Source organism: uncultured Pseudokineococcus sp. (assembly GCF_947495735.1).
Classification (GTDB): domain Bacteria; phylum Actinomycetota; class Actinomycetes; order Actinomycetales; family Quadrisphaeraceae; genus Pseudokineococcus.
On record NZ_CANMAA010000015.1, the window covers coordinates 1 to 55,350 of the forward strand.

Annotated in this window: 55 protein-coding genes (1 of these 55 only partly in view); 23 read left to right on the top strand and 32 right to left on the bottom strand. The window is 74.8% G+C overall.

Annotated features, from left to right (window positions below; all coding sequences use genetic code 11):
• Positions 1-297: 297 nt before the first annotated feature.
• The gene (locus tag Q0848_RS15960; RefSeq protein ID WP_299039298.1) at positions 298-2,367 is read left to right on the top strand and encodes an alpha-glucuronidase; all 2,070 of its coding nucleotides are present in this window, start codon (positions 298-300) and stop codon (positions 2,365-2,367) included.
• 76 nt (positions 2,368-2,443) lie between these two features.
• On the opposite strand, the gene Q0848_RS15965 is transcribed toward Q0848_RS15960, so the two are convergent.
• The 4 genes from Q0848_RS15965 to Q0848_RS15980 form a co-directional block, all read right to left on the bottom strand.
• Entirely contained in the window at positions 2,444-3,124 is a 681-nt protein-coding gene (locus Q0848_RS15965) for a hypothetical protein (protein ID WP_299039301.1), read from the bottom strand.
• A 266-nt stretch (positions 3,125-3,390) separates the two neighbouring features.
• A complete protein-coding gene (locus tag Q0848_RS15970; protein WP_299039303.1) occupies positions 3,391-5,028 on the bottom strand; it encodes an extracellular solute-binding protein in 1,638 nt (545 codons plus the stop codon).
• Between the two features lie 88 nt (positions 5,029-5,116).
• On the bottom strand, positions 5,117-6,013 hold the full coding sequence (locus Q0848_RS15975) for a carbohydrate ABC transporter permease (protein WP_366146647.1): 897 nt from the start codon (positions 6,011-6,013) through the stop codon (positions 5,117-5,119).
• A 32-nt stretch (positions 6,014-6,045) separates the two neighbouring features.
• Entirely contained in the window at positions 6,046-7,065 is a 1,020-nt protein-coding gene (locus Q0848_RS15980; protein WP_299039306.1) for a sugar ABC transporter permease, read from the bottom strand.
• Between the two features lie 322 nt (positions 7,066-7,387).
• Between Q0848_RS15980 and Q0848_RS15985 the strand changes: the two genes are divergently transcribed.
• Together Q0848_RS15985 and Q0848_RS15990 are read left to right on the top strand one after the other, a co-directional pair.
• Complete coding sequence (locus tag Q0848_RS15985) at positions 7,388-8,410, top strand: LacI family DNA-binding transcriptional regulator (RefSeq protein ID WP_299039307.1); 1,023 nt, start codon at positions 7,388-7,390, stop codon at positions 8,408-8,410.
• Positions 8,407-9,594 (top strand): SGNH/GDSL hydrolase family protein, encoded by a 1,188-nt coding sequence (locus Q0848_RS15990; RefSeq protein ID WP_299039308.1) that lies wholly within the window; start codon positions 8,407-8,409, stop codon positions 9,592-9,594. Before Q0848_RS15985 ends, Q0848_RS15990 begins: the two co-directional genes overlap by 4 nt.
• A 324-nt stretch (positions 9,595-9,918) precedes the next feature.
• Here the strand turns inward: Q0848_RS15990 and Q0848_RS15995 are convergent, their stop codons facing one another.
• The 3 genes from Q0848_RS15995 to Q0848_RS16005 form a co-directional block, all read right to left on the bottom strand.
• Entirely contained in the window at positions 9,919-11,565 is a 1,647-nt protein-coding gene (locus Q0848_RS15995) for a DUF5597 domain-containing protein (protein WP_299039310.1), read from the bottom strand.
• 126 nt (positions 11,566-11,691) lie between these two features.
• The gene (locus Q0848_RS16000; RefSeq protein WP_299039312.1) at positions 11,692-13,035 is read right to left on the bottom strand and encodes a methyl-accepting chemotaxis protein; all 1,344 of its coding nucleotides are present in this window, start codon (positions 13,033-13,035) and stop codon (positions 11,692-11,694) included.
• A gap of 92 nt (positions 13,036-13,127) precedes the next feature.
• Positions 13,128-13,478 carry a cupin domain-containing protein gene (locus Q0848_RS16005; RefSeq protein WP_299039315.1) on the bottom strand — a complete coding sequence of 117 codons (351 nt, stop codon included), beginning with the start codon at positions 13,476-13,478 and terminating at the stop codon, positions 13,128-13,130.
• 138 nt (positions 13,479-13,616) lie between these two features.
• On the opposite strand from Q0848_RS16005, the gene Q0848_RS16010 reads away from it, so the two are divergent.
• Positions 13,617-13,742 (top strand): hypothetical protein, encoded by a 126-nt coding sequence (locus Q0848_RS16010; RefSeq protein ID WP_299039316.1) that lies wholly within the window; start codon positions 13,617-13,619, stop codon positions 13,740-13,742.
• Between the two features lie 59 nt (positions 13,743-13,801).
• Here the strand turns inward: Q0848_RS16010 and Q0848_RS16015 are convergent, their stop codons facing one another.
• Together Q0848_RS16015 and Q0848_RS16020 are read right to left on the bottom strand one after the other, a co-directional pair.
• Entirely contained in the window at positions 13,802-14,599 is a 798-nt protein-coding gene (locus Q0848_RS16015; RefSeq protein ID WP_299039318.1) for a GNAT family N-acetyltransferase, read from the bottom strand.
• Between the two features lie 95 nt (positions 14,600-14,694).
• A complete protein-coding gene (locus tag Q0848_RS16020) occupies positions 14,695-15,264 on the bottom strand; it encodes a dihydrofolate reductase family protein (RefSeq protein ID WP_299039320.1) in 570 nt (189 codons plus the stop codon).
• 137 nt (positions 15,265-15,401) lie between these two features.
• On the opposite strand from Q0848_RS16020, the gene Q0848_RS16025 reads away from it, so the two are divergent.
• Positions 15,402-15,539, top strand: coding sequence for a hypothetical protein (locus tag Q0848_RS16025; protein ID WP_299039322.1), 138 nt, complete (start codon positions 15,402-15,404; stop codon positions 15,537-15,539).
• An 87-nt stretch (positions 15,540-15,626) separates the two neighbouring features.
• Positions 15,627-16,862, top strand: coding sequence for a glutaminase (locus Q0848_RS16030; protein ID WP_299039324.1), 1,236 nt, complete (start codon positions 15,627-15,629; stop codon positions 16,860-16,862).
• Between the two features lie 94 nt (positions 16,863-16,956).
• On the opposite strand, the gene Q0848_RS16035 is transcribed toward Q0848_RS16030, so the two are convergent.
• Complete coding sequence (locus Q0848_RS16035; protein WP_299039326.1) at positions 16,957-17,718, bottom strand: carbonic anhydrase family protein; 762 nt, start codon at positions 17,716-17,718, stop codon at positions 16,957-16,959.
• Between the two features lie 169 nt (positions 17,719-17,887).
• Positions 17,888-18,586, bottom strand: a complete 699-nt coding sequence (locus tag Q0848_RS16040) for an SDR family NAD(P)-dependent oxidoreductase (protein ID WP_299039328.1) — start codon at positions 18,584-18,586, stop codon at positions 17,888-17,890.
• A 109-nt stretch (positions 18,587-18,695) separates the two neighbouring features.
• Between Q0848_RS16040 and Q0848_RS16045 the strand changes: the two genes are divergently transcribed.
• Positions 18,696-19,523: a helix-turn-helix domain-containing protein gene (locus tag Q0848_RS16045; RefSeq protein WP_299039329.1), complete on the top strand. Its 828-nt coding sequence runs from the start codon at positions 18,696-18,698 to the stop codon at positions 19,521-19,523.
• 100 nt (positions 19,524-19,623) lie between these two features.
• A complete protein-coding gene (locus Q0848_RS16050) occupies positions 19,624-20,724 on the top strand; it encodes an NAD(P)-binding domain-containing protein (RefSeq protein WP_366146648.1) in 1,101 nt (366 codons plus the stop codon).
• An 88-nt stretch (positions 20,725-20,812) separates the two neighbouring features.
• Here the strand turns inward: Q0848_RS16050 and Q0848_RS16055 are convergent, their stop codons facing one another.
• From Q0848_RS16055 to Q0848_RS16100, 10 genes are all read right to left on the bottom strand, one after another.
• Complete coding sequence (locus Q0848_RS16055) at positions 20,813-21,595, bottom strand: SDR family NAD(P)-dependent oxidoreductase (protein ID WP_299039333.1); 783 nt, start codon at positions 21,593-21,595, stop codon at positions 20,813-20,815.
• Positions 21,592-23,040: an ABC transporter substrate-binding protein gene (locus Q0848_RS16060; protein WP_299039335.1), complete on the bottom strand. Its 1,449-nt coding sequence runs from the start codon at positions 23,038-23,040 to the stop codon at positions 21,592-21,594. Before Q0848_RS16060 ends, Q0848_RS16055 begins: the two co-directional genes overlap by 4 nt.
• A 70-nt stretch (positions 23,041-23,110) precedes the next feature.
• On the bottom strand, positions 23,111-23,998 hold the full coding sequence (locus Q0848_RS16065) for a carbohydrate ABC transporter permease (RefSeq protein WP_299039337.1): 888 nt from the start codon (positions 23,996-23,998) through the stop codon (positions 23,111-23,113).
• Entirely contained in the window at positions 23,995-24,972 is a 978-nt protein-coding gene (locus Q0848_RS16070) for a carbohydrate ABC transporter permease (RefSeq protein WP_299039339.1), read from the bottom strand. Before Q0848_RS16070 ends, Q0848_RS16065 begins: the two co-directional genes overlap by 4 nt.
• Positions 24,973-24,997: 25 nt before the next feature.
• Positions 24,998-25,846: an aldo/keto reductase gene (locus Q0848_RS16075; protein ID WP_299039341.1), complete on the bottom strand. Its 849-nt coding sequence runs from the start codon at positions 25,844-25,846 to the stop codon at positions 24,998-25,000.
• Positions 25,843-27,579, bottom strand: coding sequence for a GH39 family glycosyl hydrolase (locus Q0848_RS16080; RefSeq protein ID WP_299039343.1), 1,737 nt, complete (start codon positions 27,577-27,579; stop codon positions 25,843-25,845). The genes Q0848_RS16075 and Q0848_RS16080 overlap by 4 nt, the downstream gene beginning before the upstream one ends.
• 20 nt (positions 27,580-27,599) lie before the next feature.
• The gene (locus Q0848_RS16085) at positions 27,600-28,307 is read right to left on the bottom strand and encodes a GntR family transcriptional regulator (RefSeq protein ID WP_299039345.1); all 708 of its coding nucleotides are present in this window, start codon (positions 28,305-28,307) and stop codon (positions 27,600-27,602) included.
• 260 nt (positions 28,308-28,567) lie between these two features.
• On the bottom strand, positions 28,568-29,779 hold the full coding sequence (locus Q0848_RS16090) for an NAD(P)/FAD-dependent oxidoreductase (RefSeq protein WP_299039347.1): 1,212 nt from the start codon (positions 29,777-29,779) through the stop codon (positions 28,568-28,570).
• A gap of 74 nt (positions 29,780-29,853) precedes the next feature.
• Complete coding sequence (locus Q0848_RS16095) at positions 29,854-30,501, bottom strand: 4a-hydroxytetrahydrobiopterin dehydratase (RefSeq protein WP_299039348.1); 648 nt, start codon at positions 30,499-30,501, stop codon at positions 29,854-29,856.
• An 83-nt stretch (positions 30,502-30,584) separates the two neighbouring features.
• Positions 30,585-31,190 (bottom strand): TetR/AcrR family transcriptional regulator, encoded by a 606-nt coding sequence (locus tag Q0848_RS16100; RefSeq protein WP_299039350.1) that lies wholly within the window; start codon positions 31,188-31,190, stop codon positions 30,585-30,587.
• A 149-nt stretch (positions 31,191-31,339) separates the two neighbouring features.
• Between Q0848_RS16100 and Q0848_RS16105 the strand changes: the two genes are divergently transcribed.
• The gene (locus Q0848_RS16105) at positions 31,340-31,831 is read left to right on the top strand and encodes a DUF4188 domain-containing protein (RefSeq protein WP_299039352.1); all 492 of its coding nucleotides are present in this window, start codon (positions 31,340-31,342) and stop codon (positions 31,829-31,831) included.
• Positions 31,832-31,922: 91 nt separating this feature from the next.
• Here the strand turns inward: Q0848_RS16105 and Q0848_RS16110 are convergent, their stop codons facing one another.
• Positions 31,923-32,378: a MarR family winged helix-turn-helix transcriptional regulator gene (locus Q0848_RS16110; protein WP_299039354.1), complete on the bottom strand. Its 456-nt coding sequence runs from the start codon at positions 32,376-32,378 to the stop codon at positions 31,923-31,925.
• 119 nt (positions 32,379-32,497) lie between these two features.
• Here Q0848_RS16110 and Q0848_RS16115 point away from each other — a divergent pair, with 119 nt between their 5' ends.
• Entirely contained in the window at positions 32,498-33,334 is an 837-nt protein-coding gene (locus tag Q0848_RS16115; protein WP_299039355.1) for an alpha/beta fold hydrolase, read from the top strand.
• Between the two features lie 75 nt (positions 33,335-33,409).
• Here the strand turns inward: Q0848_RS16115 and Q0848_RS16120 are convergent, their stop codons facing one another.
• On the bottom strand, positions 33,410-34,141 hold the full coding sequence (locus Q0848_RS16120) for an SDR family oxidoreductase (protein ID WP_299039357.1): 732 nt from the start codon (positions 34,139-34,141) through the stop codon (positions 33,410-33,412).
• 104 nt (positions 34,142-34,245) lie between these two features.
• On the opposite strand from Q0848_RS16120, the gene Q0848_RS16125 reads away from it, so the two are divergent.
• On the top strand, positions 34,246-35,091 hold the full coding sequence (locus Q0848_RS16125; RefSeq protein ID WP_299039359.1) for a LysR family transcriptional regulator: 846 nt from the start codon (positions 34,246-34,248) through the stop codon (positions 35,089-35,091).
• 118 nt (positions 35,092-35,209) lie between these two features.
• On the opposite strand, the gene Q0848_RS16130 is transcribed toward Q0848_RS16125, so the two are convergent.
• Positions 35,210-37,123 (bottom strand): glycoside hydrolase family 2 protein, encoded by a 1,914-nt coding sequence (locus tag Q0848_RS16130; RefSeq protein ID WP_299039360.1) that lies wholly within the window; start codon positions 37,121-37,123, stop codon positions 35,210-35,212.
• 60 nt (positions 37,124-37,183) lie between these two features.
• Between Q0848_RS16130 and Q0848_RS16135 the strand changes: the two genes are divergently transcribed.
• Positions 37,184-38,197: a LacI family DNA-binding transcriptional regulator gene (locus Q0848_RS16135; RefSeq protein ID WP_299039362.1), complete on the top strand. Its 1,014-nt coding sequence runs from the start codon at positions 37,184-37,186 to the stop codon at positions 38,195-38,197.
• A gap of 23 nt (positions 38,198-38,220) precedes the next feature.
• Here the strand turns inward: Q0848_RS16135 and Q0848_RS16140 are convergent, their stop codons facing one another.
• The 4 genes from Q0848_RS16140 to Q0848_RS16155 form a co-directional block, all read right to left on the bottom strand.
• On the bottom strand, positions 38,221-40,698 hold the full coding sequence (locus tag Q0848_RS16140) for a TIM-barrel domain-containing protein (RefSeq protein ID WP_299039363.1): 2,478 nt from the start codon (positions 40,696-40,698) through the stop codon (positions 38,221-38,223).
• A gap of 1 nt (position 40,699) precedes the next feature.
• Positions 40,700-41,521, bottom strand: a complete 822-nt coding sequence (locus Q0848_RS16145; RefSeq protein ID WP_366146649.1) for a carbohydrate ABC transporter permease — start codon at positions 41,519-41,521, stop codon at positions 40,700-40,702.
• A 74-nt stretch (positions 41,522-41,595) separates the two neighbouring features.
• Complete coding sequence (locus Q0848_RS16150; protein ID WP_299039366.1) at positions 41,596-42,549, bottom strand: carbohydrate ABC transporter permease; 954 nt, start codon at positions 42,547-42,549, stop codon at positions 41,596-41,598.
• 67 nt (positions 42,550-42,616) lie between these two features.
• Positions 42,617-43,906, bottom strand: coding sequence for an extracellular solute-binding protein (locus tag Q0848_RS16155; RefSeq protein ID WP_299039368.1), 1,290 nt, complete (start codon positions 43,904-43,906; stop codon positions 42,617-42,619).
• Positions 43,907-44,158: 252 nt separating this feature from the next.
• On the opposite strand from Q0848_RS16155, the gene Q0848_RS16160 reads away from it, so the two are divergent.
• The 4 genes from Q0848_RS16160 (at position 44,159) to Q0848_RS16175 (ending at position 47,669) form a co-directional block, all read left to right on the top strand.
• A complete protein-coding gene (locus Q0848_RS16160) occupies positions 44,159-45,475 on the top strand; it encodes a hypothetical protein (protein WP_299039370.1) in 1,317 nt (438 codons plus the stop codon).
• Positions 45,476-45,705: 230 nt separating this feature from the next.
• A complete protein-coding gene (locus Q0848_RS16165) occupies positions 45,706-46,158 on the top strand; it encodes a hypothetical protein (RefSeq protein ID WP_299039371.1) in 453 nt (150 codons plus the stop codon).
• A 67-nt stretch (positions 46,159-46,225) separates the two neighbouring features.
• Positions 46,226-47,143 carry an NAD(P)-dependent oxidoreductase gene (locus tag Q0848_RS16170; RefSeq protein ID WP_299039373.1) on the top strand — a complete coding sequence of 306 codons (918 nt, stop codon included), beginning with the start codon at positions 46,226-46,228 and terminating at the stop codon, positions 47,141-47,143.
• A 16-nt stretch (positions 47,144-47,159) separates the two neighbouring features.
• Positions 47,160-47,669 (top strand): DUF2255 family protein, encoded by a 510-nt coding sequence (locus Q0848_RS16175; RefSeq protein ID WP_299039375.1) that lies wholly within the window; start codon positions 47,160-47,162, stop codon positions 47,667-47,669.
• A gap of 113 nt (positions 47,670-47,782) precedes the next feature.
• Here the strand turns inward: Q0848_RS16175 and Q0848_RS16180 are convergent, their stop codons facing one another.
• The 3 genes from Q0848_RS16180 to Q0848_RS16190 form a co-directional block, all read right to left on the bottom strand.
• Positions 47,783-48,613 (bottom strand): Fpg/Nei family DNA glycosylase, encoded by an 831-nt coding sequence (locus tag Q0848_RS16180; protein WP_299039378.1) that lies wholly within the window; start codon positions 48,611-48,613, stop codon positions 47,783-47,785.
• A 62-nt stretch (positions 48,614-48,675) separates the two neighbouring features.
• Complete coding sequence (locus Q0848_RS16185; RefSeq protein ID WP_299039380.1) at positions 48,676-49,323, bottom strand: RES domain-containing protein; 648 nt, start codon at positions 49,321-49,323, stop codon at positions 48,676-48,678.
• Positions 49,323-49,892 (bottom strand): hypothetical protein, encoded by a 570-nt coding sequence (locus tag Q0848_RS16190; protein WP_299039382.1) that lies wholly within the window; start codon positions 49,890-49,892, stop codon positions 49,323-49,325. Before Q0848_RS16190 ends, Q0848_RS16185 begins: the two co-directional genes overlap by 1 nt.
• Before the next feature lie 208 nt (positions 49,893-50,100).
• Between Q0848_RS16190 and Q0848_RS16195 the strand changes: the two genes are divergently transcribed.
• The 7 genes from Q0848_RS16195 to Q0848_RS16225 all read left to right on the top strand — a co-directional run bounded on the left by Q0848_RS16195 (position 50,101) and on the right by Q0848_RS16225 (position 54,814).
• Positions 50,101-51,372: an MFS transporter gene (locus Q0848_RS16195; protein WP_299039384.1), complete on the top strand. Its 1,272-nt coding sequence runs from the start codon at positions 50,101-50,103 to the stop codon at positions 51,370-51,372.
• A 136-nt stretch (positions 51,373-51,508) separates the two neighbouring features.
• Entirely contained in the window at positions 51,509-52,213 is a 705-nt protein-coding gene (locus Q0848_RS16200; protein ID WP_299039386.1) for a hypothetical protein, read from the top strand.
• Positions 52,214-52,340: 127 nt separating this feature from the next.
• Complete coding sequence (locus Q0848_RS16205; RefSeq protein WP_299039387.1) at positions 52,341-52,676, top strand: hypothetical protein; 336 nt, start codon at positions 52,341-52,343, stop codon at positions 52,674-52,676.
• A gap of 108 nt (positions 52,677-52,784) precedes the next feature.
• The gene (locus Q0848_RS16210) at positions 52,785-53,075 is read left to right on the top strand and encodes a hypothetical protein (protein ID WP_299039388.1); all 291 of its coding nucleotides are present in this window, start codon (positions 52,785-52,787) and stop codon (positions 53,073-53,075) included.
• 234 nt (positions 53,076-53,309) lie between these two features.
• Positions 53,310-54,032: an SDR family oxidoreductase gene (locus tag Q0848_RS16215; RefSeq protein WP_299039389.1), complete on the top strand. Its 723-nt coding sequence runs from the start codon at positions 53,310-53,312 to the stop codon at positions 54,030-54,032.
• A gap of 81 nt (positions 54,033-54,113) precedes the next feature.
• Positions 54,114-54,701: a hypothetical protein gene (locus Q0848_RS16220; protein ID WP_299039390.1), complete on the top strand. Its 588-nt coding sequence runs from the start codon at positions 54,114-54,116 to the stop codon at positions 54,699-54,701.
• Positions 54,683-54,814: a hypothetical protein gene (locus Q0848_RS16225; RefSeq protein ID WP_299039391.1), complete on the top strand. Its 132-nt coding sequence runs from the start codon at positions 54,683-54,685 to the stop codon at positions 54,812-54,814. The genes Q0848_RS16220 and Q0848_RS16225 overlap by 19 nt, the downstream gene beginning before the upstream one ends.
• 98 nt (positions 54,815-54,912) lie before the next feature.
• On the opposite strand, the gene Q0848_RS16230 is transcribed toward Q0848_RS16225, so the two are convergent.
• A protein-coding gene (locus Q0848_RS16230) for an NADP-dependent oxidoreductase (protein ID WP_299039393.1) crosses the window boundary here: on the bottom strand, positions 54,913-55,350 show its end. 507 nt of this gene lie beyond the right edge of the window; only the last 438 of its 945 coding nucleotides appear in the window; its start codon lies beyond the right edge, outside the window — the gene reads right to left on this strand; its stop codon occupies positions 54,913-54,915.

A 55,350-nucleotide genomic window follows, 5' to 3' on the forward strand; every position in this document is an offset into this window, starting at 1 on the left:
GCCACACCCCACCCGGAGGTTCTCCTTCGTTCAACCCGCCACGCCTGCTACCAACGTCCTGGCCGGATACATCTAGCATGCTGGTGCGGCAGTGCTCGGCGGGGGCTCGGAGGAGGACCTGGCGGTGGATCCCGGCGTCTGCCGGTCCCGGCCCACCACCGCGCCGCCGAGGGCCCGCTCGAGCGGCAGGGCCTCCGGGTCGCCCGGCTCCTGCGCGGGCGACGCGGCCGTGGCGGCATCGGGCGAGCACCGCACCCCCCGCGACGACCGGCGCGACCGACTCGACAGAGGTGGCTCATGACGACGACCCCCCACGCAGCCTGGCTCCCCGACCGGGTCCTCGCCCCCCTCGGGCGCGGGACCGCGGCCCTGCTGGCTCCCGACCTCGACGCCGGACCCGTCCTCGACGCCGTCGCGGCGGAGCTCGAGCGCGCGACCACCGCGCACGGCGGGCGGCTGACGACCCGGGTCGGGGCCCACGAGGTCCCCGACGTGGTGCTGGCGACCCCGGCCGGCCTCGCCGAACTCCGGCACCTGGCGGCTGCTCGGCGGGCCGGCGGGCCCGGGACGGCCGACCTGTCCGAGGAGGGCTGCCGCGTCGTGGCGGCCGAGGGCACGACCGTCGTGGTGGCTCGCACGGCGACCGGGCTCCTGCGCGGGCTCTTCGCCGTCGTCCGCGCCGGAGCGCGCCGGACCGACCCCGCCGGGACGGTGACCGCGCGCGACGAGGTGCTCGAGCCCGCCTCCCCCCTCCGGGTGCTGGACCACTGGGACAACCTCGTCGAGCACCCGGTCATGGGCCTCGTCGAGAGGGGGTACGCGGGTGCGTCGCTCTTCTGGGCCGACGGTCGGGTGCGCGAGGACCTGTCCCGGGTGGTGGAGTACGCGCGCCTGCTGGCCTCGACCGGGGTGAACGCCGTCGGGCTCAACAACGTCAACGTCCACGCGGTCGAGGCGCGGCTCCTCACCGACGGCCTCGAGGACGTGGCCCGCCTCGCCGACGTCTTCCGGCCGTACGGCATCCGCGTCCTGCTCTCGGTCTCCTTCGCCGCGCCGATGGGCGTGGGCGGCCTGACGACCTCCGACCCGCTCGACGAGGGCGTCCGGCGCTGGTGGGCGGACCGCGCCGCGCAGGTGTGGGCGCGCATCCCCGACTTCGGCGGCTTCGTGGTCAAGGCCGACTCCGAGGGGCAGCCGGGTCCCTTCGCCTACGGGCGCACCCACGCCGACGGCGCGAACGCGCTCGCCCGCGCCGTGGCCCCGCACGGCGGCACGGTCTTCTGGCGCGCCTTCGTCTACGACCACCACCAGGACTGGCGCGACCGCTCGACCGACCGCGCCCGCGCCGCCCACGACCACTTCTCGCCGCTGGACGGGGAGTTCGACGACCACGTCGTCCTGCAGGTGAAGTTCGGCCCGATGGACTTCCAGGTGCGGGAGCCCGTCTCGCCCGTCATCGCCGCCATGCCCCGCACCCGGCTCGCCGTCGAGCTGCAGGTCACCCAGGAGTACTCGGGTCAGCAGCAGCACGTCTGCTACCTCGGCGAGCAGTGGTCGGAGGTCCTGGGCTGGCGCCCGTGGGGCGAGGAGGGCGCGACCGTGGCCGACGTCGTCGCGGGGCGCGGGCCGGGCGGGCGCGACGCGGGCCTCGTCGCCGTGTCCAACGTCGGCCGCGACGAGTTCTGGACGGGCCACCCGCTGGCCCAGGCGAACCTGTACGCCTTCGGCCGGCTCGCCTCGGACCCCGGTCTGGACCCGCTCGAGCTGCTCGACGAGTGGGTCGGCCTCACGTTCGGGGACGACCCGGGGACCGCCGCAGCCCTGCACGAGCTGATGGACGGGTCGTGGCGCACGTACGAGGACTGCACGGCCCCCCTGGGGGTCGGCTTCATGGTCCGCCCCGGGCACCACTACGGCCCCGACGTCGACGGCTACGAGTACACCCCCTGGGGCACCTACCACTTCGCCGACCGCGACGGCATCGGCGTCGACCGCGCGCGGGCCACGGGCACGGGCTTCACGGGCCAGTACCCGCCGCCGTGGCGGGACGTCTACGAGTCCCTGGCGGACTGCCCCGACGAGCTGCTGCTGTTCTTCCACCACGTGCCGTACGAGCACGTGCTCCGCGACGGCACGACCGTCGTCCAGCACGTGTACGACACCCACTTCCGGGGCGCCGAGCGGGTCGAGCAGATGGTGCGCACCTGGGAGGGCCTGCGTGGGCGGGTCGAGCCGGACCTGCACGCCCGGGTCACCGAGCGCCTGGCCGAGCAGCTGCGCTCGGCCCGCGAGTGGCGGGATCAGCTGAACACCTACTTCTTCCGGAAGTCAGGGGTCGCCGACGCCCACGGGCGCACGATCCACTGACCTCGGCCCCTCCCGGCGCCCCTCCCCGTCCGTCCTGCCCTCCTCCGCCCGCGCGGGGAGGCGGACGGGGCGCCGGTCACGACGCCGCGGTCTGCTCCACGAACTCGTCGCGGACCTGCTGCACCACGGGGGCCTCGCCCCGCGCCAGCAGGAAGGTCAGGACCGAGGCCAGCAGCACGACGACGGCGTCGAAGGTCACGTACGTGATGCCCCCCGTGAGCACGAGCAGCGACAGCAGGCTCAGGGTCGCGCGCGGTCGGGTGCCGAGCGTCAGCACGGAGAGGCGGGCGGCATCCCGCCACCGGAAGGTGAAGGTCGCGGTGATCGAGAGCATCCGGACCGCCCAGAGCGTGACCGCGGCGCCCACCAGCAGCTGAGCCACGAGGAGCGCGCCGCCGCCGGGCACGCTCTCGCGGTTCGCGACGGAGACGCCCAGCGCGGTGAGGACCACGAGCGCCGGGACCCACGCCCGCAGCGCGTCGAGGACGTCCAGGCGGTAGCCGCGCAGGAACCTCCGGGACGGCTCGTCGTCGGGGTCGGCGAGGAAGCCCCTCCACGCGTGCAGCGCCGCGGCCACCGCGGGGCCGACGGGCACCGCGCACAGGGCGTACAGCGGGAGGTTGCTCGCCACGGGCGCCAGCAGCAGCGCCACCACGAGACCCGGGGCGGTCGTGAGCACGAGCATCACCTCGACGACGAGGAACCAGTGCACGACGCCCGTCACCCGCGAGAGCGGGCCCTCGCCGAGAGGCGGCACGGCTCAGCCCGCCTCGCGGACGACGGCACCCACGGGCGGGTCGACGACGACCGCCGGCGGGACGTCCTCGCCTCGCACGAGCGGCGGTCGCCGGGCGGGGCCGGCCCGCCCGCGGCAGACGGACGGCGTGGGGCGAGGGCCCATCGGGTCGGCCACCTCTCGTGCTGGTCGGCGCGGGGGTCCCGGGACGGCGGACGAGCCGCTGGGCCCGGCGTGCGGCGCGGCGGCCCGACCCCCGGGGTGAGGGCCGGGCCGCCGCGGGTGGATCAGCCGTTCGCCTCGGCGTAGCGCTGCTGGGCGCCGTTGACGATCTCCATGTAGGCGTCGAGGTTGGACGCCTCGAGCTCGGCGACGAAGGCGTCGTAGTCGGCGATGTCGCGCTGGCCGAGGATGAACTGCAGCGTGGCCTGGCGCGTCAGGTCGGTGAGCGCGGTCTGGTACAGCGAGAACTGCTCGCGCTCGATCTCGTCGAGCGGGTACGGCGGCGGCACGGCCACCGGCTCCTTCGCCCGCATCTCCTCCTGCCACTCGACCTCCTCCTCGTAGAGGTTCGAGAGGACGAGCTCGCGCGTCGAGCCGGAGGCGAACATGTACACGCCGTTGAAGAACCCGTAGTCGGCCTGCATGTTCGTCGGCGCGTCCGGGTTGAGGCCCGTGAACGAGACGTCCTCGGCGGGCGCCCGCTCGTCACCCGTCATGGCGTAGGTCTCGCCCTCGACGCCCCACTTGGCGAACTCCAGGCCCTCGTCCGAGTAGTAGAGCCAGTCGATGAACTGCATCATCGCGACGAAGTCGTCGTTCTCCACCGCACTGGAGGAGATCATGAGGCCGTTCTCCAGCCGCGTCCCTCCCACGACCTCACCGGCCGGTCCCGCGGGGAGGATGGTCTTCGAGAGGGAGAAGGCGTCCGCCCCCAGGGAGGCCTCCAGGGCGGTGCGGGCCGTGAGGATCTCCTGCGAGTTGGTGCTCACGGCGTACGACCGCTCGTTGGCCAGCTTCGACAGCGCGTCCTCGTCGGACTGCGTGAAGCTCTCCGGGTCCATCAGCCCGTCCTCGACCAGCCCCCGGAAGTACTCGACCATCGACCGGTACTCGTCGGTGGTGGGGGCGAAGACGAACTCACCGGCCTCCTCGTCCCAGACCACGCCGTCGATGAAGCCCCACCCGCCGATGGTGCCGAAGGCGGGCGCCGCGTAGTTGAGCAGGGCCTCGCCCTCCCACCGGTCGGAGAACGGGTAGGAGTCCGGGTCGGCGTCCTTCATCGCCTGCAGGACCCCGCGGAGCTCCTCCCACGACGTCGGCTCCTCCAGGCCCAGCTCCTCCAGGACGTCCGTGCGGATGCCGACGGTGTAGTCGGGTCGCACGTCCTGCAGCAGCCCCGGCAGGAGGTAGAACTTGCCGTCCTCCTGGCGGAGGGAGTCGAGCTCCTCCTCCAGCTCCCACTCCTCGACCTTGGCCTGGAAGTTGGGCATGAGGTCGACGTAGTCGCTCACCGGCAGGATGGCCCCGGAGGAGACGTACGGCGCCTCCTGCCCCGGGTAGGTGACGGGGATGAAGTCGGGCGCGTCGCCGGCCCCGATGACCAGGCTGCGGCGCTGGTCCCAGTCGCTCAGGGGTGCGAGCGTCGTCTCCAGGGTGACGTTCTGCTCCTCTGCGATCCGCTGGTAGAAGAGCCACTCCGGGTCGTTCGGGTAGTTGGGGTGGTCGCGGTACAGCAGGGAGAAGGAGACGGGCTCCGTCGCCTGGAAGGTGTCCCCGACGCCGTAGTCCTCCATGGCCCCCACGGACTGCTCCTCGACGACCTCCTCCACCGCCTCGCTCTCGTCGCCGGAGCACGCGGTGAGGCCGAGCACGAGTCCCATGGCTGCGATCAGTGCCGTCGACCGCTTCGTTGCGAACGTCATCGTTTCCCTCTCGAGGTTCGTCAGGAGTTCGGGGAGGAGCAGGCGGGAGTTCGTCTCTCCTCCCGGCCAGCGACGGGAGGACGGGGGCTCAGCCCTTAACCGAGCCGAGCATCACGCCGGAGACGAAGTACTTCTGGATGAAGGGGTAGAGGCTCACGATGGGCAGCAGCGTGAGGACCATCGTCACCGCCTGGATGTTGGCGGCCACCTGCGCGGCGTCGTCCGCACTGCTCCCCATGGACGTCGCCGTGGTGGCTCCCGCGATCATGTTCCGCAGGTAGACGGTGACGGGGTAGAGCTCGGCGCGGTCGAGGTACAGGAAGGCCGTGAACCAGGAGTTCCAGAACGTCACCGCGTAGAACAGCACCATCGTCGCGATCACCGCCTTGCTCAGCGGCAGCACGATGCGGAAGAAGATCCCGTACGTGGTGAGCCCGTCGATCGAGGCGGCCTCCTCGAGCTCTTCGGGGAGGTTCTCGAAGAAGGCCTTCATCACGAGCAGGTTGAACACGCTGATGGCGTTGGGCAGCACGATCGCCCACATGGTGTTCGTCATGCCCAGCTCGTTGATCAGGACGTAGTTGGGGATGAGTCCGCCGTTGAAGAACATGGTGAAGACGGCGATGCCGATAAGGACCGGCCGCCCCTTCAGGTGCTTCTTCGAGATGGCGTAGGCGAACGACGTCGTCAGCACCATGGCGATCGCCGTCGCGACCACCGTGTACACGACGGTGTTCCGGTAGTTCAACCAGAACATCGAGTCGCTCATGACCACGCGGTAGGTCTCGATGTTGAACCCGCGGGGCACCAGGTTGACCTGCCCCGAGGTGATGGCGCCCTCGGAGGAGAAGGACTGGGCGATGATGTTGACGAAGGGGTACAGCACCACCGCCACGACGAGCAGCAGGATGGTGACGTTGACGACCCGGAAGGCCCGGTAGCCGCGGGTGTCCTTGAGCGTCCGCGGCGCGGGCACCTGGGCCAGGCGCCGGGTGGCGCGATCGGGGTCGGCGAGGGTCACCACAGACTCGTCCCAGCTGCTCGTCGCGAGATGGCGTTGGCGGACAGGATCAGGGTCAGCCCGATGATCGCCTCGAAGAGGCCGATCGCCGCGGCGTAGGAGAAGTTGCTCGACAGGATCCCCACCCGGTACAGGTACGTGGAGATCACGTCCGCGGTCGGGTAGAGCAGCGGGTTGTACAGGAGCAGGATCTTCTCGAAGCCGACCGCCATGAACGTGCCGATGTTCAGGATGAGCAGCGTGATCATGGTGGGTCGGATGCCGGGCAGGGTGACGTGCCAGGTCTGCTTCCACCGGTTCGCGCCGTCGATGCGCGCGGCCTCGTAGAGGTTCTCGTCCACCTGCGTCAGCGCGGCGAGGTAGAGGATGGTGCCCCACCCGACCGTCTGCCAGACCTCCGAGGTGATGTAGACGGTGCGGAACCACTCCGCCTGCTGCATGAAGGGGATCGAGTCCCCGCCGACGAGCTGGACCAGCTGGTTGATCGTCCCCTGGGTCGAGGTCAGCTGCAGCACCATCCCCGCCACGATGACGATCGACATGAAGTGCGGCAGGTAGGACACCGTCTGCACGAAGCGCTTGAACTTGCGCGACCTCAGCTCGTTGAGGAGCAGAGCCAGGACGATGGGCATCGGGAAGGCGATGAGCAGGGTGAGCGTGCCGAGGACCAGGGTGTTCCGGAAGACGTTCCAGAAGAGCGGGTCGTTGATGAAGAGCTCGACGTAGCGCAGGCCCACCCACTCGTCACCGAAGATGCTGCCGCCCGGCCGGAACCGGCGGAACGCGATGACGTTTCCGAGCATGGGCAGGTACCGGAAGACCAGGAAGAACGCCAGCGGGAGCACCACGAGCGAGTACAGGCGCCAGTCCCGCCGCAGGGCCTGGCGCCAGGTCGTCGTCGACGGGCGCAGCACCGGGGTCTGCTCCTGCAGGGCCACGGCCGCCAGGGACGAGGCCCCGCCGCTCGCGGACCCGGTGGTCCCCGGGGTCGAGCCCGCTGAGGACGTGCCGCTCATGCGGTCGTCACCGAGCACCGCCGCCACGGCCGACCCCGCCGCCGCTCAGGCGTCGTCGTACTGCCCTGTCGTCGCACAACGTCTCCAACCCACGTCAGTGTGTGTCGAAACCTTTCGATCGGTAGATCGATAGCCAGACCGTAGACGCGGCCTCCACTCTCGGTCAACGGGCGACCTCGGACTGTGACCTCCGCGCGGGAACGAAGGACGTGCACCGCAGTCACGAGACCTCGATCCGCGAGGCCGCGTCCGCTCCGGGACGATCGAGTCCACCGAGTGCTAGTTTCCCCGAAACTTTCGAGATCGAGCCCCGGGACCGTGGATGACGACGGACAGCGCGCGACCCACTCTCTCCACCGTCGCCGCGGAGGTCGGCGTGTCGGTGGCGACGGTGTCCAAGGTGCTCAACGGCAGGTCGGACGTCGCCTCCGGCACGCGCACCCGCGTCGAGGAGACCATCGAGCGCCTCCGCTACCAGCGGCGGCCGGCCCGGCCTGCGACCGGACCCCAGCTGCTCCAGCTCGTGTTCCACGAGCACTCGTCCTGGGGCCAGGAGATCCTCCGCGGGGTCGAGGCGGTCGCCTGCCAGGAGCGCGTGTCGGTCGTCCTCTCCCAGCTCGGCGGCGTGCACCGCCCCCCGCAGGAGCGGCTCGACGACACGCTCGCGCTGCGCCCGCTGGGCGTGGTCTTCGTGCTCTCCGAGGTGAGCCCGACGCAGCGCCGCCAGCTGGCCGCCCGCTCCATCCCCTTCGTCGTCGTCGACACGGCGGGCGAGCCGCCACCGGACGTGCCGACCGTGGGGTCCACCAACTGGAGCGGCGCCCTCGCCGCGACCCGCCACCTCCTCGCCCTGGGGCACCGGCGCATCGCGGTCGTCACCGGGCCGACCGACGTCCTGTGCAGCCGTGCCCGTCTCGACGGCTGCCGCACGGCGCTGGCCGAGGCCGGCGTCGAGCTGGACCCCTCGCTCGTGCGCTACGGCAACTTCCACGTCGAGGGCGGCTACGCCCACGGCCGCGAGCTGCTGTCGCGCCCGGACCGCCCCAGCGCCGTCTTCGCCGGCAGCGACTTCCAGGCCCTCGGGGTGCTCCGGGCGGCCCGGGAGCTGGGTCTGCGCGTGCCCGAGGACCTCTCGCTGGTCGGCTACGACGACCTGCCGGTGGCCCGCTGGATCGGGCCGGCGCTCACCACCGTCCGCCAGCCCCTGCAGGAGATGGCCAGCACGGCGACGCGGATGGTGCTCGAGCTGGCCCGGGGCGCCTCGCTGGCGGCTCCGCGCATCGACCTGGCCACCGAGCTCGTCGTGCGGGAGAGCACGGCGCCGCCCGGCGGGGACCGGGCGTGAACGACGACGCCCGCTGGGTGCACACCTGGGCGTGCATGCCGCAGCGGGCCGAGGCCGCGGACCTGCCCCCGGCGCCCGAGGGCGGCCGCGGCCCGAGCGGGTCGGGCACGACCCTCCGGCAGACCGTCCGCACCTCGGTGGGGGGTCGCCGCCTGCGCGTCCGGCTGTCGAACGCCTTCGGGGACGCCCCGCTGGCGGTCTCGCGCGCCGTCCTCGCCCGACCCGAGGGCGGGCGCTCGGGCGCCCGCGCCGTCGTGCCCGGGACCTCGGTGCCCCTGACCTTCGGCGGTCGCGCCTCGACCCGCGTGCCGGTCGGTGCGCTCGTGGTCTCCGACCCGGTCGAGCTCGCCGTCGCCCCGCGGTCGGCGCTCACCCTCTCGACCCACCTGTCGGACGAGGGCGTCCTGTGGGGCCGCACCACCCACCCGGGCTCGCGGACGACGTCGCACGTGCTCGCCGGCGACCACGCGGAGGCGCGCGACCTGGCGGGCGCCGCGCCGGTCGAGCACTGGTACGTCCTCACCGGCCTGGAGGTCGTCCCCGACCGCCCCGCTCGCGCCGTCGTCGTCCTCGGCGACTCGCTGAGCGACGGCAGGGGGTCGACCACCGACGGGGACGACCGGTGGCCGGACCAGCTGGCCGAGCGCCTGCGGGCGGCGGGGCGGACCGACGTCGCGGTGGTGAACCAGGCGGGCGGCGGCAACCGCGTCCTCGCCGACGGGGTGGGGCCGAGCGCCCTCGCCCGCCTCGACCGCGACGTCCTGGCTCTCAGCGGTGCGGCGTGGCTGCTCGTGCTCGAGGGGATCAACGACCTCGGCACCGCCGCCGCCACGGCCTCGGCCCAGCGGGACGTCGCGGAGGACCTCGTGCGCGCGCTCGACCAGGTCGTCCTGCGCGCCCGGGCCCGTGGCCTGCGCGCGCTCGGCGCCACCCTGCTCCCGTTCGGCGGCAGCGCCGACTACGACGACCCGGCGGGGCACCGCGAGCGCAGCCGGCAGCGGGTCAACCACTGGATCCGCACGAGCGGCCGCTTCGACGCGGTGCTCGACCTGGACCGCGCGGCGCGCGACCCCGCCCGGCCGGACAGGCTCCTGGCCGCCCACGACGTCGGCGACCACCTGCACCTGGGGCCCGCCGGCCACGCCGCCCTGGCCGCGGCCGTGCCGCTCGACGTCTTCCGGTAGGCACCCCGACGGGGCGGCTCAGGACGCAGCGGTCCGCTGCTCGTGCACCGCGCGCAGGATCCGGTTCCGCGTCTGCGCGCGCGGACGTCGCGGGAGACCGCGCCTGGAGGGGGCGGTGCTCGCTCGAGGTGCAGCCCCGAGGGCGCAGCGGTTCCCTCCTCGACCACGTCAGCGGCGGGCGGCCCCCGCCCCTCGGGACGCCGGCTGCGAGCGGACCTCGGCGCACCGGCGCACCGGCGACCTCCGCGCCTCGACGACCACGACGTCCTGCGCCCGGTGGCGAGGCGACCGTCGGCGTCGTCCGGGGGCACGACCTCCCGGCCGTCACCGGTAGCGGTAGAGCCTGACGCGCTGGAGCGACACCCGCCCCGGCTCCAGGCGGAGGTGCCGCCCCTGGTGGGTCTCGTCGCCGTTGAGCCAGCGCCGGTGGGTCCACACCCCGTCGTCGTAGCGTCCCTCCTCGCAGCTGAGCACGCCCACGTGCTCCGAGCCGGGCCGCACGGGGGAGAAGGTCACGGTCACCCCGATGCCGCCGAGGACGAGGTCGTCAGGGCCGGTCCGGATGACGACCGCACCTGCGGGCAGCCGCCGGGTGTCGGTCGACCGGTCGCCCACCTCGTTGATCACCCCGTCCGCCAGGCTCGGCGCCGCCTCCCGCTCGTAGGAGGCCTCGAGCACGACCTCTCCGAGACGCACCCGGTGGGGCGTGCGCTGGTCGTCGGTCGGCGGCAGCAGCCCGGTCATCGAGCCGTCACCCGCGTGCGCCGTCATCAGCGGGGTCAGCTGGCGGACGACGTCGTTGGCGGCCGCGAGCAGCGTCGCGGCGTCCCCCTCGATCGACTCGATGCCGAAGGGCGAGAAGCCGATCGCCGAGTGGGCGCCGTAGGCGTAGAGCGCGTTGGCGGCCGCGTCCGTGCTGCGGAGCGCCTCCGGCACGAACAGCGGGTCGCCCGTGCGCGCGTACCTGCCCGCCCACTCGGCGAAGTTCGGGAAGTAGATGTCGGGCGCGATGAAATCGAGCGCGGGCGCCCCGGCCCGCCAGACATCGACGAGGTGCGGCAGGGGACCGGCGCTCGGGTACTGGCCGGGGAGCGCCCCCGGGCGGATGAGCGCTGCGTTCGCGTACATCGGAAGGTCGAGCTGGGCCTTGCCGGCCTCCACCACGGCCTGGACGTAGCGGGCGAAGTGCCACGCCATGAAGATCTCGTCCGTGGAGGGCCCCTCGCCGAGGACCTCGACCCAGCTCCCACCGCGACGCGAGACCTCGGGCTCCCACACGTCGGCCAGCTCCGGCGCCAGCCCTCCGCGGTGGTCCTCCACGTACCCGACGAGCTCCGCGGGGACCGGTCCGTCGAAGGCGGTCTCCGCCTCCGCGGAGTGGTCACGAGCCTCGGGGATCATGCCGATCTCGTTCTCCACCTGCACGAGCACCACGGTGCGCCGCTCGTCCGACTCGCGCAGGTGGCCCATGAGCGCGGCGAACGCCCGCGCGTCGGCGTCGCGGTTGGCCGCGCTGAACGGGGTGAGGATCTCCAGCGCCTGGCCGCTCGAGGTCCGGCACCGCGGGAAGCGCTCGACGTCCGACTTCACCCATCCCGGCGCGTAGCAGGACATGCTGTTCTTCCAGGTCCCGAACCACAGCAGCACCAGCCTCATGCCGTGCGCCGCCGCGTCCTCGACGAGCTCGTCGACGGTGCTCCAGTCGAACTGCCCCTCCACCGGCTCCACGACGTCCCAGCACACCGGCGCCACGAGGGTGTTGAGCCCGAGGGACCGCAGCTTGTCCCAGTGCTCCGCGAGGTGCGTGCGCTCAGCGCTCGAGTTGCCCAGCTCGCCGCCGCGGACGAGGAAGGGCGCGCCGTCCACGACCAGCTGCGTCGCGCTGCCGGACCGTCTCAAGCTGGGCAACGGCCACGGCGACGAGGCGTCGCCGGCGCCCGCTCCTGCTGCCGTCTCCGGTGTGGAGGTCACGCGCCGCGAGTCTGGCACGCGGTGGGCACGGTCTCACCGAGGACGCACGGGGCTCGAGGTGGGCGGGGGCGAGGTGCGCGAGGCTCGACGGGGCGGAGGGGCCGCGCTGCTCTTCCGCCGCGGCCCCTACGCGACCGCGGCGACCTCGCCCAGCTGGCGGGCCATGGTCGCGGCGTCCTCGGAGGCACCCGTGATGGCCCCCTGCACCTGGGTGGACGACGCGCTCTGCTCCTCGACGGCCGCGGCGATCGTCACCTGGGCGTCGAGGACGCCGCGGACGACCTCCTGGATGGCCCCGAGCGAGGCGCCGGCGGCCCGGACGTCGTCGCGGACCGCGTCGACGACCCTGCTGATGTCGTCGGTGGCGCGCGCCGTCTCGGCGGCGAGCTCCTTGACCTCTCCGGCGACGACGGCGAAGCCCCGGCCGGCCGTCCCGGCGCGGGCCGCCTCGATGGTCGCGTTGAGCGCGAGCAGGTTGGTCTGCTGGGCGATGGCGCTGATGCTGCTCGCCATCGCGTCGATGCGCCCCATGGTCTCCGCCAGGCGGTCCACGGTCGCGGCCCCCTGCGCGGACTCCGTCTCGGCCCGCTGGGCGGTGGCGGTGGCCGAGCTCGCGGCGACCGAGATGTCGTTGATCGCGGTGCGCAGCCCGTCCATCACCGCGGAGGCGACCGAGACGTTCTGGCTGAGCCGGGTGCCCGCCTCGTCCAGGCGCGCGAGCCGCTCCCCGAGGGCCGCCGCCCGCTCCTCGCGCTGGCGCAGCGCCGCCGCCGCGTCGTCGGCGGCGGCCGAACGTGCCCCGGCCAGCTCCCCCTGGGCCGTGGCGACGGCGCAGGCCCGGGCGCGGGCGGTGTCCGCCTCGGCGCGGCGCGCGGCGTCCGCCGCCTCGGTGAAGCGCCAGCCGTAGGCGAGGAAGAAGCCCTCGGCGAGGAGGAAGACGGCGTGGAGGCCGGCGAAGCGGACCGGGTGCTCGACCGCCGCCGGGGTGGAGAAGACGATGCTCGGCATCAGCAGCCCCATCACCGCGTGGTGGACGGCGACGAAGCCGACCGCGGCGAGGAACGGCACCCACTGCTGGTAGAGCGCCACGGCCGGCAGCAGGACGTAGAACCAGATGTGCAGGTCCGTCAGGCCGCCGCCGACGTGCACGAGGACACCGGCACCGACCATCAGGCCGAGCCCGACGGCCCCGGCGCGCAGGGACTGGGAGCGCATCGTCCGAGCCAGCACGGCCAGCACGGCCATCGCCGCGACCTGGCCCCACAGCAGGAGGCCCGGCGAGACGGGGCCGTGGTCCGCGTGCCCGTCGCCCCGCAGGTGCAGCACGCCGAGCACGGAGAGGACGGGCAGGTGCAGCAGCAGCAGCCCCCACAGCAGCTGGTGGCGGGCGGCGAACTGCTCCTCGTCGAGCTGGCCGCCGCGCGGCAGCCAGGACAGCCCGGTTCCGGGGGTCGGCGCGTCGGTGGTCATACGCCGGTGTCGGCACCTCCGGCCCGGGGGCTGAGCCGCGCCCCCGCCGTCCGGGCGACGACCCCCCGGACGGGCGAGGCCGCGGGCCTCCGTCAGCCGCCGGCGGGCTCGTCGCGGTCGTGCACCTGCGCGGGCGGGGAGGTGGCCTCGACCGCGGTGAAGGCCTCGAGGATCCGGTAGGAGTGCACGGCGCCCTTCGGCACCACCCAGGAGTCGCCGGCCGCCAGGGAGACGACCTGGCCCTCGCTGCGCAGCTCGGCCCGGCCGGAGATCACGTAGCCGACCGTCTCGTAGTCACGGGCGACGTCGGGCTCGGGGTCTCCGGCCGGCTGCTCGCGCCACATCCGCATGCTCGTGCTCGCGCCGCTGGCGAGGTGCACCTGCCCCATCGCGCCGCGGGGGGAGTGCTCGCTGTCCACCTTGATGATCGTCGTGTCGCCCATGCGTCGACGCTAGGCCAGGTCGGCCGCCGCGGCCCGCCCGCACGCTCCCCCGCGCAGGGCTGCCGGAGGAGCACTGCGCCTCGGCGAGGCCGGCTGGAGCGGACGCCGCGGCCCTGACCCAGCTGATCGCGGACAGGCATGCGCCGCTTCTCCAGCCGCGACGGCCACGGCAACCGGCTCGAGGTGCTGCAGCCGGTCGGGCTGGTCGACGTCGCCGGCGCCGACGTCGTCGATCTCGGCTGCGCCGGCGACGGTCCGCCGTGACCTGGTCGACGGAGGTGACCGTGCACGGTCACCTCCGTCGACCAGCTCCTCAGGAGGGGTCAGGCACCACGCCGCCACAGGTACGGCGTGGTCGTGGTGACCTCCACGAGGCCGGCTCGCTGGAGGATCGGCCGTGAGAACGGGGTGCAGTCGCTGTGCACCAGCGTCTTCCCCCGGCGGAGGGCGGACCGGGCGCGCGCCGCGGTCAGCGCGCGGTAGACGCCGCGGCGGCGCCACTCCGGGCGCGTCGCGCCGCCCCAGACGCCGGCCACGTCGCTGCCCGCCACCGGCTCCAGCCGCCCGGCGCTGACGACGAGCCCCGCCGCCTCGGCGACCCAGAGCTCCATCCCGTCGCCGGTGGCGAGCCGGCGCACGAGGGCGTCGGCCCCCTCCCTGCTGACGGGGTCGCCGAAGACCTCGTCCTGCATCGCGCTCATCGCGCGGACGTCGACCTCGGAGGTCACCCGGCGCAGCGAGACCCCCTCCGGCAGCGGCAGGTCGACCGCGAGGGCCTGCGCCTCGCCCATCATCACGACCTCCTGCTCGTCCGGGACGAACCCGTGCGCGACGAGCGCCTCGTGCAGCCCTGGCGCGGCGTCGTGCCCGCGGGTCTTCCACTCGACGCGCGCGACCTCCGGGTCGGCCCGGTAGTGCTCCAGCGCCTCGGCCACCCAGCGCCGGATCGCGGCGGCGTCCGCTCCCCCGAGGTCGGCGTAGGTGACGAAGCCGCGCCCGCCCGCGAACGTCACCAGGCGCAGCGGGCCGAGCCGGGTGACCGAGGTCGCGCCGGGGGTCTCGGCGTCGGTGCGCAGCTGGCCGTCGTAGATCGCCAGCAGGCGGGCGGGGTCGGGGGGCACGGCGGCGACCCTGCGCGAGGAGGCGGCCGACGGCAAGGGAGTTCGCCGCCGCGGGGCCGCGGCACCGGGCCGGGCCCCACGAGCACCGCCGCGCGTCAGGACCCGGGCTGGTCGGCCGGCGCGTAGACCAGGCGCAGGACGCCGGTCGGCAGGGCCTGCGAGCTTCGCAGCGCGAGGGGGAGCACCGAGCCGGCCTCCTCGAAGAGCCGCACGCCCCTGCGCGCCGCGACCGGGTGCACGAGGAGCCGCAGCTCGTCGAGCAGCCCCGCCTCGAGCAGCTGGCGCACGACCGAGACGGAGCCGGCCACGAGGACCTTCCCGACGCCCGGGTCGGCCCTCAGGGCCCGGACCGCCTCGACGACGTCCGGCACGGCCTCGGCGTTGCGCCAGCCCAGCTCGCCGACGCCGCGCGTGGCGACGAGCTTGCGGACGTCGCCCAGCTGCGCGGCGAAACCCGCGTCCTCCTCGCCGGCCGCCTCTCGCTCGGGCCAGGCCCCCGCGAAGCTGTCGTACGTCACGCGACCGAGGACGAGGACGTCCACGCCGTCGTAGTCCTCGCTGACCGCGGCGCCCATGGCGTCGTCGAAGTACGGGACGTGCCACGCCGGGTCGATCTCCACGACGCCGTCGAGCGCCGAGAACAGGGTCGAGACGATCGTCGCCACCAGAGCCTCCTTGGTCGTCGCGGCCGCCGGGTGCGGACGCTCGTGACGGAGCAGACCGCGCCGGTCGACGCAGGTCATCGGGCACGACCCGTTCCACCTGCGCCTCGTCGTCGCAGCTCTCCCAGGACGGCGTCCGGATGGAGGCTGACACGCAGACGACCTCTGCGACAGGGATGGTCGTGCCCGTGGACTTCGACCTGGACGACGCGACGCGCGACGACGACTGGGTGGTGGTGGCCGACGACCTCGCAGCGCCGGCCGACGAGGTCGGCTGACCGCTCGGCGCCTCGCGCCGGCACCTCCGGGCCCGCGTTACGGTGCCGCGCACGGGATCCGCCCGCGCCCACCCCGAGGAGAGCCGCGTGCGCACACCCGTCCAGGACTACCTGCGCGAGGTGACCGACTCCCTCGTCGGCATCCACGACGGCGAGGTGGCCGACTACATCCCCGCCCTCGCCACCGCGGACCCGGACGTCCTCGCCCTGGCGCTGACCACCATCACGGGGCGCACCTACTCCGTGGGCGACGCCGACCGCGAGTTCTCCCTGCAGTCGATCTCCAAGCCGTTCGCCTACGCGGTGGCCCTGCTCGACCACGGCTTCGAGGCCGTCGACCGCGTCGTCGGCGTCGAGCCCTCGGGCGAGGCGTTCGACGAGCTGTCCCTGGAGAAGGGCTCGCACCGCCCGCGGAACCCGATGATCAACGCGGGCGCCCTCGCGGTGCACAGCCTGCTGGACCCGGACAACGGCGGTCGCGTCGAGCGCCTGCTGGACGTGTTCTCCGCCCTCGCGGGTCGGCCCCTGCGCGTCGACGCCGAGGTGCACGTCAGCGAGATGGCCACGGCCGACCGCAACCTGGCGCTGGCCCACATGCTCCGCAGCTACGGGCTCGTGACCGCGGACGTCCACGACGTCGTCGACGGCTACGTCCAGCAGTGCGCCGTGATGGTCACCGCCCGCGACGTCGCCGTGATGGGCGCCACGCTGGCCGGGGGCGGGGTCCAGCCGGTCACCGGTGAGCGCGTGCTGCCCGCGCGGGTGGCCCGCCAGACCCTCTCGGTGATGCTCGCAGCCGGCATGTACAACGGCGCCGGCAGCTGGATCACCGGCGTGGGCATTCCCGCGAAGAGCGGCGTGTCCGGAGGGCTGCTCGGCGCGCTCCCCGGCCAGGCCGGCGTCTGCGTGTTCTCGCCGCGGCTGGACGCCCACGGCAGCAGCGTCCGCGGGGTGCTGGCCTTCCAGCGCCTGTCCTCGGACCTGGGCCTGCACCTCATGGACGCCGAGCGCCTCGGCGAGACGGTGCTGCGCGAGCGCCGGGAGGACGGCGACGAGGTGGTCTACGCGCTGCAGGGCGTCGTGGAGTTCACGGGCGCCGAGCACCTGCTGCACGAGCTCGCGCAGGAGGAGGGGTGGACCTGCGTCGTCCTCGACCTGACGCACGTCGACCGGGTCACGCGCGTCGGCCGGCGGATGGTGCTCGAGGGCCTGCGCCGGCTCCGCCTCGACGGGCGCCGGGTCGCCGTGGTCGACGCCGGACGCGTGCTGCCGGACGCGGACCCGGGCGACGGCGAGGTCGTCGAGGACCGCGCCCAGCTCTGATGGGCGGCCTGCAGCCCTGGTCGGGCGGCCACGCCTCACGCCGGGGGCGCCGTCTCGGCGAGCCCGTCGCACGCCGCGGCAGTCGCTGACCGAGCTACAGGCGACGCAGCCACGCGGTGGCCGCGGGGTCGGCGAGGATCCGGCGACCGCTGAGCGGCTGCACCTCTCGCGCGTCGCCGTCCGGGAACAGCGCTCGGAAGCTCGCGATCCCCGCGGCCGAGACCGTCTGCGAGCCGACCACGAACCACTGGACGCCCTCGGTGTACGGCGCCGTCGTCAGCGACCCCGCGTACCGCACGGCGGCGATCCGCCGGGGCATCATGGCCCTCAGGTCGACGTGCTCGACCGGCACCGGGTCCGCGCACTCGTCGGGCAGCACCGCGAGCAGCCGGTCCGCCTCTCCCTGCTCCCCCTCGACCAGGAGCACGGCGACCACGAGCAGCCGCCCGTCCTCGCTGGCGTGCACGAGGTGCTGCTCCAGAGGGGTGTGGCGACCGTCGACCGTGTGCTCCGACGGCGTGTGGAAGTGGGTCTGCAGCAGGTCGTAGCGCGTGCCGTCCACGACGACGTGCCCCGCGCCGGGCTGCACGCCCGCCTGCTGGGTCTCCTCCACGCCGCGCGTCGCGCACCCGCCGGGCTCGCCGGCGTCCTGGCTGATGTAGGCGAGGCTGACGACGGCGTCCCGGTCGTAGTGCACCTCGAGCGGCGGCAGCGCCCGCCGTCGGCTCACGTCGGTGCGGCGGAGGTCGACCGGGCTCTGCTGCGGCGGGTCGGCGGCGACGGCGGGCGCGGCGGTCGCCGCCCCCGCCGCCAGGACGAGGGGGACGGACAGGACGGAGCGGCGAGACGGGTCCATCGTCGACGCGGCTCCTCGGGTCGTGGGGTGGGGGCGTGGCGACCGGCGGCGACCACCTCGATGACAACGTATGCACCGTTATGCCGGTTCCGCCCGGCGGTAGGCGACCCCGGGCCGGGCCGCGGTCGTGCGGGGACGGCTGGCTCGTCCTCGCACGACCGCCGTCAGGTCACCAGCCCAGCGGACCGTGGCGGTCGGAGTACGTGCCCGTGGGGCCGTCGGCGCCGATCGTCGCCATCCGGACGATGACCTCGGCCCCCTCCTCCACGGTCTGGGGGCCGCTGTTCCCGTTGAACTCGGTGGCCGTGTAGCCGGGGTCGACGACGTTGATCCGCAGCTCCGGCAGCGCGGCGGCCCACTGGCTGGTGAGCATGTTCACCGCCGCCTTGGACGAGGTGTAGGCGGGTGCCTGGAAGGAGCTCTCGACCCGGCCGGGCTCGGAGGTCACCGCGTGGGAGCCCAGCCCGCTGGAGACGTTGACCACCACGCCCGACGCCGAGCGCTGCAGCAGCGGCAGGAAGGCGTGGAAGACGCGGACGGGACCGAGGACGTTCACCGCGTAGACCTCCTCGACGTCGGCCGCGGTGATCTCGGACACGGGCTTGCTGGCCCCCGAGACGCCGGCGTTGTTGACGAGCACGTCCAGCGACCCGCCGGTCGCGACGGCGACCTGCTCGGCGGCCGCGGCGACGCTCGCGTCGTCCGTGACGTCGAGCTGGACGAAGCGCGCGCCGAGCGCGTCGGCGGCCTCCCGCCCCCGCTGGGGGTCGCGGGCGCCGACCCACACGTCGTGGCCGAGCTCGCGCAGCTGGCGCGCGCTCTCGCGGCCCAGTCCCTTGTTGGCTCCGGTGATGAGGATGGATGTCATGGCGCCCACGCTGCGCCCTGCGGGACGGGCGCACAACGGGTCGGTCGGGGGTACCACCGCCGGTCCCACCCGCGCGGGGTCCGGCTGCGCGGGTGGCAGCATCACCGGCGTGCCCGACGACCTCGCCGCCTGCCTGCGCGCCTGGCGCCAGCGGGCCGACCCGGCGCTGGCCGGGGTGGCGCCGGGCGCGTCGCGGCGCACCCGCGGGCTGCGGCGCGAGGAGGTCGCGGCGCGGGCGGGGATCTCGGTCAACTACCTGGTGCGCCTGGAGCAGGGCCGCGCGCAGTCGCCGTCGGCCTCCGTCGTCACCGCCCTCGCCCGGGCGCTCGACCTCACGGGCGACGAGACCGAGCACCTGCACCGCCTCACCGGCCTGGCCGCGCCGACGGCACGGCGCGCGAGCCGCGAGGTCACCCCGGCGCTGCAGCGCCTGGTCGAGCGCTTCGCCGACACCCCCCTGATCGTCGTCGACGCCGCCTGGACGATCGTGGCCGGCAACGCCCTGTCCGCCGTCTTCCTGGGCGACGACCCGGTCGGCGAGAACGCCGCGTGCCGCCAGTTCCTCGGACCGCCGCTGGTGGACCGCGCGCCCGAGGACGACGAGGCCTTCGAGCGCGACCTCGTCGGCGAGCTGCACCGCCAGGCCGTCCGCCATCCCGACGACGAGGCGGTGCGCGAGGTCGTCGCGCAGCTGCGGGCGCGGTCCGAGCGCTTCGCCGCGCTCTGGGACGAGCGCCCGGCGGGCATCCACGCCTCCTCGCGCAAGACCTTCACCCACGCCCGCGTGGGACGGGTCACCGTCGACTGCGACGTCCTCGAGGCCCGCGGCACCGACCTGCGCGTCGTCGTCTGGACCGCTGCCCCCGGGACCCCGGACGCGGAGGCCATGGCCCAGCTGCGGGGCCTCGCGGAGCAGGACGCCGCCGCGCTCGCGTGAGCGCGGGCCTGCCTACGCTCCCCCGGTGCCTCCCGAGGACGCCGTCGCGGCCGAGCAGCCCGCCCCCGAGGCCACGGCGGGCAGCGGCCGCTCGGCGACGGTGGTCGTCATCGGCGGCGGCCAGGCCGGTCTGTCCGCGGCGTCCCACCTGCAGCGCCGCGGCTTCGCCAGCGCGCTGGGCGACGACGGCGGACCAGCGGGCCCCGGCGCGCGGACCTACGTCGTCCTCGACGCCGACCGCGCTCCCGGCGGTGCGTGGCAGCACCGCTGGGAGTCGCTGCGGATGGCGACGGTCAACGGCATCTTCGACCTCCCCGGCGCCCCGCTCCCGCCCGTGGACCCCGACGAGCCCAGCCGCACGGCGGTGCCGCGGTACTTCGCCGCCTACGAGCGCGACCGCGCGCTCCCGGTGCTGCGGCCGGTGCGGGTCCTGCGCGTCGAGCGCGCCGACGACGACCCGGACGGCGACCTGCTCGTGGAGACCGACGCCGGGACCTGGCGAGCCGGCTTCGTGGTCAACGCCACCGGCACGTGGACCAACCCGCTGATCCCCGCCCACCCGGGGGCCGAGACCTTCCGCGGGCGGCAGCTGCACACCAGCGAGTACGTCACCGCCGAAGAGCTGCGCGGGCGCCGCGTCGCAGTCGTGGGCGGCGGCATCTCGGCGGTGCAGCTGCTCGAGGAGGTCTCCCGCGTCGCCTGGACCGCCTGGTACACCCGGCGCGAGCCCGACTTCCGGGACGAGCCCTTCGAGCCGGAGACCAGCGGGCGCGAGGTCGTCGCGCAGGTCACCGCGGACGCCGAGGCGGGCCGGGCGCCGCGCAGCGTCGTCTCCTACACCGGCCTCGGCTGGTCGCCCTACGCCGTGGCGGCGCGCGAGCGCGGCGCCCTCGACCGGCGTCCGATGTTCACCGCGCTGGAGCCCACCGGCGTCCGCGAGGCGGACGGGAGTCTCACCACCGTCGACGTCGTCCTGTGGGCCACAGGCTTCCGCCCCGCCCTGGCGCACCTGGCGCCGCTGCACCTGCGCAGCGAGCTCGGCGGCGTCGAGGTCCGCGGGACGCAGGTGCTCCGCGAGCCGCGCGTGCACCTCGTCGGGTACGGCCCGTCGCAGTCGACCGTCGGGGCCAACCGGGCCGGGCGGGAGGCCGTCGCGACGATCGCGGCGGACCTGCGGCGGCGACGCACGGCGTCCGCCTGAGCCGTCACGCAGGGTGGCAGCCCCTCGTCGCGCTCTGGCACGACGAGAGGCTGCCACCTCGTGGATCAGCTCGGCCCGACCTGCCGCGTCAGTGCATGTGCTTGCCGCCGTCGACGTTGAGCGAGACGCCGTTGACGAAGCCGGCGCCGTCCGACAGGAGGAAGGCGGTCACCTCGGCGACGTCGACGGGCTGCCCCACCCTGCCGACGGGGATGCCGGACGCCATGGCGCTCTTGCGGTCCTCGCTCAGCGGCCCGCCCATGATGTCCGTGTCGAGCGGTCCGGGCAGCAGCGCGTTGACCGTGATGCCCATCGGCCCGAGCTCGCGCGCCGCACCGCGCACCAGGCCGAGCACCGCCGCCTTGGCCGCGGCGTAGGCCGTCTTCGAGAACGTCCCGCCCCCGTCGAGAGCGGTGATGGAGGACACCATGACCACCCGCCCGCCGCCCCGGGCGACCATCCGCGGCGCGACCTGCTGGAGCAGGAGGAAGGACCCGGTGGCGTTGACGGCCATCACCCGGTCCCACTCGGCCAGGCCGACCTCGAGCAGCGGTGTGGGCGAGGCGATGCCGGCGAGGTTGACCAGCCCCGCCACCGGTGCCAGCTCCTCGTCCGCGCGGGCGAGGGCGGCCGCCAGGGCGTCCGGGGAGGTGATGTCGACCGCGGCGGCGAGCACCCGCCGCCCGTCCTCGGCGACGGGGTCGGCCAGCGCGTCCGCGCACGCCTGCGCCCCGTCGCCGTCGTGGTCGAGCAGGAGCAGGTCCCACCCGTCGTCGGCGAGCCGGCGCGCCACGACGCGTCCGACGCCGCGCGGCGCCGCGACGCCGGTCACCACGGCCGTGCGGCGCGAGGCCCTGGACGGGGCGCTCATGTCGCGTAGGTGTAGTCGGTGCCCGGGGTCCAGTCCGGGAAGGCGTAGTCGTCGAGGGAGACCTCGGCGCCCTCCGCCGTCGCGGACTCCAGCGCCTGCTCCCGCACGGCGCGGTAGTCGCCGCTGAGCTTCACCAGCGCGCCCCGCAGGTCGGTGATGTCGCCGCCGAGGTACCCCTGGACGATGTCCCCGAGGTCCGGGCTGACCGGTGTCGTCGCCGCGTCCACGCGGGCGATCTCCGGGTTGGCCACGACGGCCTGGGGCATCCGCTTGACGGTCTCGGCGAACCAGCCCGCCAGCGTCGCGTAGGGGGGCACGACGTCGGCGTCCTGGACGACGGACAAGTCGAGGGGCGGCTGGTCCATCCCCGACGCGAGCCCCTGCTGGTACTCGGGGGTCGTCATCGACTCGATGATCGCGACGGCTGCCTCCGCGTCGGCCGTGGTCGCGGCGACGAAGAACTGCGCCGCCGGGGCGCCGCGGTAGGTCGTGACCTGCCCCCCGCCCTCGGGGACGAGGATGGGCCCGACCCCGATCTTCTCCTCGAAGCCGGCCGCCACGTTGCGCACCCCGCCCGCGCACCACGGCCCGTCGGGGAAGTAGGCCGCGGCGCCGGCGCCCCACCGGCTGCGGGCGTCGGCGACGGTGAGACCGCCGCTGCCCGGGAGGATCAGGCCCGAGTCGTTCAGCTCCTTCCAGAACTCGATCGCGTTGACGTACGTGTCGTCCTCGAACCGGTACTCGCCCGTGCGGTACTCGAGCCCCTCGAAGCCCGGGAAGCCGGCGGCCTGGGCGTAGTCGTTGATCTGCTCGCCCATCCGGTCGACCCCGCCCAGCGCCAGGATCATCGGCGACCCCCCGTCCTGGTTCCGACCGACGCGCTCGAGCGCGTCCCGGAACTGGTCGTACGTGCGCGGCGGGTCGTCCGGGTCGAGGTCGGCCGCCGTCACCATGTCGACGTTGAACCACGACGCGGCGGCGTACTGCTGCCACGTGAACAGGGGCAGCCCGTAGATGACGCCGTCCAGCGAGGTGATGCCCTCGGTGAAGGACCCCTCGGGCAGCCGGGCGAGCGCCTCCTCGCTCAGCGGCAGCTCGTGCAGCCACCCCCCGGCGACCAGGGCGGCCAGCGGCAGGCCCAGCACGTTGGAGTAGACGTCGGGCAGCTGGTCGCTCTGCTTCGCGAGCTGCAGCGCCTCGGTGGAGCGGCTGACGTCGTTGTAGGTGTAGGACACGGGGACGCCGAGCGCCTGGGACTGCTGCTGCGCCCAGTCGGCGTGGAAGTCCTGGAGGGCGCTGAAGTGGTCCTGCCAGCGCAGCTGCCCGGCGCCCCCGGAGGGCCCGCCCGGGCCCCCTGAGCCGCTGGAGCTGCAGGACGTGAGCAGGGCGGCTCCGAGCGCCGCTCCTGTGCCGAGCAGGAAGGACCGTCGGTCCACTGTGGTCATGACATCTCCTCGTCGAGTCGTCAGTGCGGTGGTGGGGCCGTCCGAGGGCTGCGGAGCCCTCGGCGGCGGGTCAGGACTTCACGGCGCCGGCGATGCCGTCGACGAAGTAGCGCTGCAGGAAGAGGAAGAGCGCGACGATGGGCACGATCGAGATGACGCCCGCGGCCGCCATGCCCGACCAGTCGGTGGCGTTCTCGCCCACGAAGGCCTGCATGCCGACCGACAGGGTCCTCAGCTCGGGGCGGCTGAAGGAGAAGACCAGGGGCAGGAAGAAGGCGTTCCAGGTGAACAGGAACGTCAGTAGCGCCACGGTCGCCGTCACCGGCATCGAGAGCGGCAGCATGATCTTGAAGAAGACCCGGAGGAATCCCGCGCCGTCCACGACGGCGGCCTCCTCCAGCTCCTTGGGCAGCTGCCGGAAGTAGCCCGCGTAGATGAGGATCGAGGCCACGTTGGCGCTGCCGCTGAGCGCGAGGGTCATGCCCGCCAGGGAGTTCAGCAGACCGAGCTCCAGGGAGAGCTTGACGATGGGGATGATCGTGTACCCGGTCGGGACGAAGAGCGTGGCGACCAGGACCCCCATCACGAGCCGCGACCCGCGGAAGCGGTAGCGCCCGAGGACGTACCCGCACAGCGCGCACCGGACGACGACGATGACGACGGTCGCGACCGTCACCACGACGGTGTTGAGCATGTACACGCCGAACCCGGCGTCTCCCCACGCCCGCGAGTAGTTCTCCCACACGGGCGTCTCGGGGACGAGCGACAGCCCCGCCCCGAAGATCTCCACCGAGCTCTTCAGCGACGCCGAGACCATCCAGATGAAGGGGTAGACCCACAGCAGGCCCCCCACGGCCAGGGCGAGGACGGCGAGCCACCACGGCGCGCGCGCCACCACCCGCTGCGCCCGCCGCCGCGCCGGGCTGACGCTCCTCGCCGGACGTGCCGGGGCGCTCATCGCAGCGCCGCCCGCTTGCGCCGCCCGACGACGAGCCCCCAGGCCTGCAGCGCGGCGACCACGAGGACCACGAGGCCGAAGAGCACGGCGGCCGCCGAGGCGAATCCCAGCTGCGGCACCGTCGCGGCGAAGGCGTACCGGTAGATGTAGATCTCGATGACCTCGGTGCTGAAGAACGGGCCGCCGCCCGTCATCGTCTGCATCAGGTCGAACGCCCGGAAGCAGTCCTCGACGGTGAGCACGGAGATGATGAGCAGGAAGGGGAACAGCATGGGGAGCGTGATGTGCCGCAGGTTCTGGAGGGCGTTCGCCCCGTCGATCTTGGCGGCCTCGCTGACCTCCTCGGGGATGGTCTGCAGCGCCGCGAGCCAGTAGATCATCGTGATGCCGAAGAACTTCCAGGTGTAGATGCCCGCCGCCGTGTAGAGCGCGGTGTCCGAGGAGCCGAGGAAGTCGATCCCCTCGGAGACGCCGAAGAACCGCAGGGCCGAGTTCACCGGCCCCGCGCCCGGGTCGAAGATGAACTGCATGACCACGCCGACGATCGCCGTCGTGGTCACCACCGGGAGGAAGTAGACGGTCCGGAACAGGCCGCGCAGCGGCAGCCGCGGGGAGTTCAGGACGATCGCCAGCACGAGGCTGAGCAGCACCCGCGCCGGCGCCACGACCAGCATGAAGACGAGGGTGATGCGCAGAGAGGACCAGAAGCCCGGGTCCGCGATCACCGCGCGGTAGTTCGAGAGGCCGACGAAGCGCCCCTCGGACGTGAAGCCGTTCCACTCCTCGAGCGAGTACCAGTAGCTCGCGGCGATCGGCCACAGCGTGTACATGCCGTAGAGCACGACGGTCGGCAGGAGGAAGACCCAGATCCACGCCGTCTGGCTGCGGGGCGCCCGCCGGCGGGGGTTCTCCGGCGGGGTGGGACCTGGTGGTGGGGCGTCGAGCGTCGGCGCTGGAGCGGTGCTGCTCGTCATCGAGAGCCTCCCCTGGCGGTTTCTCTCAGCGGATCTGGCTGAGGTCGAAGGTGGCGGGGTCCCCGCCGATGCGGTGGCCGGAGTCCAGGCGCGTCACCGCGTCGACCTCGGCCGGTGTCAGCTCGAGCCGCAGGGAGGCGAGGTTCTCCTCCAGGCGGTGCCGGCTCGAGGTCTTGGGGATCGCGACGTGCCCTCGCTGCCGGTGCCAGGCGAGGACCACCTGCGCCGGCGTGGCGTCGTGCGCCCGCGCCGCGTCGGTGACGGGGGCGAGGTCGAGGTCGACGCCCTGCCCCAGCGGTGAGTAGGCCTGCACCACGGTGCCGAGCGCCCGGGTCGCCCCGACGACGGCCTCCTGCTGGAAGGTCGGGTGCAGCTCCACCTGGTTGACCGCCGGCGCGGGCAGGCCGGCCGCGGCGAGGTCCGCCAGGTGCTCGGGCATGAAGTTGGAGACCCCGACGGCGCGGACGGCGCCCTCGTCCTCCATCTCCGCGAGCTCGGCCCAGGTCTCGACGTAGAGGCCGGCCGAGGGGTTGGGCCAGTGGACGAGGTAGAGGTCGAGGCGCTCGAGCCCCAGCCGCTCCAGCGTGTCGGCGTGCGCCCGGCGCGTGGACCCGCGCCCCTGGTCGCCGTTGCGCAGCTTGCTCGTGACGAAGACCTCGTCGCGGGGCAGCCCGCTGGCCCGCAGCGCCGCCCCCACGCCGACCTCGTTGACGTAGGCAGCGGCCGTGTCGATGTGCCGGTAGCCCACCTCGAGCGCCTCCTCGACCACGCGCTGCACCTGGTCCGGCGCGATCTTGAAGACGCCGAGGCCGAGCTGCGGGACGGCGACGCCGCCGGTCGTCAGGACGACCGGTGAGGCGGGCGCGGCGCTCACACCCGCTCCAGCACGAGGAGGGAGACCGACGGGAGCGGCAGCTCGACGTGCAGCGAGGCGCTGCCCTGCTGGACCTCCACGTCGCGGGGCGGCTCGAGCTCCTCGAGCCCCTGGCGCGCCGTGATCTGCGCGAGCTCCTCCGGCGACGGGTCCTGCGGGCTCCCCAGCGCGCGCCAGGCGGTGTGGGCGTTGCTGTGGTCGGCGTCGACGCGGTGGTGGCTGACGGTCCAGGTCCCCTCGGGCAGACCGCGGACCACGACGTCGACGGGCGTCGCCCGGTCGTCGCGCTGGTGCTGGTCGTCCGTGTGGCGCCAGACGAGGACGGACACGCGGCGGGGGTCGGCGCCGTCGGAGGAGGCGAGGGCGTCGACCTCCTCGGGCATCGAGCGCCCGTCGCCCGCGTCGAGCAGCTCCGAGGGGCTGGCGGCGTCGCTGGTGGCCGCGACCCGCCGGTCCCCCAGCCGCGCCATCAGGCGGTAGGCGTTGAGCAGGGGCTTCTCGACGCCGCCCGCGGTGAGGAAGGCCCGCGTGCCCTCGAAGTAGCGCTCCCCCTCGAAGTAGAAGCTCCACGAGGTCGCCTGGGTGACCTTGACGGCCTCCGTGTCGTCGAGGTCCAGCAGCTTCTTGAAGAGCTTGACCTGGAAGACGGGGTAGTACTCGGTGTTCTGGAAGGCGAAGTTGGCGTTGTCGTAGGCGCTGTAGTGCGCGGGCACCCCCGCGTCGCACTCGTCGACGATCGCCGGCAGGTCGCGGTAGGCGTCGAACTCGCCGACGACCCGCAGCATCCGCCGGACCTCGAAGAGCATCTTGTGCGACGACGGGCTCTGCAGCTCCGGGGCCGGGCCGCCGGTCGGCCCGTAGACCCGCCAGGGCGTGAAGGCGCTGCCCTTGGTGTGGAACGAGACGAAGTCCAGGGGCGTCGATCGGGTCGAGGTGTGCTCGAGGAAGGTGCGCAGGAAGTCGACGCCGCCGCCCGTCACCGCCGGGCCGCCGACCTGCGCGTCCGGGAGGACGCTGCGCACGGCTGCCGCCGTCACGTCGTACAGCTCGCAGAACTGCTCGACGGTGCCCTTCCAGTAGAAGATGTCGGGCTCGTTCCACAGCTCCCACAGCCAGGTGCGCACCTCGTCGGCGCCGTAGCGCTCGACGCAGTGGCGCGCGTGGGCGGCGACGAGCTCGCCCCACTCGCCGAAGTCCCGCGGGGGGTAGGCCCAGGCGCCCGCCTCGTAGCTGCTGTAGACCGTCGGGCTCGGCACCACCTGCAGCTCGTCCGCCTCGGGCGGGAGCATGTCGCGCGGGGTGAAGGCCAGCTCGACGAGCACGTGGTGGCCCGCGCCGACGATGGCGTCGTAGACCTGGTCGGCGACGGAGAAGTCGTAGACGGCCGAGCCGTCCTCGGCGCGGTGGTAGACGTTCCCGTTCCCCCAGTGCGGCAGGCCGAACCCCGTCCCGGAGCAGAAGACGTAGTGGGGGCGCACGTGGAACGCCTGCGTCTGCCCGGGCACCAGCTCGGCGAAGCTGCGCAGCAGCCGCTTGCCGGTGGGCGTGTACGTCCAGTTGATCTCGTCGTAGCCGATGGACGCCCAGATCGGTCGCATCTCGCCGCGGTCCGCGGCGGCGTCCACCTCGACGGCGGCGGAGCGCACGTGCGGCGCGCTCGGGTCGGAGGGGGCGGAGCGGGGGAAGTGGTTCGTGTCGGTGCTCAGGCCGGGGTTGTGCGTCGCCGTCGTCATGGGGCGTCATCGCCTCTCGCTCAGGTGCTGGACGGTGGGTGGGTGGTGTAGGAGGCCAGCGCCCGGTCGCGGGCGTCGGTCAGGTGCGCCGCCATCGCCGCCCGGGCGCGGGCGGGGTCGCGGGAGCGGAGGCCCTCGAGGACCCGGGTGTGCTCCGCCACGCAGTGGTCCGCGTCCGTGACGCCGCGCATCCCGCCGAAGAGGCGGAAGCGCTGGATCTGCCCGCCGATGGCCGTGTAGGCCGCGACGAGGAACTCGTTGCCCGTCGCCTCGGCGACGATGCGGTGGAAGCGCTCGTCCGCCTGCCAGTAGGCGCGGAAGTCGTGGAAGGACGGGCCGAGCGGTGCCGTGGCCAGGTCGTGGACCGCCCCCTCCAGGCGAGCCGTGATCTGGTCGTCGAGCCGCGTGGCGGCGAGCTCGGCCAGGGACGGCTCGAGGAGCAGCCGCGCCTGCATGAGGTGGTCGAGCTCGTCCGGCGTCGTCATGGGGGCGACCCGGTACCCCTTGAGCGCCGTCCGCCGCACGAGCCCGGTCGACTCCAGCCGGGCCAGCGCCTCCCGCACCGGGGTGGAGGAGACCTGGAACTCACGGGCCAGGGCGTCGATGCCGATGACGTCCCCCGCACCCAGCTCCCCGTCGATGAGCAGGTCCAGCACGGCGTCGTAGATGTGGTCCGCGAGGACCTGCCGGCTGGCGATCGACACGCGCGGTGCCTTGTTCGCATCCATGGGGCCAGATGCTCCCTGCACCGCGTCACCTCCTCGCCGTCGAGTGATCAGGACGCTAGATCGTGCACGATCGATCCGTCAAGGATGCAGGACGGAGAAGGGCGCGAGGCAGCGATCTCCCGTCGACGACGGGCGTGACGCGGCTCCCGCAGGGTCGCGCTCCTGGTCGAGGACGGCGCAACGGCAGACGGCCGCCCCTCGTCCTGCTCTCGCACGACGAGGGGCGGCCATCTGCCGCTGGGCGAGCCCTTGGCCCGGGGTCAGACCTTCCCGCGCAGGAGGAGGCGGTAGTAGACGACCGGGAGGACGTAGCGGTCGAGCAGCCAGGTCGTGCGCCGGGGCTTGAAACGGCTCACGAGCGGCAGGTGGCGCGGCCGCGGCCCGGAGCGGTCGGCCTCGACGAGCACGAGCCGGCGGTGGCTGGTGGTGACCGGCATCACCGTGAAGCCGTCGTACCGGCGCAGCTTCCTGCCCTTGCGCGCAGCGATGATGTTGCGCGCGAGGACGTCGACCTGCTTGCGCAGCCCCCCGCCGGAGGAGCTCGTCTGCAGGGCGGCGACGTCCCCGATCGACCAGACGTCGTCGTGCCGGCGCGAGCGCAGCGTCTCGGGGTCGATGTCGACCTGCCCGCCGCGCTCCCCCGTGCCGAGCCCGCTGGCGGTCACCCACTCCGGCGCGCGGTAGTGCGGGACGACGTGGGCGTGCGCCAGGTCGTCCAGGCGCACCGTGCCCGCCGGCGTCGTGAGGTCGACCGCGCGCAGGACGGGGTCGACGCGGGCGACGCGGGCCTCGCGCAGCACGCGCACCCCGTAGGACGCGATGACCCGCTCGAGCCGGGCGTCGGCCTTCGGCACGCCGAGGACGTGCTCCCCGGGGATGGCGAGGACGACGTCGAGGTCGTCGAGGACCCCGCTGCGGCGCCAGGAGTCGCACGCCATCAGCAGGGGCTTGAGGGCGGTGGCCGCGCAGGGCGCCGGCTCCGGGGGCACCGTGAACAGGACGGTCCCCTCGCGCACGCCGCTCAGCGCCTGCCACACCAGCGGCGCCGCGCTGGGCACGTACGTCGAGGACGCCCAGCCGGCGGTGTAGGCGTCCTGCAGCCCCGGGGTCGCGTCCCAGTCCTCGTGCATGCCGGGGCAGACGACGAGGGTCCCGTAGGAGAAGCGGCGACCGCGCCGGGTGGTGACGGTGGAGGCGACCGGGTCGACGGCCTCGACGGCGTCCTGCACCCAGCGGCACCCCTCGGGGATGACGCGGCGCATGGGCCGCTCGAGCTCGCGCATGGTCGCCTCGCCCCCGCCGACGTAGTTCATCAGCGGCCGGTAGCGGTGCACGGGCGAGGGCTCCACGAGGGCGACGTCACGGGCGCCGTCGCGGATCAGCCTGGCGGCGAGGGAGATCCCCGCGTTCCCGCCCCCGATGACGAGGACCTCGGCGTGGTCGGTCAGGACGTCCTGCGGGGAGAGGGGCACCTCTCGACCATCGCCGCGCGGGCCGGGGACCGCCACCCGGCCGGGTGTCAGCGGTCGGGGTCAGCGGCCGGGGCTCACCGGTCGAGGGCCGTGCACACGCAGGCCCGGTTGCCCTCGGGGTCCTCGACGACGACGAAGGAGGGCCGGTGGCTCTCGTCGACGACCCGCGCGCCCGCCGCCACCGCCGCGTCGAGTCGCTCCTGCGCGACGTCGTGCGGCACCCAGACGTCGAGGTGGAACCGCTGGCGGGGCGTCGCGTGCGCCTCGGTGCCCTGGAACCACAGCAGCGGCAGCCGACCTCGGCGGTCGGCGACGTCGTTCCCGTCCAGCGCGCCCGCGTCGCCGGTCATCAGAGCCGCCCAGACCGGGCCGACGGCGGCGAGGTCGGCGGTGTCCAGCGCCACCTCGAGCTGGGCCAGCAGCTCGGGGCGGGCGAGCAGGCCCTGCTCCGCCGCGAGGTCGCTGACGCGCCGCGCCAGCCGCAGGTCGCGGCGGGTCACGCGGCCGACGTCGTGGCTCACGAGCGCGAGGTCGACGTAGCCGGGGCGCAGGTCGACGTCGGGGTGGTGGTCGAGCTCCTCGGCGGCCGCGACGACGCCGCTCACCAGCGCCAGGCCGGCCGGCATCCCACCGGTGGCGAAGCGCGCGTGCAGCCCCGAGGCCAGCAGGCGCCAGTCGTCGAGCCCGGCGTCGGCCACGTCCTGGACGGTGAGGCGGGTCATCGCGCGAGCATGCCCGGGTCGGCGCCCGCGGTCACCCCTGCTGCACGTGCGGTCGTCGGCGGGAGCTCGGCCCCACCGCCACCTCAGGCCGCCAGCCCCGCGGCGACGGCGGCGAGCAGGCGGTCGACGGCCGCCCCCCGCGCCCGCTCGTCGAGACCGGCGAGCGGCCCGACCAGCAGCTCGGCGAGGCCGTGCACGCCCGCCCAGGCGACGGTGTCGGCGCCGTCACGTCCGCGTCGACCCAGGCCGCCCGCGGCGTCCATCTCGTCGAGGCGCTCCTGCAGCATCGCCCACGGGTCCGGGCCTCCGACGCAGCCGGGCGGACCCTCCGGCGTCTCGCCGAAGGCGACGCGGAACAGCCCGGGCTCGGCGACCGCGTACTCGACGTAGGCGCGCCCCACCGCGCGCAGCCGCGCCCTCGCCAGGGCCAGCGGGTCGTCCTGCGCCGCGACGGAGGACAGCCCCTCGGCCATCGCCGCGCCCATGGCTCCCCGGGCGTGCTCGGCGACCGTGGCGAGCAGGTCGGCGTGCCCGGCGAAGTGCCGGTAGGCGGCGTTCGGGCTCACGCCCACCTCGCGCGCCACCTCGCGCACGGCGAGCGCACCGGGACCGCCGGAGCGGACCGCCGCCGTCGCCGCCGCGACGAGCGCGTTGCGCAGGTCGCCGTGGTGGTAGCTCGCGCGCGCCACGGACCCTCCTCCTCGAGGCCGCCCCGGACGTGCGGCCCCTGCCGGCGGAGCCCTGGAACGCGGGTGTGGACGGCGTCCACATGCTACGGCTATGTTCACGCCGTCCACATGAGGCGCCGGGCGTGACCCGGGCACGGAGGGGAGCCGAGATGGCCAGCACCACGGTCCAGCCGGGACGACGCACCGCCGACCTCGAGGGCCAGGACCTCGTCGTCTTCGTCATCGGCATGCGCATCAACCGGCTCCGCGACGTCCGAGCCTGGATGCCGGTCTTCGGCGCGATGCCGCGGATGCTCCGCGAGCTCGGCCGGCAGCCCGAGCGCGGGCTCCTGCACGCCCGCACCTACTGGTCGGGGCGCACCTTCATGGTGCTGCAGTACTGGCGCACCTGGGAGCAGCTGCAGGCCTACGCCGCCGCCTCCGACGCCGAGCACCTGCCCGCCTGGCGCGCCTTCAACCGGGCGGCCCGGCGCGGGTCGACGGCGGCCGGCATCTTCCACGAGAGCTACCTCGTGGGGCCCGGCACCGCGGAGTCGGTCTACGTCGCCATGCCGGAGCACGGCCTCGCCGCCGCGACCCGCTCGGTCCCGGTGCCGCTGCGGGGCGACCGCGCCGCCGACCGGATGCGCGGCAGCGCCTGACGCCTCGCCCTGGCTCGAGCTGCTCGAGAGCGACGAAGCGCAGGTCGTCCGCGTCGGCTGACCCGCGGTTCGTCGCTCTCGCCGCGCCTGCTCAGGCCTCCTGCGCCGGCCCCGCCCGCAGCGCGGCGGCGAGCTGGTGCAGCGTGCCGACGAGGTCCGTCTGCTGCGCGTCGCTCAGGCCGGCGGCGTCCGTGACGCGTCGCGGGACGTCGCCGACCTCGTCGCCGAGACGACGCCCCTCCGCCGTGAGGTCGACGATGACCGCCCTCTCGTCCTCACCGGACCGCCGCCGGGTGATCCAGCCCCGCCCCTCCATGCGCTTGAGCAGCGGCGAGACGGTGTTGGAGGAGAGCCCGAGCCGCCGGGCGACCACGGTCACCGGCGCCGCGCCGTCCTGGCGGAGCACGGACAGGACCGTGTACTGCGGGTAGGTCAGCCCCGAGTCCCCCAGCAGCACGCGGTAGGTGGCGTCCATGGCGTGCGACGCCTGGTAGAGCGCGAGGCACAGCCGCTGGTCGACGGGCAGGTCGGACTCGGCGGCGCTCACCCGTCGAGTGTAGGAGTCCACCCGATCGCATCGTGCGCGACTGAGTCGTACGCGATATGGTCGGGCCGTCAGAGGGGTCGGCCAGCGAGCCGGCCGGTCGAGCGAGAGGACCAGGAACGATGACCGAGGTCACCGCCCACAGCGGGCTGTTCAAGGACACGAACCTGCACGTCGAGGACACCGGCGGCACGGGCCGCCCCGTCGTGCTGATCCACGGCTGGCCCCTGTCCGGTGAGGCGTGGTCCGAGCAGGTCCCGGCCCTGCGGGCCGCCGGCTACCGCGTCGTCACCTACGACCGCCGCGGCTTCGGCCGCAGCGACAAGACCCGCAAGGGCTACGACTACGACACGCTGGCCGACGACCTGGCCGCGCTGCTCGACCAGCTCGAGCTGACCGACGTCACCCTCGTCGGGTTCTCCATGGGCGGCGGCGAGGTGGCCCGCTACGTCGCGCGCCACGGCCAGGACCGCCTGCGCAGCGTCGTCTTCGCCGGCGCCGTCCCGCCGTTCATGGCGAAGTCCGGCGACAACCCCGACGGTCCGCTGGACGACGAGACCGCGCAGCAGATGGAGAGCGGCCTCAAGAGCGACCGCTCGGCCTTCTTCGACCAGTTCACGACGCAGTTCTTCTCCGTCGGGGACGACCTGAAGGTCACCGAGGCGCAGCGCCAGGACGCGATCGCCCTGTGCGAGCAGTCCGACCAGAAGGCGGCCCTCGCGGCCATGGAGTCCTTCGGCACCACCGACTTCCGCGGCGACCTGCCGTCCGTCACCGTCCCGACGCTGGTCATCCACGGCGCGGGCGACGGCGTCGTGCCGTTCGAGGGCTCCGGTGCCCGCACCCACGCGGCGATCCCGGGCAGCGAGCTGCACGTGGTCGACGACGCCCCCCACGGCTTCAACGTCAGCCACGCGGCGGAGTTCAACTCCCGGCTCCTGGAGTTCCTGGCTCGCTGAGCCACTCCCCCGCCACGGGGCCGGGCCGGGTGCGACGCCGCCGGGCGTCCGCACCGGGCCCGGCCCTCGCGCGTCTCACCAGGGCACGACGCCGGCGTCCTCGAAGAAGCCCCCCGTGGGGCCGCCGTCGGGCAGCGTGGCCAGGCGGATCGGCGTCGCCGCACCCTCCTGGACGCTGCGCACGCCGCGGAAGCCGTTGAGGTCGGTGGCGACGAAGCCCGGGCACGCGGCGTTCACGAGGATCCCCGTGCCCTCGAGCTCGCGGACGTACTGGAGCATCACGGCGTTGAGGAACGTCTTGGACGGCGAGTAGGCGACCGCCACCGGCCCGGTGCTCGTCGCGCCGCCGGGGCCGGACTGCCGGGCCAGGGACCCGACGCCGCTGGAGACGTTGACGACCCGGGGCGACGGCGCGCGGCGCAGCAGCGGCAGCATCGCGTTCGTCACCCGGATCACCCCGAGCACGTTGGTCTCCAGGACGGTGCGGAGGACGTCGAGGTCGGCGGTGCTCGGCTGCTGCTGCGGCCCGCCGGTGATGCCGGCGTTGTTGACCAGGGCGTCCAGGCGCCCCTCCTGCCGCTCGACCAGCTCCGCGGCGGCCCGGACGCTCGCGTCGTCGGTCACGTCCAGCGGGACGCCGAAGGCGTCGACGCCGGACGCCCGCAGGCGCTCCACCGCCGCCTCGCGCCGCCCGTCGTCGCGCGCGCCCACTCCCACGCGGTGGCCCAGCGCGCCGAGGCCCGCCGCGATCTCGTAGCCGATGCCCTTGTTCGCCCCGGTGACCAGGGCCGTCGTCTTCTCGCTCATGACGTCGAGCCTGCGCGCCGGGCCCTCGCCCCGTCCAAGACCGCTCGGGTCACCGGCGATACCGCAGGGGTATGGGTCCCGTCCCCGAGGCGTAGCGTCGCGCCGTGGAGTCACGGGAGCTGCGGTACTTCGTCGCCGTCGCCGAGGAGCTGCACTTCGGCCGGGCGGCCGAGCGCCTCGGCATGGCCCAGCCGCCGCTCTCGCGCGCCGTCGCCCAGCTCGAGCGGCGCCTCGGCACCGCGCTGCTCGAGCGCAGCAGCCGGTCGGTGTCCCTGACCGACGCCGGCGCCGTGCTGCTGCGCGAGGGGCGCACCGCGCTGGACGCCCTGGAGGCCGCGGAGCACCGCACCCGCCGGGCAGCGCCTGCGGACGCGCCCCCCGGGATCGCCCTGGCCACCAAGGCCGGGGCCTCCGACGAGCTGCTGGCGAAGCTGCTGGACGCCTACGCCGCCGATCCCCGGGCGGTGCCCGTCGACGTCGTGCTCTGCGGCCCGGGGCAGCAGGGGCGCCTGCTGCGCACCGGACGGGTCGACGTCGCCCTGCTGCACCCCCCGATCGACGACGTCGAGGGCCTCGACGTCGAGGAGCTGCGCACCGAGGGGCAGGTCGTGCTCCTGCCCGCCGGCCACCCGCTGAGCACCCGCGGCGAGCTGCGGCTGGCCGACGTGGCCGACCTCCCGGGCCTGCCCGCGCCCCGCTGGCCGAGCCCCGACGGCGCCTACGCCGACGGCCCCGGGCCAGAGGTCCACGACCACGCGCAGCTCCTGCAGCTGGTCTCCCTGGGGCGGACGTCGGTGGTCGTGCCCGACGTCGTCCGCGCCCAGCTGCGCGGGGGCGTCGTCGCCGTCCCGGTGACGGACGCACCGCAGGTCACGACCGTCATCGCCTGGCCCCCGCGCAGCCGCTCGCTGGACGTCGCGCGGCTCGTGGAGACCGCGCTGCGCCTCTGACGTCGCAGGCCCTGACGTCGCAGGCCCTGACCTCGTGGTCCCTGCCGTCACGGGCGCTCACGTCGCGGGCCCTGCCGACGCGGGCTCGGCCGTCGAGGCGCGCCGTCGGCCCCCGGCGTCAGCCCTCGTCGCGCGCGCCGCCGAGCACCGCCCGCCGGATGTCCTCCACCGGCGCCTTCGGCCGGCGCTGGGCGTCGAGCAGGCCGTTGGTCTCCTGCTCGGTGTCGGTGAGCTGCGTGTAGCACGAGCCGGCGAGGAAGGTGCTCGCGCGGACGGCGTCGTAGAGCGCCCCGATGCGGGCGGTCCAGTCCCCGGCGTCCTGCGCCGCGGTGTACCCCCAGGCGTCCGCGCGCGCGGCGCCGGGCTGGAAGGAGATGCCGCCGAACTCCGTGAGCATCACCGGCTGCCCGGCGTGGACCGCGCCGCCGACGAACTGCGCGCGACCCGAGGGCGCCAGGCCGCCCACCAGGCGGTCCCGCGCCGCCTCGTCGGCGTAGGTGCGGGCCAGCACGGCGCCGTCGCCCTCGTAGTCGTGGACGGTCGTGATGTCGGTGCTCTGCTGCTCCCAGCCGTCGTTGCACACCACGGGGCGGGTCGGGTCCAGCGCGCGGGTGAGGTCGGTGAGCGCGCGGGCGTAGGCCTGCTGCGCGGGGTCGTCGCGGACCTGCTGGATGCCCCAGGACTCGTTGAAGGGCACCCACGTGACGACGCACGGGTGCGAGGCGTCGCGGTCGACGACCTCCATCCACTCCGCCACCAGGCGGTGGACCGCGCGCGGGGAGAACTCGTACGCCCCCGGCGCCTCGCCCCACACGAGCAGGCCGAGCCGGTCCGCCCAGAAGAGGAAGCGCGGGTCCTCCACCTTCTGGTGCACCCGGCAGGCGTTGAAGCCGAGCTCGCGGATCAGCTCGACCTCGCGCCGCAGCGCCTGCGCCGAGGGAGCCGCCAGGTGCGACTCCGGCCAGTACCCCTGGTTGAGGACGCTGCGGACGTCGTACGGGTGCCCGTTGAGCAGGAAGGCGCCGTGGGCGACCTCGGCCGTGCGCAGCCCGACGTAGCTGGAGACCGCGTCCACCACCGCCGGGGCGCCGGAGCCGCCGGCGACCTCGAGCGCCACGACGGCGTCGACGAGCCGGGGGTGCTCCGGCGACCACTCGACCTCGTCCACGGCCTGACCGTTGCGCTGCCGGGCGACCGGCACCCGCACCTGCACCTCGCGCGCACCGGTGGGCACCTCGAGGGTGAGCTCCGCGAGGTGCTCGTCGTCGTGCCGCAGCACCACCCGCACCCTCGACCCCTCGGCGGGGCGGCCCCGGAAGCGCACCGCGAGGTCGAGCGCCGAGCGCCCGTGCGAGCCGGGCACCGGCAGCCACTGCAGGTGCTCGACGCTCGTGCTCGGCACCGCCTCGAGCCAGACGGTCTGCCAGATGCCGGTCGTCCGGCGGTACCAGATGGCGTGCGGGTCCTCGTGCCAGTCCTGCTTGCCGCGGGGCTGCGTCGCGTCCAGCGGGTCGTCCTCGGCGCGCACGACGACGAGGGGCTCGGAGTCCCCGGCGGCGCCGACCTGCGCGGTCACGTCGACGGTGAAGGGCGTGTGCCCGCCCGCGTGCTCGCCCACCAGCACGCCGTCCACCCAGACGCGGGCGCTGTGGTCGACGGCGCCGAGGTGGAGCAGCACGCGCGGCGCGCCGTCGCCGGCCCCGGCCCGGACGAGGTCGTCGCGGGTGAGGCGGCGGGAGTACCAGACCACCGGGTGGAAGCCGGGCGCCTCGACGCCCGAGGCCGCGGACTCCGGCGGGAAGGGCACGCGGATCTCCCCGGCGTCGGGCAGTCCCGCGCCCCAGCCCTCGGCGAGCCCCTCGTCGGCGTCGTCGTGGCGGAAGGCCCAGGTGCCGTCGAGGCTCGCCCACGCCGCGCGGAGCATCTGCGGGCGGGGGTGCGTGCCGTCCTGGGCGCTCGCGCGGGGCAGCTCGGGGCGTGCGCCGTCCGGGGTGGACGCCGCGTCGACGGGGGCGGTCGTGGAGGCGCTCATGGCGGCGACTTTATAGCGCTCGAAAGGTCGCGGCCCAGGGCGCGCGGATAGCCTCCGGCGATGGGCAGGGTCACGTTGCGGGACGTCGCGGAGCACGCGGGCGTGTCGATGATGACCGTCTCCAACGTGGTGAACGGCTACCAGCACGTCAGCCCCGCCATGCGCGAGCGCGTGCAGGCGGCCATCACCGAGCTCGGGTACCGGCCGGACGCGCGCGGGCGGAGCCTGGCCACCGGGCGGTCGGGCATGGTGGCCTTCGCCTTCCCCGACCTGCGCCGTCCCTACTTCGCGGAGCTGGCGCACGTCCTCGCGCGGGCGTGCTCCCGGCGCGGCCTGCGCCTGCTGCTGGAGGAGACCGACGGCACCGGCGAGGGCGAGCGCGCCGTCCTGCGCGACCGGGACGCCGGCCTCGTCGACGGAGCGGTGATCCACCCGGCCGCGCTGACCGCCGCCGAGCTCGACGAGGTGCGGCGCGACACGCCCGTCGTCTTCCTCGGGGAGGACCCCCAGCCCCCGCGCGCCGACCAGGTGGCCATCGACAACGTCGGGGCCGCCCGGGACGCGGTCGCGCACCTGGTGGCCTCGGGACGTCGTCGCCTCGCCTTCCTGGGGCACGAGACCGGCCCGGCGTCGCGGACGTCGCAGCTCCGCCTCGACGGCTACCGCGAGGGCCTCGTGCTCGCCGGGCTGGAGCCCGACCCGGCGCTGCTCGTCGCCCGGGCGGAGGGTGACGCGCGCGGCGCGGAGGCCGCGCTCCACGCCGCCCTGGACGCCGGGCTGCAGCTCGACGGGCTCCTGTGCCGCGACGACCTGGCGGCCGTGGGGGCCCTGCGGGCGCTGCGCCTGCGCGGGCTCGACGTGCCCGGCGACGTCGCCGTCGTCGGCTGGGACGCCATCGACCTCTCCGAGAGCCTCGCGCCGAGCCTGACCTCCGTGGCCCCGGACACCACCGCGCTGGCCGAGCGGGCGCTCGACCTGCTGCTCGAGCGGGTGGGCGGCCTGGACGCGCCGGGCCGCCACGTCACCGTCGGCCACCGCCTGCGGATCGGCGAGAGCGCGCCGCGGACCGCCTGAGGTCCGCGGCGCCTACGGGCGGGTCAGCCGTCGGCCTCCTCGATCGTCGCGAGCAGCTCGACGACGGCGGCGCGCACGGCCGGCCCGAGGTCGACGGCGTCCAGCTCGGCCACCTGCTCGGCCACCGACCGGTCGCTGCTCACCACCTCCCAGGCGGCGAGCTTGGCGGGGTTGCCGGCCTGCGCCGCGGTGAGCACCTCGCGCACCTGCTCGCGCCGGTCGGCGCCGAGCCGCGGCGGCCCACCGGTCAGCACCACCACCGCCCCGCTGGTCGCCGCCGCCCGGAACGTCACCGAGAAGCGGCCGCGCCCCGACGTCACCGGCACCTCCCGGCCGTCGACGGTCACGGGCGCCGTCGGGCGCCGCCCGAGGAACGTCGCCGTCCACGTCCGCTCCGCCGGCACCGCGCCGGCGTCGCCGTCCACCGCCCCGATGCGCAGCTCGGCGCGCTCGCGGTCCCACACCAGCGCCGTCGTCGCCGTCCCGGCCGGGGCGTCCGACGCCGTGCCCGCCGGCGCCGTGGCGGCCGGGCCGTCGGCGGCGTCCTCGACCAGGGCGAAGGACCCGGAGGCCGCCGGCGCGACGACCACCTCCAGCGCCTCGGGGTTGCGCGTGGCGTCGAGCGCGTCGACCAGCGCCGGCCCGTCGGGCGCGGCGACCTCGTCGACGGCGCCGCCGGCGGCCGGGGTGCCCGCCAGGGGCAGCACTCCCCCGGCGCGCAGCAGCACGGGCACCGAGCCCAGCGGCCGGTGCAGCTCGAGCGTGCGGTCGCCCGCGTAGACCGAGCCGGTCACCAGGTCGGTCCACGTCCCCGGCGGCAGCCAGGCCCGCACGCTGCCGTGCCGCGACGACGGGTCGCGCGGCGTCGTGATCGGCGCCACCAGCAGCTCGCTGCCGAAGAGGCACTCGTTGGGCACCGAGTACGCCTCGTCGCGCCGCGGGTGCTCGTGGTGCACCGGGCGCACCAGCGGCGTCCCGGCGGCCGCCCGGTGGTTCATGGTGTGCAGGTAGGGCACCAGCCGGTGCCGGAGCCTCAGCGCGGCGCCCATCGCCTCGCGGTGCTCGGCCGGGAACTCCCAGGGCTCCTTGCGGATGAAGGGGTTGTTCGCCGAGTGCAGGCGCAGCACCGGCGAGAAGACGCCCAGCTGCAGCCAGCGGGTGGCCAGCTCGTCGTCCCGGACGCCGCGCGTGTGGCCGCCGACGTCGTGGCTCCACCAGCAGTAGCCGATGTTCGCGGCGGTCGCGGTGAACTCGGGCTGGAAGTCGAGGGAGGCCCAGGTCACCACGGTGTCGCCGGAGAAGCCGACGGCGTACCGGTGGCTGCCGGGCCCGGCGTAGCGGGAGAACGTCATGCCGTGCTCGAGCTGGCCGCCGCCGCGGGAGGCGTCGAGGTGGTGGAAGTGGTTCAGCAGCCACAGCGGGTCGACGCCGGGCAGGTCGGTGGCGCCGCCCTGCTGCCAGTCGATCCACCAGAAGTCGACGCCCTGCGCCTCCAGCGGGTGGTGCAGCTCGCGGAAGTAGGCCTCCAGGAAGGTGCGGTCGGTCGGGTCGAAGCCGATCGGCTCCTCCGTCTCGGGGTCCACGCCCATCGCCCGCGCGACCGCAGGGTAGGCGTCCTCGAACGCCCGCACGCCGTCCGCGGGGTGCAGGTTCAGCGTCGCCCGCAGGCCCCGCCGGTGCAGGGAGGCCAGGAAGGACGCCGGGTCGCCGAAGAGCTCCGGCTCCCAGGAGTAGCCCGTCCACCCCGAGCCGAAGCGCTCGGGCACCGAGCCGACCCGGTGCCAGTCCATGTCGACGACGGCCACCGAGAACGGCAGCCCCTCGTCGCGGAACCGGTCGACGAGCTCGAGGTAGGAGCTGTCGCTGTAGGGGTGGTAGCGGCTCCACCAGTTGCCCAGGGCCCAGCGCGGCAGCAGGGAGGGCGGCCCGGACACGGCGTAGAGCGCTCGGACGGCCTCGGCGCCGTCGCGGCCGTAGGCGAAGACGTACAGGTCCCGGCGCCCCGGCTCCCGGGTGGCCACCCAGCCGTCGTCGTCGAAGAGGAAGGACGGCGAGTCGTCGACGACGGCGACGCCGGTGCGCGAGACGACGCCGCTCTCCAGCTCGGTGCGCCCGTCGACGTCGTCGAGCGTGCGCGCGGTGCCGCCGAGGTCGCGCGGGGCGTCGCCGTAGCGCCAGCGCCCCGGGGCGTCGCGCCCGCGCAGCTCCACGGAGAGGCCGTGGGAGGAGAACGGCTGGCCGTCGTAGCGCAGCCGCATCCGGGCGGTGGTGACGACGACGCCCTCACCCCGCCGCTCGACGACGTGCTCGGGCACGGGCTGCTCGCGGCGCACCGCGAAGGTGGACGCGCGGTCCTCGAAGCCGCCGTCGTCGGACCACTCCAGGCGCAGGAGGCCGTCGTCCAGCAGGGTCGCGCGCCAGTGCTCGCCGGTGACCACGGCGCGGGCGTCGGCGCGCGGCGCGGAGCCGGGCAGCGGGCGGACCAGGGGCAGCTCGCTCATGTCAGCTCTTCACCGCTCCCTGCGTGATGCCGCTGATCACCCATCGCTGGGCGACGAGGTAGACGACCACCGTCGGGAGCATCGCCATGGCGTAGGAGGCGAAGGCGACGTTGTAGTCGGTGCCGAACTGGCTCTGGAAGATGTTCTGGACGACCGGGAGCGTCTGCTGCGCCGGGTCGGAGGTGATGAGGGACGGCAGCATGAAGTCGTTCCAGCTGGCGAGGAAGGCGAAGATGCCCACGGTCGCGTTCATGGGCGCCAGGATCGGCAGCACGATCTTCGTGAACACCTGCACGGTGCTCGCGCCGTCGATGCGCGCGCCCTCCTCCAGCTCGATCGGCACCGAGCGCAGGTAGGCCGTGTAGAGCAGCGTCGCGAAGGACAGCTGGAACATCGCGTGCAGGATGCCCACCCCGACCGGTCCGTCGAGCCCGAGCGCCGCGGTGAGCTGGATCTGCGGCAGCGCGGTGACCGGGAACGGGATGAACAGGGCCGCCAGCAGGTAGTACAGCGACCACCGGAACGCACGCTTCGACCAGTTGCGCGAGATGGCGTACGCCGCAGCCGAGCTCAGCAGCAGCGTGAGCGCGACGGTGATGGCCGCCACGAGCACGGAGACGGCGAGGGCGACGGGGAAGTCCGTCACCTGCCAGGCCTGCGCGAAGCTGGCCGGGTTGAACGGGGCGGGCAGCGCGAAGGCGTTGCCGTCCACGGACTGCTCGCTGGTCTTGAACGCCATGGACACGGTGACGTACAGGGGCGCCAGCACCGTCAGCGAGGCCAGCGCGAGCAGCAGCGTCAGCGACCAGCTGGGCCGGTGCAGGCGGGACGGCCGGGACGGACCCGGCGCGTCCACGGGGTCCGCGGCCGCGGTGGTCCTCGGTGCCTGGAGAGCTGTCACAGCCGGATCGCCCTTCCTCTGGTGAGCAGGAGCTGCACGACGGAGATCAGCACCGTGACGACGAAGAACACGGTCGCGTTGCCCATCTGGTAGGCGAAGTCGCCGCCGGTGAAGCCCGAGAAGATGGTCATGGCGACGCTGCGGGTCTCGGTGCCCGGGCCGCCGTTCGTGAGCCCGACGATGACGTCGTAGGCGCCGAGGTAGCCCTTGACGCCGAGCACGGTGTTGATGAGCACGAAGCCCGCGATGAGCGGCAGCGTGATGGAGCGGAACTGGCGCCAAGTCGACGCGCCGTCGATGGAGCTGGCCTCGTAGACGTCCGCGGGGACGGCGCTGAGGCCTGCCGTGTAGACGAGCATCGCGCCCGGGATCGTCTGCCACGCCGAGACCACCACGATCGACAGCCACGCGAGGTCGGGGTTGCCCAGGATGCTCTGCTCCAGCGGCGCGAAGCCGACCGCCGCCGCGGCCGCGGGCAGCGTGTTGGAGAACAGGTAGCTGAACACGTAGGCCACCACGATGCCGGAGAGCACGAGCGGCAGGACGAAGATCGTGCGCAGCCCGGTCGCGAAGCGGATCCGGCTGGTCAGGGCGATGGCCAGCGCCAGGGCGACCACCTGCGCGAGGACCACCGTGACGACGGCGAAGCCCAGGGTGAAGGCGTAGGAGCCGCGGACCTCGGGGTCGGCGAGCAGGGCCTGGTAGTTGCTGAGCCCCAGGAACGACCACGTGCCGAAGCCGGCGTAGTCGGTGAAGCTGTAGAAGATGCCGACCACCGCCGGCGCGACCACGAAGAGCGTGAAGGCCGCCAGGGCGGGGACGAGGAACACGTAGTAGGCGAGGTCGACGCGTCGGCTGCCGGCGCGTCGTCGCTGGTCGGACGCCGCGAGCGGCGTCCGCTGCGCGTCGGCGACGCCGGGGGCTGCGGCCAGGGGGAGCTGGGAGGTCATGGGACCGCCTCGGGTCGGGGTGGGGTCGGGTCGCCGTCGGGGGGCGAGGAGGACGGGCGGGCGGCGCTCAGACGAGGCCGCCGCGCACGGCGAGGCGGCGCCAGTCGGCGTCGAGCTGGCGCAGCATCGCGGTGAAGTCCCCGCTGCTCATGGCCGCCTGGACGTAGTTGCCGAGCGGGATCGACGCCGGCACGAAGGTGCCAGCGCCCTGGTAGAAGGCGGCGTCGTCGACGTACTGCTGGAGCCCCGCCAGGCGCGGGTCCTCCTGCGCGGGGCCGTCGGTGGTGGTCGGGTAGGCGAGGTTGTCGAGGTTGTAGGCGTTGATGACCTCGGGCTGCATGAGGAACTCGACCAGCTGCCGGGCGGCCTCGGGCTGCGGCGTCTCGGTGGGCACCCACAGCCCCAGGTCGATGTTCACCCGCACCTGCGTGTCGGCCGGGTCCTCGGTGAGCGGCAGGGGGAAGGTGCCCACCGGCAGGTCCGGGTCGACCAGGGCGATCTGCCCCAGCGCCCACGGGCCCTGCAGGTACATCGCCGCCTGCCCCGTGCCGAAGGCGAGGTTGCCGTCGGCGTAGTTGCGGACGGCGTGGTCGGGGTTGAAGAAGGACGACACCACGCGGGCGCGCTCCATCGGCTCGGCGAGGCCCTCCTCGAAGGACACCCCCGCGCCGAGGCCGACGTCCTCGCCGGCCTCCTTCATGCGGGCGAAGAACTCGCCGGTGTCGACGAGGCTGCCGACGGAGTAGTCGAAGAGTCCCTGCCAGAGCGTCCACGCGTCGCGGTCCGTCGCGTAGATCGGCGTCACCCCGTCGCGCTGCAGCGCGGTGCAGACGTCGGTGAACTCGGTCCAGGTGGTCGGCACCGGGAGCCCGCGCTCGTCGAAGATCTGCTGGTTGTAGATGACGCCCGCCGCCGTCAGGGAGTACGGCAGGACGCTGGTGCGCCCGGGGTAGGTGGCGTACTGGTCGGTGAGGTCGGAGATGTCCGTCCGGATGCGGCCCGCCGACGGCAGGTCGGACAGGTCGCTGAGCACCCCGCGCCGCAGGTAGCGGGCCAGCTCCAGGTTGTTGTTGAAGCAGCCGACGTCGCCCGGGTCGCCGCGGACGAACTGGGGAGCGATCGACACCGTCGAGTCGAGCACCGCGGTGGTGCCGGGCGTCTGCGCCTCGAAGCGGCGCAGGAGGTCGTCGAAGTAGTCGATGACCTCGGTCTTCTGCATGTAGAAGCGCAGCTCGGCGCCGCCCGCACCGCTGCCGGCGGTGCCGCAGCCGCTGGCCCCGAGGCCCACCGCCGCCGCCGCACCGGCCAGGAAAGCTCTGCGCGACGGCGTCATCGCCGTCGTCGTCGATCGCCCCACGTCGCCTCCTTCGGCTCGCTGGCCGAGACTTTATAGCGCTCCAAGACGATGTCAACGGTGTCGCGACGCGGCCCGCGGCGAGCGACCCCCCGTCCGGAGACGGCGTTCCCCGCGACGTCGAGGGCACTGGCCGCCCTCTCACGCGGCGGCACGGCGGTGGCAGCACGGGCGGTCCGCAGGGCTCAGCGGAAGCGGCGGCTCGATCTCCGCGTACCCCGGACACAGCCCTTCCCCGGTCGGCACCCTGGCGCGGTGGACCGACCGCGCCGCGCCGCGCTCCTCGCCGCCCTGGCCGTGCTGGGCGTCGGTGGCGCCTCGTCCGCGCTCCCCGCCGTGACCGGCGCGGGCACGGCCGACCAGGCCGCCGTGCCCGCGCAGCTGCCCGGGTACAGCTACCGGACGGGCCAGCTGGGTGCCGCGCCCCCGGACCGCGTCCTGGCCGTCTACCAGCAGGGCTTCGGCGTCGAGCTCCTGGACTTCCCGCAGGCCCTCGTCGTCGGCGCCGACGGCGCCAGCGCCCGGCGCCTGCGCACCGCGATGTCGCGCGGCGCTCCGGACTCCCAGGGCGACGCGGCGCCGATGTCGGTCTCCCCCGACGGCGCCGCCGTGGCGGTCGGCGACTGGGACGCCGGCGCCCCGTCGGGGGAGCTGGTGGTCGCCGCACCCGAGGACGCCGACATGGCGCTGGTGGACGCCGCCACGGGTGACGTGCGCACGGTCGACCTGCCCGACGCCACCGCCGTGCTGCCGCTGGCGTGGTCGCCGGACTCCCAGCGCCTGGCCTACGTCTCCCCCACCGGAGAGGTGGGCCCCTACGGCCGGTCCGGGCGCCCGGGGCACCTGCTCGTGCTCGACGTCGGCACCGGAGCGGCCGTGCCGGTCGCCGGGGTCGACGACGCCGTCTCGGCCGCCTTCTCCCCCGACGGCCTGCTGGCCGTCCAGCGCGCCGGCGGTGCGATCGAGGTCCGCGGGCCCGACGGCGGGCTGCTGCGCACCGTGACGCCGCCGCGCCCCGAGGGCGTGCTCACCTCGGGTGCGGGCTGGTCCCCGGACGGTCGGCTGCTGGCCCTGCAGGGCGAGGCGGCCGTCTCCTTCCTCGCGGCCTCCGGCGACCCGGCGGCCGCGGTGCCCGCGCCGGTGGCCGCCGACGGCCTGCTCGCCTGGCGCTCCGCCGACGAGGTGCTCCTGGAGGATGTGGGAGCCAGCAGCACCGCGACGTCGGTCGACTTCACCGTCTCGCACGCCGACCTCAGCACCGGTGCGGTGCAGCCGTTCACACGGGTCCCCACGGGGAGCGGGAACTACGCGGTCCACGACTTCCAGATGGCGACCGGGCTGGCGCAGCACGCCGAGCAGGTCTCGGGGTCACCACGGGCGGACCGGGGATGGCCGTCCCCGCTGGTGCGCGCGGGAGCCTGGCTGCTGGCCGCCGGCGCCGCCGCGCTGGTGGCGGGACGCCTCTCCCGGCGGCGGGCCCGGAGCCGCGCCATCGGCCTCGCAGCCGCCGAGCCGCTCCCCGCCGGCGGGTCGCCCGCCCGCGAGCAGGAGGCCGCCGCCGGCTCGCGGTGATCGGGCGCTCCAGCTCCGGGCCCTGGGCGGCGGGCGCTCGGCGTGCGGCGTGCGGCGTGCGGCGTGCGGCGTGCGGCGTGCGGCGTGCGGCGTGCGGCGTGCGGCGTGCGGCGTGGCAGGACCCTCACCCGTGCGCGTGCCGGGCACCTCGTGGACGCCGCCCATGGACCTGGGGTGCGGGTGGGCCCCATCATCGGCGCGGACGGCGGACCGCTGCGGAGGGGGAGCACATGGCTGGGCAGAGCGGAACTGACGGCTTCAGCGACGACGAGCGCGCGGCGGTGAAGCAGCGCGCCGAGGAGCTGCGGTCCACGAAGGGGCTGAAGGGCGCGGCGAGGCTCGCCAAGGAGCTCGAGGCGTGCCTGGAGGCCGTCGACGCGCTCGAGGGCGTCGACCGGCGCGTCGCGACGGAGCTGCACCGCGTCGTCACCGAGGAGGCGCCCCACCTGGCGCCGAAGACCTGGTACGGCTTCCCGTCGTACGCCCGCGACGGCGAGGTCGTCGTCTTCTACCAACCCGCGGCGAAGTTCGGCACCCGCTACGGCAGCGTCGGCTTCAACGAGTCCGCGGCGCTCGACGACGGCCCGATGTGGCCGACGTCCTTCGCCGTCGTCGACGTTGACGACGCCGTCCGGGAGCGGCTGCGGGAGCTGGTCCGCCGCGCCGCCCCGGCCCCGGGCTGACCGAGCGCGGACAGCTCGCCCGCGACTGGGACGTGCCGCGCGGTCGGCGCGGTGGTTGGCTGCGCAGATGCGCATCCTCTTCACCGGCGGCAGCGGCAAGGCCGGTCACCACGTGGCCCCGTACCTGGCCTCCCAGGGCCACCAGGTCACCAACGCCGACCTGACCCCGCTGGGCCACCCCGACGTCACCGACCTGCGGGTCGACCTGACCGACGCGGGCCAGGTCTACTCCGCGATGGCCGGCATGCCCACGATGGCCGACCTCGACGACCCCGACCTCGACCTGACCCGCGGGTCCGCGTACGACGCGGTCGTCCACTTCGCCGCGGTCCCCGCCATCCTGCTCGCCCCCGACGCCACGACCTTCGAGACCAACATCTCGGCGCACTACCACGTGCTCGAGGCCGCGACCCGGCTCGGCATCCGCAAGGTGGTCTTCGCCTCCTCGGAGACGACCTACGGCGTCTGCTTCGCCCAGGGCGAGCGCAAGCCGCTCTACGTGCCCGTCGACGAGGAGCACCCGGTGGTGCCGGAGGACTCCTACGCGATGTCGAAGGTGGCGGGCGAGGTGGTCTCGCGCTCCTTCGCCGCCCGCACCGGCGCGGACGTCTACGGCCTGCGCATCAACAACGTCATCGAGCCCCACGAGTACGCCGAGAAGTTCCCGGCCTTCCTCGAGGACCCGGCGCTGCGGCGGCGCAACATCTTCGCCTACATCGACACCCGCGACCTGGGCCAGATGGTGCTGCGCTGCCTGGAGACCGACGGGCTCGGCTTCGAGATGTTCAACGTCGCCAACGCCGACATGTCGGTCGCCGCGACCACCTCCGAGGTCATCGAGCGCTTCTACGAGGGCGTCGAGGTCCGCCGCGAGATGGGCCGCGACGAGACCTTCTACTCGATCGACAAGGCGCGCCGGCTGCTCGGCTACGAGCCGCAGCACTCATGGCGCGACGAGCTGGACGACCCCCGCAGCGGGGCATGAGCGTCGTCGGTCCTCGGTGACGGAGGGGTCGTCGCCCGGCCAGGACCCGGAGGGGCAGCCGGTCGAGGGCGCCGGCCGGCCGGCAGCCCTGCCGTGGGCGCCCGAGCAGCTCGAGCGCCTCGACGTCGCGCGCGAGCTGCGGATCGCCGTGCCGCGCGGCGACGAGGAGCCGGCCCCGGGGACGCCGGTCTGGGTCGTCCGCGTGGGTGACGAGGTGTTCGTCCGGAGCTGGCACCGCCGGAGCACCGGCTGGTTCGGTCGTGCCGTCGCGCGGGGCCGCGCCCGCGTCCACGTGCCGGGCGTGGAGGCGGACGTCGTCGTCGTCGACCTCACCGCCTCGCCTGCGCCCGGCGGCGGAGCGTCGCCGCCGCTCGAGGAGCTGCTCGACGACGTCGACGCCGCCTACCGCGCCAAGTACGGGGCGGGCGGCGGCACAGCGGGCATGGTCACGGAGGAGGCCCGCGCGACGACCCTGCGCCTGGACCGCTTGCCGGTGCGTCGGGAGGCCACCCGACCGGACGCCTGACCGGCTCCGGCATCGCCGCCCGCGGCGACGCCCCCCGCCGGACGCGGCCGTGCCGCCGGGGACTGCGGTCGCCAGGGACGCCGGTGGACTCGGATCGGGACCGTCCGGTCGACTCAGCCCTGCTGCTCCGCGGTGCACCACCAGGTGGTCCGCCCTCCGACCCGCCCGGTGGCCATGTCGGCCCCGCAGCGCGGGCACCGACCAGCCTTGACGCGGTGGCTGATCACCTCACCGGTGTGCACACCGCCGTGGCGGACGGCGGCCTCCGTCGCGGTGCGCAGGGACCGGTGCAGAGCGGTCAGCTCGTCGGCGGACAGCTCACCGGCAGGTCGGTGCGGGTCCTGCCGCGCCTGCCACAGCGTCTCGTCGGCGAGCAGGTTGCCGACCCCGGCCAGCACCGACTGGTCGAGCAGGCGCGCCTTGAGCGGCGCCGTCCCGCGGCCGACCCGGGCGCGGAAGTCCGCGACGCCGATCTCGGCGGCGTCCGGACCGAGGGCCTCGAGGTCGGGGTCGAGGCGGACCCGGCCGAGCCGCCGCTTGTCGAACAGCCGTAGCGATCCGCCATCCTCGAAGACGAGGGTGAAGCGGTACCACTCGGCCTTGGCCACCGCAGCGTCGGTGCCGTCGACGCCCCGGACCGGGTCGCCGCCGTGGACGGTCCCGCCCTCGGCGGTGCGCACGATGATCCGCCCGCTCATGCCGAGGTGGAGGCCCAGCCGCGGGCCGGCGTCCTCGCCGTCCTCCTGGCTGGTGTCGCACCACATCGTCTTGCCGCGGCGGTGCGCGGCCGTCAGCCGCCGTCCGACGAGGGCCGCGCGGATCTCGCCCGGCGCGTGGGGGCGGCACACCCAGTCGTCGGCGTCGTCGACGTCGACGATCGTCCGGCCGAGGCCCGCCTCCTCGATCGTGGAGCGGGCCAGCTCGACCTCGGGCAGCTCGGGCACCGGCTCAGGCTAGGCGGGCGCCGGACGCGCACGGCGCCCGCCCGACGCGACGCGAGCGCCGGTCAGCCCGGCGCGACGACGGGCACGTCGTAGGGGCGATCCGCGACCCCGGTGCCGTAAGGGCGGAGCTCGGCGAGCAGGTCGTCGTCGCCGACCAGCGGCGCGGCGCGCGATCGCCAGCCGCGCAGTCGCTGCCTCGGCCCGCCCGCGCCGAAGAGCACGACGGCGCGGGCCCGCGCCGTCGGATCGTGGCGGACGGTGGCGACCAGACCGGGGTGGCCCGCAGCGCGCAGCGCCCGGGCCCACCGCTGCGGCAGCGCGTACCCGTCCCCCGCGGCGAGGTCCGCGGTGACGCCGAAGGGACGGGCGCCGGCGGCGGCGAGGTCCGCGAGCCCGAGAGCCGGCCCCGTGCGCTGGGCGGTCACCATCCGCCGGCGCTCGACGTCCGAGCGCTCGACCAGCCCGGTCCCCCGGAAGACCTCGAGCCACGCCCCGGCGCGGCGGTCGCTGAGGTAGCAGGAGCCCTCCGGCGCCGGCAGGTCGAAGCGCCCCGCGCCGACGGCGCCCGCCGCCGCGCCGGAGAAGAAGAACGGCTCGCGCGGTCGTCCGTCCTCGTCGCGGGCCCGCACGACGCGGTGGACGACGTCACCGGTGGCGAGCGCGTGGAGCGGGAAGCCCGTGAGCGAGGCCGGCGGCGGGGTCGCCGGCATCAGGCCGCCAGCGCCCGCGCCCAGTCGCGAGCCGCGGGGACGACGACGTCCGCGGCGCCCTCGCGCAGCAGCTGCACCGGCGGCGCACCGCCCAGGTCGGCCTGCGGGGAGACCAGCCAGGACGCGAGCGTCCACCGCGACACCAGGTGCTCCGGCACCTCGCGCAGCACGGCGTCCAGCCCCGTCAGCGGCGAGCCGCCGGCGAACTGGAAGGTCGGGTACACGACGCGGCCGGAGCCCGTCGTCAGCGCCAGCAGGCCGCGCCGCTTGCTCACCGCCTGCTTGGACACGGGCCGCCCCGACCGCGACAGCAGCTGCCGCACGCCGTCGACGTCGTAGAACCCGCCGAGGTGGTCGGTCCACCGCTGCGAGGCGTCGAGCACGTGGTCGACCGCGCCGCGGGCCGCCGCACCGGCGTCGACCCGTGACAGCGCGGCGCCGTCGGGGTCGCGCAGGACCAGCTCGCGCAGCAGCTCCTCGACGAAGGACCGCTGCGCCCCCGTGGCGCGCGCCAGCGCCTCGAGCGTCGCCCGCGGCAGCCCGCCCGGTGTCGTGGCCGCGTCCGTCATGAGCCCTCCCGGTCTCCCCCGCCGACCCCAGCGTGCGCTCATGGCGTCAACCTCGTCAACCGCGCGGTCGAGTGCGGATCGGACCGAGACCCGGCCTCGCCCTCGGCACCCACGCGGCTGGTGGGGTGACGGGTCGTCGAGCGCGGACTGCACCACGCGTCCGGTCACGGCACCCTCGCGCTCACGCGCGGCGTGGAAGGGTCCACCCATGCCACGGGGGGCGCAGCGCGAGGACGTCGGCCAGCGTCGTGAGGGCGCCGCGATGCGGGCCGCCGCGCTGGTCGGCGGCCCGACGGACCTGCTCGAGTTCGTCCTGCCCCTGTGGGCGGGGGCCGTCCTGGGCGCCAGCGCCCTCCAGGTCGGGGCGCTCGTCGCGCTCGAGATGGCGGTGTCCCTCCTCGTGCGCCCGGTCGCCGGGGTCCTGGCCGACAGCCGGGAGCGACGTCTCGTGGCCGCCGCCGGCGCGGGGCTGCTCGCCGTGTCGTGCGCCGGGTACGCGACGGCGACGCTCGTGGGCTCCCTCGGCGTCGCCTACGCCGCCGCGGTGGTCGGGGGCGTCGGCGGGGCGCTGCTGTGGGTCAGCCTGCGCGCCGTCGTCGGGGAGCGCCTCGCCGAGGACTCCTCCGTCTACGCGCGCCTGTTCTCCCGCGAGGAGACCGGATCGTGGGTCGCCTTCGTCGCCGGGCTCGCGCTCGTCTACCCGGCCCTGGGCTACCCCGGGCTGCTGTGGTCCTGCGCGGGCGCCTGCGCCGTCGGGACCATGGCGCTGCTGCGCGCCCCCGCGCGGCCGCCCCACCCCGACGCCCGGAGGTCCCCGGACCCCTCGGGCCTGCGCCGCCTGGGACGCCGGCTGCGGCCGATGCTGGCCGCCGTCGCGCTGCGCAGCGCCGCCGGAGCGGCGATCGGGTACCTGCTCCTGCTGCACCTGCAGCGCGACCTCGAGCTCGACCTGGGCGCCATCGCGCTCGTCTACCTGCCCGGGTCGGTCGTCGCGAGCGTGATGGCGCCGCGGCTGCACCGGTCCGTGCTGCGCCACGGCCGCCAGCGGGTGCTCCTGCTCGCGCTGGTCGCCAGCAGCGCCCTGGCCGTCGGGCTGTCCACCGCGCCCGGCGCCGCCGTCATCGCCGTCCTGTGGGGCCTCAGCGCCCTGGCCCTCGCGGCCGTCGCGCCGATCCAGCAGGCCGTCGTCGCCAAGGCCTCCGGAGAGGCGGGCGGCCGCGGGCTGGGGCTCTACGAGTCCGCCGCCCTCGCCGGTGGCGCGGTCGGCGCCCTGACCGCCGGCGCCCTGTTCCAGACCAGCTCCTGGCAGGTCGCCTGCCTCGTCGCCGCGGCGGTGATGCTCGCCAGCGCGGTGCTCGTGCCCCGGTCGGTGCGGGCCCTCGGCGTCGTCGACGTCCCGGTCAGCCCCGAGGTGGCGCCGATCGCCGGCCCGAGCGTCGTTCCCGGTGCGCCGCGCGCAGCGGACGGCGGGGACGCCTGAGCGATATCCGCCGCAGGTCCACCGCGTCTCCACGACGAGCCAGAGCCGCCGGAGTGGTCGTGTCGGCGATCGTGGCGCTCCTCGTCGAAGCCGCCCGCGGCGGCCACCGCTCCCGGCACACTCCCCGGACAGACCGATGGACGGAGGCGTGATGGTGACCACCGCGGTGCAGCCGCAGGAACAAGGACCCGCCCCGACGGCTCGGCCGTGGCGGCGTCGCCTCGTGGTCGCCGGTGTCGCCGCAGCCGCTCTCGTCGCCACCAGCGGCGCGGTGGTGCTGAGCCAGGACGAGGTGACGGCCACCGACGGCATGTCCATGGTCGTCGTCCGCGACGACCCGCCCGCCGACCTCGGCGACTTCGACGACGACGACCTCGACGACGGCTCGGTCACCGAGATCACCGGCACCTACGGGACGGAGTACCGCGTCGCCGCCCAGGACGGCCGGTACCTCGACCTGATCGTCTCGGTCCGCAGCGAGGGCCTGCTGCCCCTCCGGGTCATCGACGTCGTCCCAGCGCTGGCGTCGGAGGAGTCCCTCCACGTCCTCGAGGACGTGGAGGTCTCCGTGCCGGTCGACACGTCGCAGACCACCTGGCGGTCCGTGGGCCAGGGCGTGGTGCTCGAGCCCGGCTGGTCGATGCCGGTCCGGATGACCGGCCGCTTCGCCACCGCCTGCGGGAGCGCGACGCCACCCGTCGACGCGGGTGGGGCCATCGGCACCGACCGGCTCCTGGAGCTGGACTACACGGTGCTCGGCCTCAGACGCCAGGCCAGCCCGACGACGTCGTGGACAGTCATGTTCGAGGGCCCGCTGGGCTGCCCGGCACCGACGTCCTGACAGCACCTCGGCTCGGCGGGACTCCGAGCCCGTCCGACGCCACCGCGAGCCCCCTGCGTCGCCGGCCCCCGTTCGATCTTCCCGATCCGGAGTCCAGAGGTGATCTGATGCTCGGGTGCGTCCGATCATGGGAGTCGCTGCTGCAGCACTCGCCGTCCTCGGCGTCGTCGGCTGCAGCGACACCCCGCCGCAGCCCGACGCCGCGGACATGACGGTCACCGTCTGCCTGCCCGGGGATCCCGACAGCCCGCAGGCCGGCGTCCGGTCGGTGGAGGTCCGCCGTGGCAGCCAGGTCCTCGGCAGCGGCACCGGCTCGGCCGGGACCATCTTCGACTTCTTCGTCCCCGCCGGGGACGTCGAGGTCTACCTCGACGAGGAGTTCCTCTTCTCGGGGTCCGCGGATCCAGGCTCGGCCGTCGCCCGCCCCTGCCCGTCGTCCGCACCGTCGCCGACGCCGACCTGACCCGCGCCCACACCGAGCCGTCCCTCCGGCGAGCCGACCACGACGAGCACGGCACCCAGAAACCAGCCCCGCCCGTGCAGGGCGTCCCCGGGCCGAGAGGAGCAGACCGTGTCCATCCTCATCAGCCTGCTCGGCGTCAGCCTCGGCTGCGCCTACACCGCAGTCGTCCACCGGCGCACCACGCGGGCGGACCCACGCCGCTGGTTGCTGCTGGTGCCGGTCTGGGTCGTCTACGTCCTCCTGCTCCTGACCGCCGTGGACATGAGCGACCCGCTCCCCCGAGGCGTGCAGGCCTTCACGATCGCCACGGTCTTGTCGACGGTGGTCGACCTGCTCGGAGGGCTAGGACAGCGGCGCTCGCCCACGCCGGACGGTGACCGCGTCGCCCGCCACGACTGATCCAGGCACATGCTCGGCCGGTCGCACCCGTGCGCCTGACCTGCCTCCTGCACCGGTGCTGGAGTGAGCGAGGGCGAGGTCGTCACCCTCGCAGCCCCGCGACGGTGGCGCCTCGGCTCAGCCGTCAGGTGGCGCTGCCACCTCACGAGCGCAGCCGGGGCGCCGCCGGTGGATCTCCGCGCGGGCCCCTGAGCGGCGCCCCTCGGCCGACGTCCGGCGCCTACGGTGGCGGCCGTGACGGACCGCAGGCGCGTGTGGGTGACCGGGGGCGGCTCTGGCGTCGGGGCCGCCGTGGCGCTCGACCTGGCCGGAGCCGGCCACGACGTCGTCGTCTCCGGGCGGCGCGCGGAGCGCCTCGACGAGGTCGTCACCGCGGCCAAGGGTCTCGCGGGCTCCGTGCGGGCGCTGACGCTCGACGTCGCCGACCCGGCCGCGGTCGCCGCGGCCGGGCAGGAGCTGGCGGCGTCCGGCGGCGTGGACGTGCTCGTCGCCGCAGCCGGGCTCAACGTGGTGCGCCGGCACTGGGACGACCTCGACCTTCCCGGCCTCGACGCCGTCGTGGCCACCGACCTCACCGCGGTGGCGCACTGCATCGCCGCCGTCCTGCCCGGCATGCGCGGGCGCCGCGACGGGCAGGTCGTCGTCGTCTCCTCCCGCGCCGCGGTGCGCCGCTCCCCCGGCGCGGGCGCCGCCTACAGCGCGGCGAAGGCCGGCACGGGGCAGCTGGTCACGAGCCTCAACGACGACCTGCACGCCGAGGGCGTGCGCGCGACGCACCTGTGCCCCGGCGACATCGCCACCGACTTCATCGACGCCCGCCCGCAGGTGCCCGACGCCGACGCCCGCGCCGTGATGCTCACCCCGGCCGACGTCGCCCGCGCCATCGGCTTCGTCGTCGCGAGCCCGCCGTCGGTCCGCGTCGACGAGCTCGTGCTCTCGCCCAGCGCCACCGCCTGACGGCGTGTCGGGAGGGGGTCTGGCCCCCTCTATCGTCGACGACATGGCCACCAGCCGAACGCATCACCGTCCGACGCCGTCGTGAGCACCACACCCGGCACCTACCGGATCACCGACGGCTCCGCCGTCCCGTTCCCCGACGCCGTCGACGCCTGGGCCCGCGCCGCACCCAAGGTCCTCACGGACCGCGCCCGCACCTACGGCGCGACCATCGGCTACGGCGACCTCGCGCGCGCCCTGTTCGCCCGCTCGGGGATCGCCACCCGCTCCCTGCTGCAGAACTGGATCGGCGACGTCCTCGCCCGCGTCGCCGACATCTGCGCGGACCCCGCCAACGACTACCCCCCGCTGGACGCCCTGGTCATCCGCGAGGCCGACGGCAGCGTCGGCGGCGGCTACGCGGACGCCGTCGCCCGCACCACCGGCACCCGCCCCGCCGACCCCGAGCAGCACGCCGCCGAGGCACGCCTCGCGTGCTACCGGGCCCTGGCCCGCGACCTGCCCGCCGACGGCGGCCACGCCGTCCCCGCCGCCACCACCACCACCAAGGCTCCGGCCCGACGGCGCGCTGCTCCGGCGCCCGCGGCGCCGCCCCCTCCGCCCCCGCCGCTGTGCCCCACCTGCTACATGCAGCTGCCCAGCAGCGGGCAGTGCGACAACTGCGACTGATCCCCCCGGAGACCGTTCACAGCGAGCGGCGCTGGACCACCACCACCCTGCGGGGCGCCTCCTGGTGCGCGGCGATCGACGCCGTCGACGTCCTCGCCCTGCAGGGCCGGTAGCGCGGGGGCGGAGGTGGCAGCTCCTCGTCGCGCTCCACCGCGTCGAGAGGCGGCCACCTCCCGTGGCCGCCGGGCCGCGGCGAGATGCCGCCGGGGGCTCACCCCGGCAGGACGACGACCTTGCCCGCGATCCGTCCCGCGGCGCCCTCGGCGTGCAGGGCCGGCAGGTCGGCGAGCGGGATGCGCCGGGTCACCTCGACCTGGAGGGCGCCGGCGTCGACGAGGCGCACGAGCTCCGCGAGACGGTCCCGGTCGGGCAGCACGAAGACCGTCGACGCCGTGACGCCGCGGGCCGCGTCGTCCGGCGTCGCCATGAACGCGGTCGTGCTGACGACCCGGCCGCCGTCACGGACGAGGGCCACCAGCGCGGCGAAGCGCTCCGGCTCCACGGGGGCGAGGTTGAGCAGGACGTCGACCGGCTCGTCCACCGCGACGAGGAGGTCCGTCGTCGTGCGGTCGACCACCTCGTCCGCGCCGGCGGCCACGACGGCGTCGCGGCTGCGCGGGCTGGCGGTGGCGACGACGTGCACGCCGGC

Excerpts from the sequence above, each read along its gene's own strand:
- Q0848_RS15960 (WP_299039298.1), top strand. The coding sequence starts at position 298 with ATGACGACGACCCCCCACGCAGCCTGGCTCCCCGACCGGGTCCTCGCC.
- Q0848_RS15970 (WP_299039303.1), bottom strand. The coding sequence starts at position 5,028 with ATGACGTTCGCAACGAAGCGGTCGACGGCACTGATCGCAGCCATGGGA.
- Q0848_RS15980 (WP_299039306.1), bottom strand. The coding sequence starts at position 7,065 with ATGAGCGGCACGTCCTCAGCGGGCTCGACCCCGGGGACCACCGGGTCC.
- Q0848_RS15985 (WP_299039307.1), top strand. The coding sequence starts at position 7,388 with ATGACGACGGACAGCGCGCGACCCACTCTCTCCACCGTCGCCGCGGAG.
- Q0848_RS16000 (WP_299039312.1), bottom strand. The coding sequence starts at position 13,035 with ATGACCACCGACGCGCCGACCCCCGGAACCGGGCTGTCCTGGCTGCCG.
- Q0848_RS16005 (WP_299039315.1), bottom strand. The coding sequence starts at position 13,478 with ATGGGCGACACGACGATCATCAAGGTGGACAGCGAGCACTCCCCCCGC.
- Q0848_RS16010 (WP_299039316.1), top strand. The coding sequence starts at position 13,617 with ATGCGCCGCTTCTCCAGCCGCGACGGCCACGGCAACCGGCTCGAGGTG.
- Q0848_RS16025 (WP_299039322.1), top strand. The coding sequence starts at position 15,402 with ATGGAGGCTGACACGCAGACGACCTCTGCGACAGGGATGGTCGTGCCC.
- Q0848_RS16035 (WP_299039326.1), bottom strand. The coding sequence starts at position 17,718 with ATGGACCCGTCTCGCCGCTCCGTCCTGTCCGTCCCCCTCGTCCTGGCG.
- Q0848_RS16040 (WP_299039328.1), bottom strand. The coding sequence starts at position 18,586 with ATGACATCCATCCTCATCACCGGAGCCAACAAGGGACTGGGCCGCGAG.
- Q0848_RS16055 (WP_299039333.1), bottom strand. The coding sequence starts at position 21,595 with ATGAGCGCCCCGTCCAGGGCCTCGCGCCGCACGGCCGTGGTGACCGGC.
- Q0848_RS16060 (WP_299039335.1), bottom strand. The coding sequence starts at position 23,040 with ATGACCACAGTGGACCGACGGTCCTTCCTGCTCGGCACAGGAGCGGCG.
- Q0848_RS16065 (WP_299039337.1), bottom strand. The coding sequence starts at position 23,998 with ATGAGCGCCCCGGCACGTCCGGCGAGGAGCGTCAGCCCGGCGCGGCGG.
- Q0848_RS16070 (WP_299039339.1), bottom strand. The coding sequence starts at position 24,972 with ATGACGAGCAGCACCGCTCCAGCGCCGACGCTCGACGCCCCACCACCA.
- Q0848_RS16080 (WP_299039343.1), bottom strand. The coding sequence starts at position 27,579 with ATGACGACGGCGACGCACAACCCCGGCCTGAGCACCGACACGAACCAC.
- Q0848_RS16085 (WP_299039345.1), bottom strand. The coding sequence starts at position 28,307 with ATGGATGCGAACAAGGCACCGCGCGTGTCGATCGCCAGCCGGCAGGTC.
- Q0848_RS16095 (WP_299039348.1), bottom strand. The coding sequence starts at position 30,501 with ATGACCCGCCTCACCGTCCAGGACGTGGCCGACGCCGGGCTCGACGAC.
- Q0848_RS16105 (WP_299039352.1), top strand. The coding sequence starts at position 31,340 with ATGGCCAGCACCACGGTCCAGCCGGGACGACGCACCGCCGACCTCGAG.
- Q0848_RS16115 (WP_299039355.1), top strand. The coding sequence starts at position 32,498 with ATGACCGAGGTCACCGCCCACAGCGGGCTGTTCAAGGACACGAACCTG.
- Q0848_RS16120 (WP_299039357.1), bottom strand. The coding sequence starts at position 34,141 with ATGAGCGAGAAGACGACGGCCCTGGTCACCGGGGCGAACAAGGGCATC.
- Q0848_RS16130 (WP_299039360.1), bottom strand. The coding sequence starts at position 37,123 with ATGAGCGCCTCCACGACCGCCCCCGTCGACGCGGCGTCCACCCCGGAC.
- Q0848_RS16135 (WP_299039362.1), top strand. The coding sequence starts at position 37,184 with ATGGGCAGGGTCACGTTGCGGGACGTCGCGGAGCACGCGGGCGTGTCG.
- Q0848_RS16140 (WP_299039363.1), bottom strand. The coding sequence starts at position 40,698 with ATGAGCGAGCTGCCCCTGGTCCGCCCGCTGCCCGGCTCCGCGCCGCGC.
- Q0848_RS16150 (WP_299039366.1), bottom strand. The coding sequence starts at position 42,549 with ATGACCTCCCAGCTCCCCCTGGCCGCAGCCCCCGGCGTCGCCGACGCG.
- Q0848_RS16165 (WP_299039371.1), top strand. The coding sequence starts at position 45,706 with ATGGCTGGGCAGAGCGGAACTGACGGCTTCAGCGACGACGAGCGCGCG.
- Q0848_RS16170 (WP_299039373.1), top strand. The coding sequence starts at position 46,226 with ATGCGCATCCTCTTCACCGGCGGCAGCGGCAAGGCCGGTCACCACGTG.
- Q0848_RS16185 (WP_299039380.1), bottom strand. The coding sequence starts at position 49,323 with ATGCCGGCGACCCCGCCGCCGGCCTCGCTCACGGGCTTCCCGCTCCAC.
- Q0848_RS16190 (WP_299039382.1), bottom strand. The coding sequence starts at position 49,892 with ATGACGGACGCGGCCACGACACCGGGCGGGCTGCCGCGGGCGACGCTC.
- Q0848_RS16195 (WP_299039384.1), top strand. The coding sequence starts at position 50,101 with ATGCCACGGGGGGCGCAGCGCGAGGACGTCGGCCAGCGTCGTGAGGGC.
- Q0848_RS16200 (WP_299039386.1), top strand. The coding sequence starts at position 51,509 with ATGGACGGAGGCGTGATGGTGACCACCGCGGTGCAGCCGCAGGAACAA.
- Q0848_RS16205 (WP_299039387.1), top strand. The coding sequence starts at position 52,341 with ATGGGAGTCGCTGCTGCAGCACTCGCCGTCCTCGGCGTCGTCGGCTGC.